This is a genomic window from Paractinoplanes hotanensis, assembly GCF_023717965.1.
GTDB classification, from domain to species: domain Bacteria; phylum Actinomycetota; class Actinomycetes; order Mycobacteriales; family Micromonosporaceae; genus Actinoplanes; species Actinoplanes polyasparticus.
The window spans coordinates 1-40,565 of record NZ_JAMQOL010000057.1 but is presented as its reverse complement, the minus strand read 5'-3'; the positions used below and the strand labels follow the sequence as shown (position 1 = coordinate 40,565).

Below are 40,565 nucleotides of genomic sequence, written 5' to 3'. Positions count from 1 at the left end.
GCCCTAAGCCCCTGCTCAGAACTATCGCCCGTAACTCCGGCGGCCCTTCCGAGGGCTGGCCTGCTCGGGAGCCGCCAATTACGGACGACACCTTCGGCTACATGCTCCGCGGCGCGACCGGCATGCCGTCGCAGTCAAGCGATGCGGGTCGCAAACCGAACGCTTTCGAATCGACGGCAGCTCAATCACATCGACCGGCATGCTGGATGACCGCTGGATCACATGCGCACCTATCGCGCCGCCGTCCGCTTGGCGGGCAGCCGGGCCGTTCTCACGATGCGATGGCAGCGAGTATCTCGGGCGCGATGTTGACCGTCGGGCACCGGATCGACCGGGCCGTAGCACGGCGCTCGTGCTGGCTGCACCGACCGAGGGTGCCGCTGGAGGATGTGCAGCTCGTGGTCCAGGAACGCACCGCGCCGCAGATCCAAGGCCGACGTGTACGGCACCTGGGCTGGGCATCAGCCGAACCATCCTCGCTTCGCGACCAGGGGGCAACATTCACCTCGCAGCATGGCGCTGGCCGGCTGGGTCGTCCCGGCCAGGTAGCCGACGACTCGCGACGTACCACTCCGGCCGTTGTCCCTCCGCGATCGGCGAGCATCCGCCTCGCGGCCCGACACCCGGTCCGGCTGGAGTGCGGCTCGGCCACCTTGACCGTCGGCGGGTTGGAACCGGCAGCTGCATCGGGACGAGCTGCGCCGGCGGGCGAACTGCGGTTGCCGGATCGGCCGGTTTTGCGTTGGTCGCTGGCCTTCGGCTGTGCTGGCTGGGCTCGGCCGAGGGCCTGGCGGATCGCAGCGTCGAGGCCGCCGTTGGCCTTGTTCCCGAGGGCTCGGCCCGGTCAGCACGGCCGGAGATCAGTGGGTCGGCGCTGCCCGCCGTCGTCTACGTCGTCCTTGACGTGTGTTTGGGGGCCGCGCGGCTGTCGGCTCGGGTGCCTACGCTGCCTCGCGGCGGATGGAGCGCCAGCGGGACGGGCTGATGCCGAGTTCGGCGGCCAGCTCGGCCTCGGAGAGGTCGGGGCGGGCGGCCTTGATTTGCGCGGCCAGGGCGACTGTCTCGGCTGGGGTGCGGCGTGGCTTGGCGACGGTCGGGTGTTCGTTCGTGTTCGAGGTTGCGCGGCCGGTTACTGCGCGGCCGCTCGGTGTGGTGCTCGATCGCTGGGCTGGGACCGCTCGGCCGGTGCTCACCGCCGCGCGGGCTGTGTTGGGTGTGGGGCGGGGGAGAGCGGCCGCTACCTCGGCCAGTGCGGCTGCCGTGGTGGGGCTGAGTGGGCCTGAGCCTCGCGTTGACGGGCCGTTCACGCGGGCGTGGGCTGCGCTGAGCGGGCTGGGGATCAGGCCGGGGACCGGTTCGGGCGCCGCCGCGGCAGGAAAGGCAGCAGCGGGAACGGGAACGGGAACGGGGGCGGGGCCGGGAACGGGAACGGGGGTGGGAGCCGGAGTTGGCTCGTGCTTCGCGCGTTCCAGGGTCGAGATGCGGCCGGCCAGTTCGACCAGGCAGATGCTGGCCACGACGATCAGGCCGTCCACCGAGAGAGGTAGCAGGTAGGGGGACGCGCCGGTTTCGCCGTAGCGGGCCGCTACGCCGACCATGTGCCAGTAGGAGACCCAGGCGGCGATGCCCGCGATGATGGCTGTGGCGATCAGGCGCGTCGCGGCCAGGTAGCGGCGGTGTACCGGGACGCGGGAGATCAGCTCTACGGTCAGCAGCAAGGCCAGTGGGGGCCACGCGGCGATGGCCTGGCTGATCGGATTGTCGCGGGCGTGCAGGACGTTGGCCACGACCGAGGCAGCCACGCCCAGCAACAGCGTGGCCCGTACGGCCCAGCGAACACGTCGTAGCTGTTGCAGGATCACCGGACTCTCCTCGCCAGTCGGGGCTCGGCTCGCGCCGCGGCTCATCCTGACGGCTGGATATGACGAATCGCCCCCGGGGCGGGAACCGTGACCGGTCCGTTCCGGAGGCGATGCGACTATGTGATCGTGTCGAGCGGCGTGTCGGCTTGACTCGTCAGCTCTTCTTTTCGATCTCGGCCCGGAGCTGGGGGAACTCGGCCTTAGCCTTGCTCACCGACTTGAAGTACCAGATGACCATGCCGACGCTGCCCTCGTCGGCCCAGGTGCAGATGGCCATGTCGACGCCCGAGGTCTCGGAGCTGCCGCACTTCGCGGCGCCGCCGAGTTTGCCGGTGGGGGCGGTGGTGATGTTGTCGATCTTCAGGCCGCCGATGCCGGCGCCGTAGAAGGTCTGCTCGAGCTCGGCCTTCGGGTTCTTGATGGGGGCCTCGGCTGCGGCCACGATCACGATGTCCTGGTCGCCGACGTCGCCGTAGAGGGCGCCGACCGTGTTGGTCGCGCCCGGCACCGTCTCGAGGCCGCCCTTGAGCTGCTCGGCGATCGCCGCGAACTGAGCCGACGTGAGCTTCTTGCGGCCGCCCAGGGTGGCCGGCTCGGTGATCGTCACGTTGGCGGCGGCCCGGGTGGGCGGCGCCGTCGTCGGCTCATCGGTCGGCGAGGCCGTCGAGGTGCTGGTGGGCAGGTTGTTGACGGCGTCGGTCACGTCGTCGGCCGCGTTCTTGCCGACCATGTAGAGGGCCGCCACGCCGCCGATGCAGAGCACCAGCACGATCGCCACCGAGATCAGGACGATCGGCAGGACCTTGGACTTCTTCGGCGGCGGCGGGGGCGTGCCGTAGCCGCCGGGCTGCTGGCCGAAGCCGGGTTGAGCGCCGTACTGCGGCTGCTGGTTGTAGTCGCCCTGGCCGTACTGCGGCTGCCCGTACTGCGGCTGGGGCTGGCCGTACTGCGGAGGCGGCGTCGGCTGGCCGTAGTCGGGCTGGCCCGAGGACGGGTAGGCCGTGGTCGGCGGGTAGGCCGGCGGCTCCTGCGGCGACTGCCCCGGATAGGGCTGGTAAGGCGGTTGACCCTGGTTCGGCTGGCCGGAGGAGGGCTCACCGGGATAAGGCTGGCCGGGATACGGGGGCTGCGACATCAAGAGCTCCAGGAATCGGGTACCGCGCGAGCCTATCGGTAGTGAGCAATCGACTACGTCCCCCGTTCGCGGTGGTAGGACGGACCATGTGGGCAAAACGGCCGACGCCCCGGGCCGGGAAGGCGCGGGGCGTCGGCTATCGGACGGAAGTTCAGGCGGGCAGGCTCGCCACCCCCTGCGGCAGGAACCGCCGGCCGGTCACCCGCTCGGAGGTGCCGCTGCGGTCCAGGTACGGCGTGACGCCACCCAGGTGGAACGGGTAGCCGGCGCCGAGGATCATGCACAGGTCGATGTCCTGCGCCTCGGCGACCACACCCTCGTCCAGCATGATGCGGATCTCCTGCGCCAGGGCGTCGAGCGCCTGGGCTCGTACCTCATCGGCCGACAGCGGCGCGGAACCGCCCGCCACCAGCTTGGCCACCTCGGGGTTGATCTCGTCGTCGACCATCACCGGCAGGCCGGCGTCGACGATCTTCTTGAGGTTGGCCGACTCGGCGAACCGGTCGGGGAACGCCCGGTGCAGCGTCTCGCCCACGTGGTAGGCGACGGCCGGGCCGACCAGCTGCAGCAGGGCGATCGGGCGCATCGGCAGGCCCAGCGGGTCCATGGCCTCGTTGACGATCTCGAGCGGGGTGCCCGCGTCGATGGCCTGGAAGATCTCGCTGGTGACCCTGGTCAGCAGGCGGTTGACCACGAACGCCGGGGCGTCCTTGACCAGCACCGACGACTTCTTGAGCTCCTTGCCGACCGCGAACGCCGTGGCCAGCGTGGCGTCGTCCGTCTGCTCGCCCTTGATGATCTCGAGGAGGGGCAGGACGGCGACCGGGTTGAAGAAGTGGAAGCCGACGACCCGCTCGGGGTGCTCCAGGCCGTCGGCCATCGCGGTCACCGACAGCGAGCTGGTGTTCGTCGCGAGGACGGCCTCGGGCGTGACGATCTTCTCGAGCTCGGCCCAGATCTGCTTCTTCAGGTCGAGGTTCTCGAAGACGGCCTCGATCACGAAGTCGGCATCCGCGAAGACCGACTTGTCGACCGAGCCGCTGACCAGGCCGCGCAGCTTGGCCGCGGTGCCCTCGTCGAGCCGGCGCTTGCCGACCAGCTTGTCGATCTGGTCGTGGACGTACTGGACGCCCTTGTCGACGCGGGTCTGGTCGAGGTCGGTGAGCACGACCGGCACCTGGAGGCGGCGCACGAAGAGCAGCGCGAGCTGGGACGCCATCAGGCCGGCGCCGATGATGCCGACCTTGGTGACCTTGCGGGCGAGCGACTTGTCGGGCACGCCGACCGGGCGCTTGGCCCGGCGTTGCACCAGGTCGAACGCGTACAGGCTGGCGCGGGACTCGTCGCCCATGATCAGGTCAGCCAGGACCTGGGTCTCGGCCGCCGTGCCGTCCTCGAACGAGGAGTCCTTGGCCAGCGCGAGCAGTTCCAGGGCCTTGTTGGCCGACGGGACGGCGCCGTGCAGCTTCTCGTCGAGCTGCTGCTTGGCGAAGAAGAGCACGCCCTCCCACATGTCCTTGTCGACCTCGGGCCGCTGGACGGTCAGCTCGCCGTCGACGACCGCGGCCGCCCATTCCAGCGAGCGCTCCAGGAAGTCGGCCGGCTCGAACAGCTGGTCGGCCACGCCGAGCTCGACGGCCTGCTTCGGCCGCAGCACCTTCTGGGTGAGCGGGTTCTGCAGGATGACCTGGGCCGCGCCGGGGACGCCGATCAGGTTGGGCAGCAGCTGGCTGCCGCCCCAGCCGGGGACCAGGCCGATCGCGACCTCGGGCAGGCCGAGGGCCGCCGCGCCGCCGGAGACCGTCCGGTAGTGGCAGTGCAGCGCCACCTCGAGGCCGCCGCCCAGGGCGGCGCCGTTGATGAAGGCGAAGGTCGGAATCTTCGAGTTCTTCAGCCGCGCGAACACACGGTGCCCCAACTCGCCCAGCTCCACGGCCTGCTCGCGCGACGTCAGGAACGGGATGCCCGTGATGTCCGCGCCGACGCAGAAGATGTACGGCTTGCCGGTGATCGCGATGAACGCCGGGCCGGCCTCGGTGGCAGCGGTGATCGCCTCGTCCAGCGACCGCAGGCTGCCCGGGCCGAAGCTGTTGGGCTTCTTGTGGTCGAAGCCGTTGTCCAGCGTGATGATCGCGGCCTTCCGGCCACCCACCTGGACCAGGCGGACGAGCGCCTTGGTGACGACCTCGTTGGGGTGCTCGATCACTTTTCCGCGCCTTCCCAGTTCGGGTTCTCCCAGATCACGGTGCCGCCCATGCCGATGCCGACGCACATGGCGGTGAGGCCGTAGCGGACCTCCGGGTGCTCGGCGAAGTGCCGCGCCAGCTGCGTCATCAGGCGGACGCCGGACGAGGCGAGCGGGTGGCCGATGGCGATCGCGCCGCCCCACGGGTTGACCCGCGGGTCGTCGTCGGCGATGCCGTAGTGGTCGAGGAAAGCCAGCACCTGGATCGCGAACGCCTCGTTCAGCTCGAACAGGCCGATGTCGTCGATCGTCAGGCCGGCCTTCTTCAGCGCCTTCTCGGTCGACGGAATCGGGCCGTACCCCATGATCTCGGGCTCGACGCCGACGAAGCCGAACGAGACCATCCGCATGGCGACCGGCAGGCCCAGCTCGCGAGCCGTGTCCTCACCGGCCAGCAGGGCCGCGGTGGCGCCGTCGTTCAGGCCGGCCGCGTTGCCCGCGGTCACCCGGCCGTGCGGGCGGAACGGGGTCTTCAGCGTGGCCAGCTTCTCCATCGACGTCTCGCGCGGAGCCTCGTCGGCGGTGGCCAGGCCCCAGCCCTGCTCGGCGCTGCGCAGCGCGACCGGCACCAGGTCGGGCTGAAGCTTGCCGTCGGCGTACGCCTTGGCCGTCTTGAGCTGCGAGTTGAGCCCGTAGCGGTCAGCCCGCTCCTTGGTGATCTGCGGCAGCCGGTCGTGCAGGTTCTCCGCCGTCGAGCCCATGACCAGCGCGGACGGGTCGACCAGCTTCTCGGCGATGATGCGCGGGTTGGGATCGACGCCCTCACCCATCGGGTGGCGGCCCATGTGCTCGACGCCGCCGGCGATCGCCACGTCGTAGGCGCCCATCGCGATGCCGCCGGCCACGTTGGTCACCGCGGTCATCGCGCCCGCGCACATGCGGTCGATCGCGTAGCCGGGGACGGTCTTGGGCAGGCCGGACAGCAGCGCGGCGGTGCGGCCGATGGTCAGGCCCTGGTCGCCGATCTGGGTGGTGGCCGCGATCGCGACCTCGTCGACCCGGTCCGGCGGGAGCTGGGGATTGCGGCGCATCAGCTCGCGGATGCAGCGGATGACCAGATCGTCGGCGCGGGTCTCGGCATACATGCCGCCCGCCTTGCCGAACGGGGTGCGGACGCCGTCAACGAAGACGACCTCACGTACTTCACGGGGCACGGGACCTCCTAGCGCGGTGGTATGGGAATGCTACTCGTCAGTAACTAGGGGATGCCACCGGCTCTCGAAAAGTTCACAGAGCGGTTTTCGGGCACACCCAAGATCAAGATCATGTCGTAGCGGGGTGGGTGGTGCGGACCGTCACTCACGTCGAGGGCCGCGGCGGGCTTCGCTGGCCGCTGGCGCGTCCAGAACGCGAAGCCCGCCACGGCGACGTGCGTGAGTGGTCGCGGCCAACCCCAAAAGCCGCGTTTGGGCTGTTCAGGGTGCTTATGGCGACGCCCGTTCGGAGGAGACTGATGATCTCAGGGTGAGCGTAGCTTCACGCTATGGGCAAGCCGTTCAGATGCCGCCTCGGCTGGCACAAATGGGTGCGGCGCTTCAACGCTGAGGGCAGCCGCTATTCGCAGTGCGAGCGCTGCGGCAATGACGACGGCCGCGGACGACCCCACTGGAGCGCCGGCGGTTGAGCCGGGCGTTCTGTCCCGGCCGCGCGTGGGACGGCCGGGCCGGGGCGCTGCCGGTGCTGAAGCGGCACCGGATTCAGGGCTGGGCGGCCGCTTCAGGGCTGGGCGGCCGCTTCAGGGCAGGGCGGCCACGAGCTCGCTCATCGAGCGGCGCCGGCCCGTGTAGAACGGGACCTCCTCGCGCACGTGCCGGCGGGCGGTCGAGGCGCGCAGGTCACGCATGAGGTCGACGATGCGGTACAGCTCGTCGGCCTCGAAGGCCAGCATCCACTCGTAGTCGCCGAGCGCGAACGACGCGACCGTGTTGGCCCGCACGTCGGGGTAGCCGCGGGCCATCCGGCCGTGCTCGGCCAGCATGTGGCGCCGCTCCTCGTCGGGCAGCAGGTACCACTCGTAGGAGCGCACGAACGGGTAGACGCAGATGTACGGCCGCGCCTCCTCGCCCGCCAGGAACGCCGGCAGGTGGCTCTTGTTGAATTCCGCCGGGCGGTGCAGGGCCATCTGCGACCAGACCGGGGCCAGGTGCCTTCCCAGCGCTGTACGGCGGAACAGCGAGTACGCCTCCTGCAGCGCGTCCGGCGAGGCCGAGTGCCACCAGATCATCACGTCGGCGTCGGCGCGCAGCCCGGACACGTCGTAGGTGCCCCGGATGGTCACCTGATGGCAGCCTTCAGTCCGATCTTGGGTGGCGGGCGGTGCGGTTGGACGGCCGGTCAGCTGCTCGAAGAGGCTGTCGACCTCGCCCGCCAGCTCGTCCCGCAGCGCCGGCAGCGGCGCCTGGGCCCGGAACACCGACCACATCGTGTAGCGGATCGTCGCGTTCAGCTCGTTGATCCGGGCCGCGTTCGTCTGCTCGCTCATGCCTCGCTCACCCTCCGTTGGCCTGCCCGCCGGGGCCGCCGCACACTGCGGCGCGGCCGGTCATGCGGACATCGTCTTGCTCACGTCTTCGGCCGCCCGCTCGCCGCTCGCGACGCAGGCCGGGATGCCTACCCCGTCGAACGCCGCACCGGCCAGCGCCACACCCGGAGGCAGCGCCGCCCGGGCGCCGGCCAGCCGGTCGAGATGACCCGGCGCGTACTGCGGCAGCCCGCCGCCCCAGCGTTGCACCCACGAAGCGGCCGGTGGCGGCAGCTCCCCGCCGATCAGTTCCCCCAGCTCGCGCCGCGCCCGCTCGATCAGCACCGCGTCGTCGAACTGCAGACGTTCCTCTTCGCCCGCCCGGCCCAGCGACAGCCGCACGATCACCGGGCCGCCCGCGGGCCGGTCCCACTTGCGGGTGACGAACGTGGCCGCCTTGACCAGCGTGCCCTCGCTCGGCGGCACCAGGAATCCGCTCAGCTCGGGCAGCGGTGTGCCCGGCGGCAACGCGAGGGCGACCAGCGCGACGCTCGCGTAGCCGAGCCCGCCGACCGCCTCGGACGCGGCCGCCGCCACCGGAGCCAGCAGCCGGGCGCTCGGCCGGGCCTGGACGGCCAGCACCACGGCGTCGACGTCGTCGGTCTGCGGCCCTCTGCTGCCGCCGGCGTCCGGGCCTGCGGACGGCGCGGAGAACCCGGGCGGGGTGGAGACCGGGCCCAGCAGCAGGCGCCAGCCGTGCGCCGTGCGGGCCAGCTCGCGGACGGGCAGGCCCAGGCTGATGCGGGCGCCGCTGGCCGTGGCCGTCGCGCCGGCGAGCCGGCTCAGCCCGCCCTCGAGCGCGCCGAACACCGGCTGCCCGGGCACCCGCCCGCTCGCGGCCTGCGCGGCCCGGACGGCGGCGCTCAACGTGTGCTCGACCCGGGCCGTGCGCGCCAGCTGCGGCATCGCGACATCGAGCGAGAGCCGGTCGGCGCGCCCGGCGTAGACGCCGCCGAGCATCGGGTCGACCAGCCGGTCGACGACCTCGTCGCCGTAGCGCTCGCGGACCAGCGCGCCGACCGCGACATCCTGCCCGGCGGCGAGCAGCGGGCGGCCGTTGTCGGCGTCGTGGCCGGGCGCCGCGTGGGCGACCTCGCCGAGCGCGCTGACGTCGCCGGGAACACCGACCAGCGTGCCGGCCGGCATCGGAACCAGCCGGCCGCCGAGGGCCAGCGCGGCGGGCACCCGGCGCGGATGCACGAGGGCGCCCTCGAGGCCCAGCCGCCGGACCAGAGCCACGGCGGCCGACTCGGTGCCGTCGCTGCCGGTCATCAGGAAGGATTCGGCGCCGCGCTCGACGGTGACGCCGGCCAGCTCACCGGTGCGCAGCTTGCCGCCGAGGGCCCCGCTCTGCTCGTACACGATGATCTCGGTGTCGGGCGGGTTCAGGTCGCGCAGCCGCAGGGCGGCCGCCAGCCCGGCGATGCCGCCGCCGATGACCGCAACCCGCTTCCGCACGACAACCAGCCTCCCAGGTTCCCTCGGCCGGAAGCCGTCCGGGGTCGACGAGTGTGAGTTGCGCCCGGGGGGTCTTCAGGCCCTACCGGACGCCTCGTGCACGTGCGCCACCAGCCGGGTCAGCACATCCGGGTCGGTCTCGGGCATGACGCCGTGGCCCAGGTTGAAGACGTGGCCCGGGGCGGCCCGGCCCTGCGCGAGCACCCGGTCGGCCTCGCGGCGCACCACGTCCCAGCCGGCGAAGAGGATCGCCGGGTCCAGGTTGCCCTGCAACGACCGGTCCGGGCCGACGATCCCGGTGGCCTGGTCGAGCGGCGTACGCCAGTCGACGCCCACGACATCGGCGCCGGCCTCACCCATCGCCCGCAGCAGGACGGCCGTGCCGACTCCGAAGTGGATGCGCGGCACGCCGGCGTCGGCGAGCCCCTGCAGCACCCGAGCGGAGTGTGGCAGCACGTGCTCGCGGTAGTCGGCCTCGCTCAGGGCGCCTGCCCACGAGTCGAACAGCTGGACGGCGCTGACCCCGGCGTCGATCTGCGTCCGCAGGAAGGCCAGCGTGATGTCGGCCAGACGGGAGAGCAGCGCGTTCCAGAGCTCCGGAGCCGCGTACATCATGGCCTTGGTCTTGAGGTAGGTGCGCGACGGACCGCCCTCGATGAGATAGCTGGCCAGCGTGAACGGCGCCCCGGCGAACCCGATCAGCGGGGTCGCGCCCAGCTCGCCGACCAGCAGGCGTACCGCCTCGGTCACGAAGCCGACGTCGTCCGAGGTGATCGGCTGGAGACGACGAAGGTCATCCGCCGTCCGAATCGGTGAAGCCACCACCGGGCCGGTGCCGGCCACGATGTCGAGATCGATGCCGGCCGCGGCGATCGGCACCACGATGTCGCTGAACAGGATGGCCGCGTCGACGTTGTGGCGCCGCACCGGCTGCAGCGTGATCTCGGTGACCAGGTCGGGTCGCCGGCACGAGTCGAGCATCCCGATGCCCTCGCGGATCTTGCGGTACTCGGGCAGCGACCGGCCCGCCTGCCGCATGAACCAGACCGGGGTGTGCGGCACGTCGAGGCCGCGGCAGGCCCGGACAAAAGGCGAATCAGTCACAACGGAAGTCACTGCGACATCGTGCCACGACACGCTCGGCGCGCCGATCGGCTACGGACACGTGCGGCGGCATAGTCTTCCCCCATGGCGTCCCCCTCCGCTGTTCCTCCGGCGTTCGCCCGCGCGGTCGACGCTCTGCGGGCCGCGGCGCCACGGCCCGAGATTTTGCTCGAAGAGATCGCCGCCCCGCAGAAGCTCGCGCCCTACGCGTTCGCGATCAGCGCCACCGTGCTGCGCGCGGGCGACGAGGTGGCCGGCGGCCGGCTGATCCTGCTGCACGACCCGGCCGGGCACGAGGCCTGGCAGGGCAACATCCGGCTGGTCACGCTGGTCACGGCCGAGCTCGAGGACGATCTGGCGGGCGACCCGATGCTGTCGGCGGTGGCCTGGACGTGGCTGACCGACGCGCTCGAGCAGCACGCCGCGGCCTACACGGCCATCGGCGGCACGATCACGCAGACGACCTCCACCCGCTTCGGCGAGCTGGCCGGCCCCGCACCGACGGCCGACCTCGAGGTGCGGGCGTCATGGACTCCCACCGGCGACGACTTCGGCGCCCACCTGCAGGGCTGGTGCGCGATGCTCGCCTCGACGGCCGGGCTGCCGCCGCCGGGCGTGGCCGCCCTGGGCGACCGCACCCAGCGCGTGGGCTGACACATGGCCTCGCTGCTCGCTCGGCGCCCAAGTCATCGCCGGGCGAAATCCGAGCTTGGTTGCCCTAGCACACCTGAAGGGTGTCGCAGGCTGTCTTGATCGGGATGGCCAGGCCGATGCCCTCCGCGTCCTTCGCCTTGGCCGTGGCCACGCCGACGACCTGCTCGTTCGCGTTGACCACGGGGCCGCCCGAGTTGCCGGGGTTGATCGGGGCGTCGAACTGGACGGTCGGGCCGTCGGCGTCGTTCGGGCGGTAGGCGCTGATCACGCCGGTGGTGACCGAGTCGTCCAGGCCGAGCGGGGCGCCCACGACCACGACCTGCTGGCCCGGCTTGACCTGATTGGTCGAGGTGCTGAGGCCGGCGATCTTCTGGTTGGCCCGCAGCAGTGCCAGGTCCTTGCCCTTGTCGACCTTGACGATGGTGGCGCTGATCCGGGTGCTCCCGCGCTCCAGCGACACCTTGCGGCCGCCGTCGGTCCAGGTCTCGGCGACGACGTGGTAGTTCGTGATCAGGTTGGCCTGGTTGCCGGTGGCCTTCTTGCCCACCGAGAACGCGGTGCCGGTGAAGCCGCCCGCCCGGACCCGGAAGACGCTGGGCAGCACGCCGGACGAGACCGCCTCGGGGTCGAAGACGCCGGCGAGCTTTTTCTCGAGCTGGTCGGTGCGGCCCTGCTCGGCCGAGAGCACAGCCGCCAGGTCCTGGTTGTGGCGGCTCATTCCCTCGATCCGGTACGCCTGCCAGCCCGCCACCAGCAGAAGCAGGGTCACCACGCCGATGATGGCCGGCTTGAGCCGGGTGGCGCCGCCGGCCCGCGGCGGGGCAGGTTCGGGTTCGTACGCCGGAGCCTGGACGGCCGGGGTCAGGCCGGTGTGCCAGGCCGGCTGCTCGCCGGTGTGCCGCTGCCGGGGAAGCGGCGCGGCCGGTTCCCAGTGCTGGTCGCCGCCCCACTGCTGCACGCGCGGCTCGGGCTGGGGTGCTCGTTGCTGGGGTGCTCGTTGTTGCGGGGCCGGTTCCCACGCCTGCTGCGGTGCCGGCTCGCTCCAGCCCGGCTGGGCTGCCGACTCGGCCCACGGGTCGGCCGGAACCGGCTCGGACCAGCGCTGATCCCGCGCCGGTTCACCCCACTGACCCCGTTCCGGGGCCTCCGGCGGCTGCTCCGCGCGGCGCCGACCGTCGTATCGGCGCTGCTCGTCGGAGCCGGCGGGTGTGAACGGCTCGTAGGTCATGGTCATCCGGCGCGGCCTCCCGGGTATCGGCGCTGCGCGGAGTAGTACGGAGAAAACCGCCGCTCGGATCAGTCGGATGTCGATCGAGAAACGGCGCGCCGGGACCCGGCTGCAAGCAGCCGGGGAGGTGTCCCCGTACGGTATCGGAGTGACCGACGAAGCACCCCTGCGCCGTCGGGACACGCCGGAGCCCGAAAGGGACGGACGACCGCACGCCGACTCGCCCGACCCGACGGCTGGCGGTCCCGAACCTGTCCCGCTCACCGCGCCCCGTGAGGGCACCCCACGCCCGGTGGAATCCGCCGAGGAGCTCGCCGACGTCGTGGCCCGCATGGCCGCCGGTTCCGGACCGGTCGCGGTCGACGCCGAACGAGCCTCCGGCTACCGCTACACCCAGCGTGCCTACCTCGTGCAGCTGCGCCGCGCCGGCGCCGGCACCGCGCTGATCGACCCGCTTCCCCTGGACGACCTGCGCACCCTCGACGCCGCCCTGGCCGAGAGCGAATGGGTGCTGCACGCCGCCAGCCAGGATCTGGCCTGCCTCGCCGAGCTGGGCCTGAGGCCCCGACGCCTGTTCGACACCGAGCTGGCCGCGCGCCTGGCCGGGTTCGAGCGGGTCGGCCTGGCCGCCCTCACCGAGCAGCTGCTCGGCTACTCGCTCGAGAAGCACCACTCCGCGGCCGACTGGTCGACCCGCCCGTTGCCCGAGTCGTGGCTCACCTACGCCGCGCTCGACGTCGAGATGCTCACCGAGCTGCGCGACCACCTGGCGGCCGAGCTCGACCGCCAGGGCAAGAGCGCCTGGGCTGCCGAAGAGTTCGCGGCCCTGGTGGCGAGCGCCGACCGCCCGCCCAAGACACGCCCCGACCCCTGGCGGCGAACTTCCGGAATACACCGCGTACGCGGTGCGAGAGCGCAGTCCCGCGTCCGGGCGCTCTGGTACGCCCGCGACGGCGTGGCCGCCCGCCGCGATTCCGCCCCGGGCCGGGTGCTGCCCGACGCCGCCATCGTCGCCGCCGCCGAGGCCGACCCGAAGGACGAGCGCAGCCTGCTGGCCATCGCCGGGTTCGGCGGCCGCTCGGTGCGCCGGCTGGCCCGCGTGTGGCTGGACGCTCTCGACGAGGCCCGGGCCCTGCCCGACGACGCGCTGCCGATCAACCAGCCGGTCGAGGGCCCGCCCCCGCCGCACCGCTGGGCTGAACGCGACCCGGTGGCCGCCGCCCGCCTGACCCGCTGCCGTGCCGTGGTCGTGGCCACCGCCGAGGCCAACAACCTGCCCCCGGAGAACCTGATCAGCCCCGATTTCGTCCGCCGCCTGGCCTGGTCCCCGCCCGACGAGGTCACCGCCCAGACGGTGGGCGACACCCTGCGCGGCTTCGGCGCCCGCAACTGGCAGATAGGCCTGCTGGCCAACCAACTGACCGAGGCCCTACCGGCCCCGCCACCCGCCTGACACGGCATGCCGGGCCGGCGTCGAACGCGCCGGCCCGCCGCTCCCGAACCGATCGCGATCAGCAGGTCGGGCTCGCCGGCGCCGGCTGACGGGGCAAGCGGCGCATCGGGGTGTGCGGGATGCCGTCCTCGATGAATTCCGGGCCGGTCGGTTCGAAGCCGTAGCGGGAGTAGAACTGCACGAGGTACGACTGGGCGTCCAGGACGCTCGTGCGGTTGCCGATGACGGTCAGCGCCTCCTCGATCAGGCGGCCGGCCAGCCCGGCGCCCCGGGCCGACTTCGCGGTGACCACGCGGCCGATGCGCTGCGCGTCGCCGTCGTCCAGAACGCGTACGTAGGCCCGCATCTCGCCGTCGCGGGTGAACCACAGGTGCCGGGTGCCGGGCTCGTCGTCGCGACCGTCGAGATCGGCGTAGACGCATTCCTGCTCGACGACGAAGACGTCCGACCGCAGCTTCAGAAGGCCGTAGAGCGTGGTCGTGTCGAGATCCCGAAACGTCGCCGAGCGCAGTTCGTCATGAGGGTCCGGTTGCATGCCGAAAGAGTATGCGGCGCGGCGTCACCCGTATCGCGGGCAGCCGTTGTAGAGATGGAAGTCCGAGCTGTGGAGGTCGTGATGATCAAGAAGAGCCGACTCTTCGGCAACAAGACGCGCGTGACCTTCTGCCTGCCCGTCAGTCAGCCGTCCGGCCCGGTCAGCGTGGTCGGCACGTTCAACGACTGGGAGCCGGGCCGGCACGAGCTCAAGCCGCGCCGCGATGGCACCCGCACCATCAGCATCACCGTTCCGCCGGGCCACTACCGGTTCCGCTACCTGGGCACCGACGGCGTCTGGTTCGACGACGAGAGCGCGGACGGTGTCGGCCCTCACGGCTGCGAGCTCCGGGTTTAGCGTTTCGACGCGACCCTCCTGGGGACCTTGCTTGACTGGGCAGGAGATCTCCAGAGAGGGGCCCATCGTGGCCGACGTGAAACTGTCGATCATCTATTACTCGTCCACCGGGACGTTGCACAAGATGGCCGAGCGCCTGACCGAGACCGCGCAGAAGGCCGGGGCTGACGTGCGGCTGCGTCAGGTGGCCGAGCTCGCCCCGCCGGAGGCGATCGCCTCCAACGCGGCCTGGAGCCAGCACTTCGACCGGACCAAGGACGAACCCAAGGCGACCGCCGACGACGTGGTCTGGGCCGACGCCGTGCTGTTCGGCTCGCCCACCCGCTACGGCAATGTGGCCAGCCAGCTCAAGCAGTTCCTGGACACGCTCGGCCCGCAGTGGATGCAGGGCCAGCTGGCCGACAAGGCGTACGCGGGCTTCACCGCGACCCAGACGCAGCACGGCGGCCAGGAGTCGACGCTGCTCGCCCTCTACAACACGATCTACCACTTCGGCGGCATTCTCGTTCCCCCCGGCTACACCGACGCGTTGAAGTTCGTGGACGGCAACCCGTACGGCGTCTCCCACGTGACCGGAGGCAACAACGACAATCCGCTCGGAGACGCCGAGCTGGCCGCTCTGGACCATTTGGCCCAGCGGATCATCCGCATCGCAGCGAAGCTGAAAAGCGAATAAAACTACTCATCTTTCGCTAATCTGGCTGCATGACCACGTACGAGACTTTGGACCTGCATACGCGGGTCGCGCGTTATGAGGCGGCGCTCGAGGAACTGCGCTCGTCGCACCACGACGTCCGGGCCCTGCTGCAGGATCAGGTGCTCTACGAGCGCTGGCAGCAGATCGGCGTCGAACTGGGTTTCGTCGCCGGCCACGGCGCCGGCGCCGCCCCGAACGGGCAGCAGGCTGATCTGCAGGCCCTCAATCAGCAGATCCCCCAGATGTCGGAGTCCTGGGCGAGCTGACAGGCTGTGCCGGTCGGTCGTCGCCACCCCGCCACCTGGGGGTGGCGGCGGCGGAGCCCGGTTGCCGGCCGCATACCGGGCAACGCTGTGCGTCCCGGCCCGCCGTTGTGCGGGGCCGGGCCGCGCGGCGGTAGGTTCTTGGCCATGGCCGTCGACACCCAATACGAGGACCTGCTGCGCCGGGTCCTGAACACCGGCACCCCCAAGAGCGACCGCACCGGCACCGGCACGGTCAGCCTGTTCGGCGAGCGGCTGCGGTACGACCTGTCGGCCGGCTTCCCGCTGATCACGACGAAGCGGGTGCACTTCAAGTCCCTCGCCGTCGAACTGCTCTGGTTCCTGCGCGGCGAGAGCAACGTCGGCTGGCTGCGCGACCAGGGCGTCACGATCTGGGACGAGTGGGCCTCACCGACCGGCGAGCTCGGCCCGGTCTACGGCGTGCAGTGGCGTTCGTGGCCCACGCCCGACGGCGGCCACGTCGACCAGATCAGCGGGATCCTCGAGACGCTGCGCCGCGACCCCGATTCACGCCGCATGATCGTCTCGGCCTGGAACGTCTCCGACCTGCCCGAGATGGCGCTCGCGCCGTGCCACGCGATGTTCCAGTTCTATGTGGCCGACGGCCGGCTCTCGTGCCAGCTCTACCAGCGCAGCGCCGACCTGTTCCTGGGCGTGCCGTTCAACATCGCCAGCTACGCGCTGCTCACCCGCATGGTGGCCGACCAGGCCGGCCTGCTCCCGGGCGACTTCATCTGGGTCGGTGGCGACTGCCACATCTACAACAACCACGTCGAGCAGGTGAACGAGCAGCTGTCCCGCGCGGCGTACGAGTTCCCGCGGCTCGAGATCGCGCCGGCGGCGTCGCTCTTCGACTACAAGTACGAAGACTTCACCGTGGTCGGCTACCAGCACCACCCGGCGCTGCGCGCCCCCGTCGCCGTATGACGGTCCACCTGATCTGGGCCGAGGCCCACGACCGCGTGGTCGGCGCCAAGGGCGAGATCCCGTGGCGGCTGCCGGCGGATCAGAAGATGTTCCGGCAGCGTACGAGCGGCGCCACCGTCGTCATGGGCCGGGTCACCTGGGATTCGCTGCCGGCGCGCTTCCGCCCGCTGCCGGGCCGCCGCAACGTGGTGCTCACCCGCGACCCGGCCTGGTCGGCGCCGGGGGCCGAGGTGGCCCGTTCCGTCGCCGAGGTCGACCTGAGCGGCGAGGTGTGGGTGATCGGCGGCGAGGCGATCTATCACGCCTTCCTGCCGGTGGCCGAACACATCCTGCGGACCCGGATCGACCTGGACGTCGAGGGTGACACCCGGGCGCCGGCGCTGGACGAGCGGTGGGTCGTCACGTCGTCGTCGGGCTGGCAGACTTCCGAAGGCGGGCTGCGATACCTGGTCGAGGAGTTGGTTCCCGTTCTTTGAGCAGCCCCCGACGCCGGAGCCGAAATGCATTCATGATCGAGGTGTAGATCGGGGCTCGACGGTCAGGGCTGCTGCTCAGGAAGAGGTCGGCATGCTGCTTTCGGTGGTCACACCGATGTACAACGAGCGCGAAGCGGTCGACCAGTTCGTGGCCCGGTTGCGGCCCGCTCTGGACGGGCTCGGCGCCGAGTACGAAGTGGTGGCGGTCGACGACGGCAGCACCGACGCCACGGTCTCCCGGCTGCTGCAACTGCGAGCCGACTGGCCCCAGCTGCGGGTCGTGTCGCTGCGCCGCAACGTGGGCCACCAGACGGCGCTGCGGGCCGGGTTCCAGGCGGTCCGGGGCGAGTACGTGGTCAGCATCGACGCCGACCTGCAGGACCCGCCCGAGGTGATCGGCGAGATGCTGGCGCTGGCCCGGCGCGACCAGGTCGACGTGGTCTACGGGGTGCGCAGCGACCGCAGCACCGACTCCGCGTTCAAGCGGAACTCGGCCGGCCTCTACTACTGGACGATGCGGCGGCTCGTCGGGTCGTCGCTCAGCGACCAGGCGGGGGACTTCCGCCTGATGAGCCGGGCTGTCGTGACCGTGCTGAACTCGCTGCAGGAACCGCGGCCCGTCTATCGCCTCGTGGTGCCGTCGCTGGGCTTCTCGAGCGGTGAGGTGAGGTATGCCCGGCAGGAAAGGGTCGCCGGGCGTACGAAATATCCGCTGTCCCGCATGGTCCGGCTGACGTTCGACAGCGTGACCGGGTTCTCCGCGGCTCCGCTGCGCCTCGCGACCTGGCTCGGGCTGTTCAGCTTCCTGCTCTGCGTGGCCCTGATCGTGACGGCGCTGGTCGCCTGGGGAAGCGGCGGGGTGGTGCCGGGGTGGACGTCGCTCTACATCGCCGTGCTGCTGCTCGGCGGCATCCAGCTGATCTGCCTCGGCCTGCTGGGGGAGTACGTGGGCCGCATCTACATGGCTTCACAGCAGCGGCCGCCGTACCTGATCGCCCACGACACGGCCTCTCCGGCGCCGGCCGAAACCAGCGTTCCGGCCGTCCGGACGCCTAGCTGACCAGCAGCTTCACCAGGCGGTCGAGTTCTTCGGACGGGTCGGCGGCCAGGCCCATGTGGACCGGGCCGGCCCGCAGAATGGTGCTGCGCGGGGCGACCAGCCAGCGGAAGCGCTCACCCTGGCTGATGCCGGCCGCGGCCCCGGCGCCCGTGCAGGTGGCGTCCCACGAGGACAACGCGGCGCGGATGGCGGCGACGTCGGCCCCGGGGTCGACGGCCAGCAGGCGGTCGTCGCGCAGGTCGGTGCGGGCGGCCAGGAAGTCGAGACGCTGGCTGTAGAGGACGACGCCGACGTTGATCAGCTCGCCCCGCTCGATCCGGGGCACGGCCTGGATGATCGCGTACTCGTAGGGGACTCTCACGGCAGCCACGCCTCCGGCTGCTCGGCGCGGGCGGAGAGATGCTGCAGGTACGCCTCGCGGTCGCCCTCCTCCAGCCACTCCTCGGGCACGAGGGCGATCACCTCGGCCAGCAGCTCAGGGGTCAGGCGGGCGGCGAGGGCCGGGCCCTCGGTGGCGAGCTCGGTCGCGTACGGCTTCAGAACGTGGTCGTCCCACTTGTACGGACGGTGCACGACAGCGGAGGCCCGCGGCCAGTTGTGATGGAAGTAGAGCGTCGCGCCGTGGTCGATCAGCCACAGGTCGCCGTGCCAGATCAGCAGGTTCGGGTTTCGCCAGCTGCGGTCGACGTTCTCGACGAAGGCATCGAAGGCGACCACCCGGGAGGCCAGGCCGCCCTCGACCGGGTGCACCAGCGGGTCGTAGCCGAGCGCGCCGGGCAGGAAGTCCATGCCCAGGTTGGTGCCGGCGCTCGCCTTGATCAGCTCTTGGACCTCCTCGTCGGGCTCGGCCCGGGCGACGATCGGGTCGAGGTGGACGACGGTGAGCTCGGGCACCGGCAGCCCGAGGCGGCGGGCCAGCTCGCCGGAGATCACCTCGGCCACCAGCGCGCGGGGGCCCTGCCCGGCGCCGCGGAATTTCACCACGTACGTGCCGAGGTCGTCGGCCTCGACCACGCCGGGCAGCGAACCGCCCTCACGCAACGGGGTGACGTACCGGATCGCAGTGACCTGACGTAGCACCCCGTAACACTAGCTAGGTGGCGTCCGGCCCCTGCTTCCGGAGTTCGTCGACCTTGGTCATGGCCTGGCGCAGGTCGGCCAGCCACTGGTCGGTGTGCTGGCCGACCAGCTTGACGCACCAGGCCAGCGCCTCGGACCGGGACCGGGCCACGCCCGCGTCGACCAGCGTGTCGAGGATCTGCCGCTCGGGCTGGCGCAGGCGCGTCATGACCGGGGCGGCGAGATGGGTGAACAGTTCGTTGGTGTCGCCGCAGCGGACGCCCCACGCCACCTTGCGCTGGTAGCGGTGCTCGATCTGCCGCGCCACACGCATGCGGGCCTCGCGGGTGTCCTCGCGGAACTGGTTGATGCGGCCGGCGTGGGCGGCGGCCCGGTCGGCGTCGGTGGCGTCGGCGCCGAGCTCGGGCGCGGCCACGCGGCCCCAGATGATGATCTCGTCGCGGTCGATGACGATCTCGGGTCGCTCGGTGAACCAACCGTCCGGGATCGAGCCGGTGACCCAGGCCGGAGCGTCCTCGGCGTTCGGTGGCTCGACGCGTCCGGGTGGTGCGGTGCGGAATCGCATTGCTTACCTCCTAAGGCTAATTACATGATTACACCGTTTCCAGAAGTGTCGCCACACCGATCATCCTTGGGGGCACCCGGAGAAGACAGAACGCGGCAGACTGGCGGCATGGAGCTGCCGATCAACCCGCCGGTCAAGCCGATGCTGGCCAAGCCCGTCGCCGCGATCCCGCCCGGCCAGATCTACGAGCCCAAGTGGGACGGATTCCGGTCGATCATCTTCAAGGACGGCGACGAGGTCGAGATCGGCAGTCGCAACGAGAAGCCGATGACCCGCTACTTCCCCGAGGTCGTCGAGGCCGTGCGGGCCAACTTCCCGCCCCGGGCGGTGATCGACGGCGAGGTCATCGTGGCCGACACCGCGCGCAACACGCTCGACTTCGAGGCGCTTCAGCAGCGCATCCACCCCGCGGCGAGCCGGGTCAAGCTGCTCAGCGAGCAGACCCCGGCCGGCTTCGTGGCGTTCGACCTGCTCGCGATCGGCGACGAAGACCTGACCGAGGCGCCGTTCGGCGAGCGCCGGGCCCGCCTGCTCGAGGTGCTGAAGGACGCGAAGCCCCCGGTGTACATCACTCCGGCCACCGACGACCTCGAGACCGCCACTCGCTGGTTCGCCGAGTTCGAGGGGGCCGGGCTCGACGGGCTGATCGCCAAGCCGCGAGACCTGCTGTACCAGCCGGACAAGCGGGTCATGAGCAAGATCAAGCACAAGCGGACGGCCGACTGCGTGGTCGCCGGCTACCGGGTGCACAAGTCGGCCGACAACCGGATCGGCTCACTGCTGCTCGGGCTCTACGACGAGCGGGGCGTGCTGGCGTCGGTCGGCGTCATCGGGGCGTTCCCCATCGCCGTACGCGAAGAGCTCTTCCAGGAGTTGCAGCCGCTGGTCACCGGCTTCGAGGGGCACCCGTGGGACTGGGCGTCCCACCTGCAGGGCGAGCGGACGCCGCGCAAGAACGAGGTCAGCCGCTGGAACAACGGCAAAGACCTGTCCTTCACGCCGCTGCGACCCGAGCGGGTGGTCGAGGTGCGCTACGACTACATGGAGGGTGTCCGGTTCCGGCACACCGCCCAGTTCGAACGGTGGCGTCCCGACCGTGACCCGCGCAGCTGCACCTACGAGCAGCTGGAACGTCCGGTGCAGTTCGACCTGGCCGAGGTGCTCACGAGCCGCTGACAGAGTCTTGTCAGACCGACCGGCTAGCCTTTCCCTCAGCAACCCAGCCGTCGAAAGGTCAGCAACGTGCAGCGTCGTCCCCGCTCGGTGATCGCCGTCCTGGCCGCGGTCCTGACCGTCGCCGCCGGGTGCACTGTGCCCACCTTCGCGCCGAACGGGTCCAGCGAGGCCGGTCCGGTCACCTCCTCGGGCGCTCCCGCCACGAACGGCACGGCCGACTGGCAGCCGTGCCCCGACGTGCCGAAAGACCTGGTCGGCCAGACCGCCCCCGGCATGACCTACGACTGCGCCAAGGTCAGCGTGCCGCGCGACTGGAACGACCAGAACAACGGCGAGACCTACTCGATCGCGATGATCCGCATCCGGTCGTCGAAGCAGTCCGGCCGCATCGGCTCGCTGCTGCTCAACCCGGGCGGCCCGGGCGGCTCCGGTGTCGAGCTGGCGGCCATCCTGTCCTTCGGCGAGGCGTTCGGCGGCCTGCCCACCGAGATCACCAACAGGTTCGACATCATCGGGTTCGATCCGCGCGGTGTCGGCCGCTCCGACCCGGTCAAGTGCATCTCCCCGGCCGACCAGGACGCGAGCTTCGGCGCTCCGCCCGACCCGCGGAGCCTGGCCGAGTTCGACAAGCTGGTCACGCTGAACAAGCGGATCGCGAGCGAGTGCGGCGCCAAGTACGGCGACCAGCTGCCGTTCTTCTCCACCGAGCAGGCCGCCCGCGACATGGATTCGCTGCGCCAGGCCGTCGGCGACGAGAAGCTGAGCTACCTGGGCTACTCCTACGGCACGCTGCTCGGCGCCACCTACGCCCAGCTCTTCCCGAAGAACATCCGCGCGATGGTGCTCGACGGCGCGGTCGACCCCAAGCAGAACTTCGTCGAGGGCTCCGAGACCCAGGCCAAGGGCTTCGAGCGGGCGTTCACCAACTTCACCAACTGGTGCAAGGCCACCCCCGACAAGTGCCCGATCGCAGCCGGCGCGCGCAAGGCGGTGACCGAGGCGCTGGCCACCGCGACCACCAAGCCGGTCGCGGGCGCCGACGGTCGCAAGGCCACCTCGGGCTGGGTCTTCTACGCGGTGATCTCGTCGCTCTACACCGAGTCGGGCTGGGCCAAGCTGGCCGACGCGATCGCCGAGCTGAAACAGGGCAACGCCAAGGGCGTGTTCACGCTGGCCGACCAGTACGCCGAGCGCAAGCCCGACGGCACCTACAGCAACCTGTTCGACGCCAACATGGCGGTCAACTGCGCCGACACCGACGACGCGCCCACCATCGACGAGGTGCGCCGGCTCCAGGGCGAGTGGCGGCAGAAATACCCGATGTTCGGGGCGGCGCTGGCCACCGGCATGCTGTCCTGCGCGGTCTGGCCGGGCAAGCGCGATCCCTACCCGGCCGGCGCGGCCACCGGCGCCCCGCCGATCGTGGTGGTCGGCACGACGGGTGACCCGGCCACGCCGTACGAGAACACGGCCGACCTGGCCTCGATGCTGGGCGTCGGGCAGGTGCTGACGTGGGAGGGCGAGGGTCACACGGCCTACCCGAGCACGCCGTGCATCGTGAAGGCGGTCGACGGCTACCTCATCGATCTGAAGGTGCCGCAGGAGGGGCTGCGCTGTCCGGCAAAGTGATGCCCTCGCGCTCGGCCAGGGCTTCGAGCAACGCCCGTACGCGGCGCAGGTTGGCCTTCAGCTCTTCCTGCTCCTCGTGGTGAAAGGCGTCCGAGTCGACGATCAGCTTGCTGGCGAAGTGCGCCGTGATCAGCGGAATCACCACCAGCACCATGATCGAGATCAGCAGCCCGGCCAGCACACGGCCCTGCCCCGTCTCGGGTGAGATGTCGCCGTAACCGACGGTCGACGCGGTGACGATGGCCCACCAGATCGCGTCGCCGATCGACTCCTCCTTCTCGAAGAAGTGATAGAGCACGCCGCAGACGACGATCAGCATCGCGTACGCCAGGATCAGCGTGCCCGGCGAGTTGGCCAGCCACACGATCCCGCGGTAGACCGGCAGGAACGGTTTGAGCAGCACCTTCATGGCGACATGGTGCCCGAGCGAGAGCACCCCGCGTAGGGCTCCTCGGACAGAAATGTGAGACTGCCATGATGGAGTTTCGCACTGCCACCCGCTCGGATGTGCCCGCCGTACTTCAGTTGCTGGCCGACGACGACATCAGTCGTGAGCGCGGATTCGGCGATGCGCCGGTGGCCGAGGACGTCGACGCGGCGATCTGGGCCGCCTTCGAAGAGATCGACGCCGACCCCAACAACGAGCTGGTCGTCGCGGACGACGGCGGCGAGGTCGTCGCCACCTGCCAGCTGACGTTCACGCCGGGGTTGAGCCGCCTCGGCGCCCGGCGGATGACCATCGAGGCCGTCCGCGTCCGGGTCGATCGGCGGGGCTCCGGCCTGGGCAGCGACTTCATGGCGTACGCCCTGAACCGAGCCCGCGAACGGGGCTGCCGCATCGCCCAGCTCACGACCGACAAGCGCCGCGACGACGCCCATCGCTTCTACGAGCGCCTCGGCTTCGTCGCCTCCCACGAGGGCATGAAGCTGGTGCTTTAGGTTCTGTTACGTAGTTGAGGCAGGGCTGCGGCGCGGTCCAACCACGAAACAGAACCTACGCCTCCCAGTTGGCGGCGTTCTTTCGGCTGGGCTGCACGCGTGGGGGCTCGCCCGGCATCTTGGGATGGTCGGGGGGATAGGGCATGTCGCCCTGGCCGTTCTTCTCGTCGCGCTCGACCCACTCGAGCAGGGGAGTCAGGTCGTGGGCCACGTCGTCGATGGTGGCGTGCGGGTCACCGATCTCGGCGAAGCGCTTCGGGAGCGTGCGCAGGTCGAAGTCGTCCGGTTCCACGTCGGGCAGCTCGGCCCAGGTCACGGGGGCCGAGGCGGTGGCCCGGGCGTTGGCTCGCAGCGAGTAGGCGCAGGTGATCGTGCGGTCGCGGGCCATCTGGTTGAAGTCGAGGAACACCCGTTCGCCGCGCTCCTCCTTCCACCAGGCGGTGGTGATCAGGTCGGGGCGGCGGCGTTCGGCCTCGCGGGCCAGGGCGATCGCGGCCCGGCGGACGTCGACGAACGACCAGTTGGGCGCGATGCGGACGTAGACGTGCACGCCGCGGCCCCCGGAGGTCTTCGGGAAGCCGGCCCAGCCCAGGTCGTCGAGCACCTCGTGCAGCACGCCGGCCGTAGCCACCACGTCGGCGAACGAGTTGCCGGGCTGGGGGTCGAGGTCGATGCGCAGCTCGTCGGGGTTGTCGGGGGCGTCGCCGCGGACCGGCCACGGGTGGAAGACGACGGTGCCCATCTGGGCCGCCCAGGCCACGTGAGCCAGGTCGGCCGGGCACAGCTCGACGGCCGTACGCATGCTGGGGAACTTGATCTGGGCCGTCTGGATCCACTCGGGCACGCCGCGCTGGGGGATCCGCTTCTGGAAGAACGCCTCGCCCTCGATGCCGTCGGGGAAGCGTTGCAGCGTCGTCGGGCGGTTGCGGAGCGCGCGCATGATCCCGTCGCCGACGGCGAGGTAGTAGTCGAAAACATCCCGCTTGGTGTAGTTCCGCTGCGGGAACATGACCTTGTCGGGACTGGTCAGGCGTACCTCGTGGCCGGCAATCGAGTGGATTTCCGCGGCGGCTTTGGGCATGCGATTGACCATAGGCCAACTTCAAGGCAACCGTCGGTCACGTCGGGGGCTCTTCTAGATCAAGAGCGGGGTGGTGGGTACGGACCGTCACTCACGTCGAGGGCGAGCTTTTTTAGATCAAGAGCGGGCTGTCGTAGCGGGGTGGTGGGTACAGACCGTCACTCACGTCGAGGGCCGCGGCGCGGCGAGCAGGGCGCTGGCGCGCCCAAGGCGCTCACCCCGCCACGGCGACGTGCGTGAGTGGTTGCGCTCTGAAGGTCAACTGCGGACGCGGTTGTCCAGGGGCTGTGGCTGGCTTGCCCACCATTCTGTGGGGACCATGTCGTGGATCTCGTCGGCGATGGCCTTCAGGTGGTCGCCGGTGGCGTGGCCGTGATGGGCGTCGGCGATGGCCTTGACGCGCACGTACCACTCGGCGAGCTGTTCGCACTTGACCGAAATCTGGTAGTCCATGGAACCGACGCTAAGCCTGTCGGTGGCCGCTCGTACTGGGAACCGCGCACCGGCATCCGCACGAGGCCGCGGGCGGGCTGTCTCTGCTCGGGACGGCACGGCGCTCGAGGTGCGCACCGGCACGGGCGCTGTGAGTGCTCACCGGCGCTGCGCTCGGGTGCCGGTGCCGGTGCCGGTGGCGGTGGCGGTCGGGCTGCGCTCGGGGTGCGCACCGGCACCGTTCTGGGGGTGCCGGTGGCGGTCGGGCGTCAGGCGGTCTTCGGGTCCAGCTTGATCGAGAGGCTGTTGACGCAGTGGCGGGTGTTCTTCGCCGTCATGTGCTCGCCGCGGAACACGTGGCCCAGGTGGGAGTCGCAGCGGGCGCAGCGGATCTCGGTGCGGGCCATGCCGTGGGAGAAATCGTTGATCTCCTTGACTGCGCCCGGGATGGCGTCGTCGAACGACGGCCAGCCGCAGTGCGAGTCGAACTTGTAGTCGCTCGGATAGAGGGCGGCGCCGCACGCGCGGCACTCGTACATGCCCTCGGCCTTGGTGTCGACGTACTCCCCGGACCAGGGCGCCTCGGTGCCGGCCTGGCGCAGGACGCGGAACTCGTCGGGGGAGAGGCGCACGCGCCACTCCTCCTCGGTGGTGGGCAGGGTGGTCTCGTTCTGTGCCATACAACAAAAGTACGTCGCACTCAAAGTGCGGGCGGAGTGGTCCGCGTCTCCGTTGAACCCGGGCATGGAAGATGCAGCGGCGGCCACCTTCCGCCCCACCTGGCAACAAGCCCTCGGACGGGGTCTCTACCTCGGCTCCCTGGCGGCGATCGGGGTGTTGATCGTCACCGCGGTGCTGACCTCGCCCGGCCTCGTGTGGGTCGCCGCGCTGGCCGGGCCGACGGCAGCCGGGGGCCTGATCGGGGTGTTCATGGGGCGGTTCACCGGCACGCAGATCAGCGCGCGGGGGATCCGTACGGTCTCGGTCTTCAACGGCGGGATCGCGACCTGGAACGAGGTCGTCGATCTGCGGGCGGAGCGGCGGGGCGGCCGGACGGTGGTGTCGGTCTATCTCGACTCGGGCGCGAGTGTGCAGCTCCAGGCCCCGTACAGCGGAGGTTTGTTCGCCGCCGACCCCAAGTTCGAGGGGAAAATGTTCGCTTTGTCCCATCTGTGGCGGAGTCACCGTTTCGGTGGTCTTTCGGGATGATGACCCGCCGAGGGTTCATAATGGGTAAATCGGGCATTTGCCGCTAAGCTCCCCTGCGGACCGAGAACGCCGCACTAGGAATGGAAAACTCCTCATGAGTTCAATCAGCCGGATCGTCGCCGTCGGCCTGCCCGCCGTCGGCCTCGCCGCCGCTCTCGCGCTGGGTGTCTCCCCGGCCCTGGCCTCCGAGGCCGCCATCGACCAGGCCGCACGCCCGGTTGTCGCCGCCACCGGTTACGGCGAAGAGCCGGACGCCACCGACGAGGCGCCGACCCGCGGGCAGGGCGGCTACGGAACGCCGGCCGCGACCACCCCGGCCACGGTCACCCCGGCCGGCACCCCGGACGTCGACGACACGGACACCCCGGACACCGACACCCCGACCCGGGGCAACCCCGGCTACGGCCCGACGCCCACCGCCAGCGTCGACACGGTCACGCCGTCTGTCACGCCCAGCACCCCGACCGGCGCGCTCCCGGCCACGTCGCCCCCCGGCGGCGGTGTCAGCGCCGGCGGCGCCCTCCCGGTGACCGGCGCCCCGATGGGCACCGTCATCTCCCTCGGCGGTCTGCTGGTCGCCGCGGGCGCCGCGTCGATCTGGTACACCCGTCGCCGCCGCACCGCCTGAAGCACTTCAGAGAAAAAGGCCGCCCGACCGGGCGGCCTTTTTTCTGCCGGAAGATCGGCAAGATCGCCGCCAACCAGCCACCGCCTCCCCCGCCCTCAGGGTGGGATCACCCTACGCCGCTTCCCGGACGGCAAGCGTGTTGTCCACAGGCAGGTGGCTTGGTGGTTTTGAGCGTTACCACGCACTCAGGTCGCCCGGTCGTGTCGAGCGTTCTGGGCGCGCAGCGCCCTGCTCGGCGCGGCCGGGCCCTCGACGTGAGTGACGGTCCGTACCCACCACCCCGCTACGACATCCCGCTCTTAAAGTACGAACGCGTCCGTCCAGAGCTGGCGCGACTTGCCGGACAGCGCCTGCATGAGGCCCACCGCCTGGTTGTCGGTCAAGCCGGCCACGAAGTCGACGACGGCCCGGCCGCGCGCCCGGTTGATGCGTTCGGGCGTCCCGGCCGGCAGCTCGGCCTCGGCCAGCTCGACCAGATCGCGGAGGCGGCTCGGGATGCGCTCCTCCTCGTCCGGATCGACCAGCCAGTCCATCAGCGCGTCGACCAGCGAGGCGACCAACCGTCCCTGACCGCGTTGGTGCAGGGCCAGATCGGGGCGGGCCAGCACGAACCGGTTCTGCACGAACTTGAGGATCTGCACCTCGTGCCACTGGGCCGTGGCCAGCTGGACGTGGCCGGAGCGGACGGCGGGGTCGGCGATCGTCTCGACCGATTCGACGAGCCGCCTGGTCCACGTGGCCGAGAACGCCGCCACCTGGGACTCGGCGTCGAGCGAACCGTCGAACGGGCGGGCCAGCAGGCCGTCGACCAGCTCGGCCCGCACCAGCTCGACGGCGGCCGCGAAGGCGTCGTCGTCGGCCATCCAGCCGTCCTTGCGGTGCAGCTGGCGGCGCAGTGACTCGATGGCGCCGCCGGCCCGGGTCAGATCCGTCCGGGCGCCCCAGCGCTGCCAGGCCATCAGCTCGGTGGCGACGGCGCCCTGCTGGAGCACGCCGACCCGGTGCACGTCCTCGAGGTCGTGGATGGCGTACGCGATGTCGTCGGCCGTGTCCATGACCGAGGCCTCGACGGTCTGCTGCCAGTCCGCGACCCGGCCCGCGAAGGGCGCCCGGGCGGCACGCATGTCGTCGGACTCGGTCGAGTAGGCCCCGAACTTCAGCGAACCGCCGTCGGGATCGTCGGGCGGCGGCGCGGCGCCCCGCGGGGGTGGATCCATGAAGCGCTGCGGGTCGCGGCGGGTCCACGGGTATTTCAGGATGGCGGCGCGCACGGCGTTGGTCAGGTTGAGCCCGAGCGTGGCTTGGCCGCGGCTCTCGGTGCTGGTGACTATGCGGTACGACTGGGCGTTGCCCTCGAAGCCGTCGCGCAGCTTCAGCCGCTGGCGGGCGACCCGGTCGAGCACCCGCTCGCCGAGGTGGCCGAACGGCGGGTGGCCCAGGTCGTGGGCCAGGGACGCCGCCTCGACGACGTCGGGGTCGCAGCCGCCGAGCTTGTCGGCCAGGCCGGGGTCGACGCGCTCGGCGATGGCCCGGGCGACCTGGGCGACCTTGAGGCTGTGGGTCATGCGGTTGTGCACCAGCAGACCGGCGCCCCCGGGGCTGATGACCTGGGTGACGCCGGCGAGCCGGGCGAAGAACGGCGACGCGACGATGCGGTCGCGGTCGACGCGGAACGGGCTGGAGGCGAGGTCGCCGGGGGCGACCAGCCGGTCGCCGAAGAGGCGCTGAGCCCGGGGATCGTCCATCCCCGGAAGGTTACCGGGCCTGGAGGGCGTCCAGCGCGACGGACATCGCCGCGACCAGGCGACGGTCGACGCGCGGGTCGTGGATCGTGACCACGTAGCGGTCGCGCAGGCCCCACTTCTTGACGACCGAGAAGACCGGACGGTCGGCCAGCACGAAGTCGAAGTGGTAGGGCAGCCACGACAGCGACTCGACGAAGCGGCGCAGGATCGCGACCAGCTGGTTGGTCTCGCGGCCGACCATCTCGCCGAAGCCCGGCTGCTCCAGACGCCAGGTGGAGCGGATCAGCGACTCCTTGAAGATCTTCTTGAACAGGCCGATCGGGGCGCCGTTGGCGTCGGTCACGTCGTAGGTGGCGCCGAGGTCGATGCGCTGGCGGGCCTTGAAGCCGAAGACCGGCACCTGCTTGGTGTCGTCGGTGTAGAGGGTGACCTGCTCCTTGAACGCCATGCGCTTCTGCTGCGCGAAGGCGAGGATGCCGGCCTCCTGGCCGTCCGGGGTGACGGCGTGGATCTCGTATTGGTTGACCATGAGCCGCAGGCGCTGACGGATGATCAGCTGCTGCTGGGCCTGAAGGGTGTCGACAGTCACGGCTGAGCAGTGTGTCACACCTGGCATCCGCTGGCGGGACCCCAGCCCGGCCCGTCAGACTGGTCGGATGGCGAAGCGAGGACGTACGGGATCATTGATCGCGCTGGCCCTGGGCGCGGCGGCGGTGTGGGTCGCGCGGGACATCCCGCGCCAGATGGGGGCCCGGGCCAAGGGTGAGCGGCTGGCCCGCATGCAGGCCTCGCCCCAGTTCGCCGAGGGCAAGTTCCACAACACGGTCCCGGCCACGATGCTCGCCGCCTCGTCGATGCCGAGGATCTTCGCCGAGACGCTGCGCGACCGGGAGCGCCGCCACCCGCGCCTGCCCATCCCGGTGGTCACCCCCGACCCCGGGGCAACGGCCGACGGCCTGCACGTCACCTGGTACGGCCACTCGTCGGCGCTGGTCGAGATCGAGGGCAAGCGCGTCCTGCTCGACCCGGTGTGGAGCGAGCGCTGTTCGCCGTCGCAGGTCTCCGGCCCCAAGCGCCTGCACGAGCCGCCCGTCGCGCTGCGCGACCTGCCGCCGCTCGACGCCGTGCTGATCTCGCACGACCACTACGACCACCTCGACATGCAGACCATCCAGAACCTCGTCGACCTGCAGGCCGCCCCGTTCCTGGTGCCGCTGGGCGTGGGCGCCCACCTCGAGCGCTGGGGCGTGCCGGCCACCCGCATCGTCGAGCTGGACTGGAACGACACCCACCGCGTGGCCGGCCTCGAGTTCGTGGCCACCGCGGCCCGGCACTTCAGCGGGCGCGGGTTCGGCCGCGACGGCACGCTCTGGGCCAGCTGGGTCATCAACGGGCCGACTCGCAAGGTCTTCTACTCGGGCGACACCGGCTACTTCCCCGGCTTCGCCGAGATCGGCCGGCAGCACGGCCCGTTCGACGTCTCGCTGGTGCAGATCGGGGCGTACAGCGAGAACTGGCCCGACATCCACATGTTCCCCGAGGACGGCGTGGCCACCCACGTCGACGTACGCGGTGGGCTGATGATCCCGGTCCACTGGGCGACGTTCAACCTGGCCCTGCACGACTGGCCCGAGCCGGCCGACCGCACCTGGCGTGAGGCCAAGGCGCGTGACGTCCGCCTCGCGGTGCCGCGCCCGGGCGAGCGGGTCGACGTCGACAACCCACCCGCGGTGGACGGCTGGTGGCAGCAGATCGCGTAGCGGCCGCGCTGCTGGTTCTCGGCAACGGGCTGGACGGCTCCGGTCTCTCCGCCGGCAGTCTGGCCCGGGTGCGGGCCGCGGTTTCCTATCCGTACGTCGAACGGGTCGTGTTCTCCGGGGGCTGGGAGCAGGCTCGATCGGGCGCAGTGGAGCCGCCGCCGGGCTGCCGCGAGGCCGACCTGATGCGGTCGACCGCGGTTGAGCTGGGGCTGGACCCCGGTGTCGTCCGGATCGAGTGCCGGTCGCGCAGCACGCTCGAGAACCTGCTGCACGTGGCGGCGGACGGGCTGCTCGACGGCCTCCGGCTCGGTCCGGGGCGCCCGCTCGGGCTGGTCACGCACGCCTGGCATCTGCCGCGGGCCCGGTTCCTGGCCGGCAAGGTGCTCGGGCTGCGGGGCGCCGCGCTGGTCGATGTGCCGGCGGCCGGCCTGCCCAGGTGTGGCGTCTTCGAGTACGGGGTGCGTGCGGCGTCCCGGGTCTGCTTCTTCGGCGTGCGGGACCCGGCTGTGCTGCTGCGCCGGGAGCGACGCATGGTGGCGATGTTGCGTCGCGGGGTATAGCACCGGTCATGGTTCTGCTTGTGCCGGTTTATCAGCCGGGCGACGGGTTGTCCCGTCTGGTGTCCGACGTGCGTGCCGCCGACCCTTCGTGCCCGATCGTCCTGGTCGACGACGGCAGCTCGACGCCGGTCGACGAGCCGGGATGCACGCTGTTGCGGCACTCGGTGAACCGGGGCAAGGGAGCGGCGCTGCGCACCGGCTTCGCGCACATCGCGGCGGAACACCCCGGGGAGCCGGTCGTGTGCGCGGACGGCGACGGGCAGCACAGCGCCGAGGACATCATGCGGGTCGCGGCGCGGGTGGCTTCCGACGACCACGTGGTGCTGGGCGTGCGACGGGTGCGGAGGATGCCGCCCCGGTCCCGGCTGGGCAACGCCGTCACGCGGGAGCTGTTCCGGGCCGCCACCGGGCGGTGGGTGCGGGACACCCAGACCGGGTTGCGCGGGTATCCGGGCTCGATGCTCCAGTGGCTGTGCGAGGTGCCCGGCGAGCGGTTCGAGTACGAGATGAACGTGCTGCTGGCCGCGGTGCGGGCGGGCCACCGGATCGAGCAGGTGGAGATCGCGACGACGTATCTGGACGGCAACGCCTCGTCGCATTTCGGCTCGCTGAGCGACGCGGCGCGGGTCTACCGGTCGTTGTTGCGGTTCGCGATCGTCGACCGGTTGTCGCTCTAGTCTTCTCGTGGCTCAGGTGGCCGCGTTGAACGCGGCCGTGAACAGGGCGGCGAGGACGAGGACGAGGACGGTCAGGAACCCGGCAGCGGGAACCCAGGTCTTGTGGCGCGCGGACCGGGCGGCCGGGGCGGAGCCTCGGGCAGACGGACGGCGCCCCAAGTGGTAGCCGGCGACGACGACGGCGGCCACGATCAGCATGATGGCGACGCTCACTGCGGAACTCGGGTGGAACGTCATGGCGTACCCCCTGGAGAGACGTAGCGGTGCCGGATAGTGATCGCCAGTGTGCGGTCGGCCGGGCATCGCAATCCAGGGGATATTCGGTCGTAAAGGACGTAGAGCGCGCTCAGCGGAACGAAGTCTCCTGTCGCTTATCCGACCGTCGACCGGGCTGAGGCCCCACTCCCCGGAAGCGAGGAGCGGGGCCTTTCAGCAAGAGCCGGTCAGGACACGGCGGACGGTTGGCGTGGGACGCAGATCTTCACCGCGCCCGGCGCGACCTTGGCCGAGAACGACTTGGTCTTGGTGCGGGCGCCGCCGTCCAGCTCGTACTCCATCTTCGACTCCAGGTGCACGTCGATGCGGCGGGCCCGGGTGGTGCGGACGAACGGGGAGCTGTCGCTGCGGCCGACCGCCATCGTACCCAGCGCCCGCGCCCACTGCATCGCGCCTTGCGCTGTGGCCACGCCGACGTCGAGCCAGCCGTCGTCCGGCTTGGCGTCGTCGAAGGCCTTGATGCCGCCGGTGATCTTGCTGACGTTGCCGATCAGGACGCAGCTCGCCTCGTCCTGGAACCACTTCGTGCCGTCGATCTTGATGGTCGCCGTGGCCGGTTCGCCGTTGACGTGACGCAGGCCAGCCCACACGTACGCGAGCTTGCCCAGCCGGTCCTTGAGGTTCCGGTCGGCGTCGTTGATCATGGCGCCGTCGAAGCCGATGCCGGCCATCACGCCGAAGTATTCGCCGTCGAGCTTGCCCAGGTCGATCGCCCGGTCGTCGCCGTGCAGGGCGATCTCCACCGATTCCTCGAGGTCGGCCGGGATGCCCAGGTTGGTGGCCAGCAAGTTACCCGTGCCGGCCGGAATGATTCCCACCGGCACCTTCTTGCCCGAGCGGGCGACCACGTCGATCGACCGCTGCACCATGCCGTCGCCGCCCCAGACGAGCAGCCTGTCCGGCTTGTCCTTGAGCGCGGCGAGAACCGCCTTGGGCGCCTTCTTGCTCTTCGGCACCTCGTACCAGGCGAGGTCGTCGATCCCGGCGTCGGTCAGGCGGCGGCGCAATTCGTCCAGGCCGCCGCCCAACGTCTTCTTCTGGTGCGCGACAACAGCGATTCTGCGGGGGGTTCGCATGTGCTGCGCACTACCCGAATCGCCGGAACGGTAATCAGCTCACCGTTTCCCGCATACGCTGCTCGGCGGCCGCGCTGCGGATCACCATGAGGCGCAGCTCGAGCTCGTCGGAGACCATCGAGGCCAGGTGTTGCAGGGCCTGGAGCTGGCGGGCGGTGGTCTCGCGGGGCTTGTTGTCGATCACGTTGACGGTGCCCAGCCGGTAGCCGTCGTGGGTGCGGATCGGCGCCGCCGCATAGAAGCGCAGGCCCAGCTCGCCCCGGACGAGCGGGTGTTCGAGCGTGCGCGGGTCGACCGCCGCGTTGTTGATCACGTAGACGTCGTCCTGGGCGATGACCGAGGCGCACAGCCCCGGCTCCTTGCCCACCTCGCGAACGCCGGCCAGGCCCTGACAGGCGGCGAGCCACACCCTGTCCTGCTCCACGAGCGAGACCGTCGCGATCGGAGTGTTGAAGATGGCGCCGGCGACGAACGCGATCCGGTCGTACGCGTCCTCGACCGGCTGATCGACCAGCCGGTACCGGCGGACCGCCTCGAGCCGCGCCTGTTCCTCCGGACCGACGTTGTCCAGATACTCGTACGCGTTCGACGACACGGGATTGCTGTTGGTCATGGCCGGTGATCCCCCTCACATTCGACAATGGTGCAAGGAGCCTAGGAAGGTCCGCGGTGTCCGGCAATGCTCTCGATGGCCGAATTACACTCACAGCCGAGCCTCAGGCGTGAATGTCGCACAAAGTGTCAGTCGCTGGGTACATGCTGACTCGTGACCCCTACCGCCGCCGTCGTCGGGCAACTGGCTCGTGACCTCGTCCTCACCGTTGATCAACTACCGGAGCCGGGAAGTTCGGGCGTCGCGGGCAGCCGCCACGAGCAGCTCGGCGGCAAAGGCGCCAATCAGGCGGTGGCGCTGGCTCAGCTCGGCGTGCGACCGTCCCTGATCGCCGTGGCGGGCGACGACATGATCGGCGACGTGCTGCTGGCCCAGGCCCGGCGGGACGGCATCGACGTACGTTCGGTGATTCGCCGCCCGGGCGCGCTGACCGGCCTGATCGTGGAGATCCTCGAGCCCGGCGGCCGCTACCGCTACGTGGAACACCTGCCGCCGCCGGTGCTGCTCGGCGAGGACGACGTGCTGCGCGCCCGGCAGGTCATCGAGGGGACGGACGCCGTGCTCGTGCAATTGCAGCAGCCCGAGGCGGCGACGCTGGCCGCGGCCCGGATCGGTCACGAGGCCGGCAAGCTGGTCGTGCTCGACGGCGAGATCAAGGACAAGAGCCTTCTCGTGTACGCCGATGTGGTGCGCGCCGACGAGGCGGAAGCCGCCGGCCTCGACGAGGACGTGCTCGACCACGGGCCGAAGCTGCTGGCCCTGGCCCGCAAGGACGGCAACCTGTTCGTGTGGCGGGGCGGACGGGTCACGATCCCTCTGGACGACGCCGAGGTGGTCGACACCACCGGCGGCGGGGACGCGTTCGTGGCCGCCCTGACCGCGGCGTTGCTGGCCGGGGCCTCGTACGAAGAGGCCGCGCAACGGGCGACGGCCGCCTCGGCCGCCACCGTCACGCACGTGAGCGGACGTCCGGAGCTGCGCGATGTCTGAGATCGCGCCGGCCGAGCCGTGGCTCGTCCGGGAGGTCGGCACGCCCGACGAACAGGACGGCGCGCTGCTCCAGGGAGAGTCGATCTTCGCGCTGGCCAACGGCCATGTCGGGCTGCGCGGCAACCTCGAGGAGCCGCACCTCGGTGGGATGCCGGGCACGTTCCTCAACTCGCTGTTCGAGGAGCGCGACCTGCACTATCCCGAAGAGGGGTACGGGTTCCCGGAACGCACACAGACCGTCGTGAACGGGCCCAACGGCAAGCGGATCTCGCTCTTCGTCGACGGCGAGAGGTTCGACCTGCGTACGGGCGAGGTGCGCCGGCACGAGCGGGTGCTCGACCTGCGGGCGGGCACGCTCACCCGCGAGGTCGAGTGGGTCTCGCCGGGCGGGGTGGTGGTGTCGCTGCGTACGGAAAGGCTGGTTTCCTTCGTACGGCCGTCGGTCGCGGCCCTGCGCTACTCGGTGCGGGCCGAGGCGGAGCTGCGCGTCGAATCCGACCTGGTCGTCGACGAGGAGCTGCCGTCGCCGCGCGAGGACGACCCGCGGACCAGCGCAGTATTGCCGGACCCGTTCGAGCCGGTCGCGCACGACGACGACAAGCTCGTGTGCCGCACCCGCCGCAGCGAACTCTCGGTGGTGGCCGCGGTCGCCCACACCGGCGCCGAGGGCACCGTCTCGTCCACACCCGAGCTGATCCGCTGGACCGCCACCGGCCGCGGCGAGATCACCTTCGAGAAGTTCCTGTCCTACCACTGGCCGGCCGACGACCAGGTGGTGGCCGACCGTGACGCCGCCGCCCGGGACGGCTTCGACACGCTGGCGGCCGAGCAGCGCGACTACCTCGACGACTTCTGGGCCGGGGCGGACGTCGAAGTGGACGGCGACCCGGACATCCAGCAGGCGGTCCGCTTCGGACTGTTCCACGTGTTGCAGGCGGGCGCGCAGGCCGGCCTGCATCCGATCCCGGCCAAGGGGCTGACCGGCAACGGGTACGACGGCCACACGCTCTGGGACACCGAGGCGTACGTGCTGAGGACGTTGACCTATACCCATCCCGGCTGTGTCGGCCCCGCGCTGAAGTGGCGGCACAACACGCTCGGCCGCGCCCGTGACCGCGCCCGTGAACTGGGCCTCGACGGCGCGGCCTTCCCCTGGCGCACGATCGGCGGGCCGGAGTGCTCCGGCTACTGGCCCGCGGGCACCGCTGCCCTGCACGTCAACGCGGACATCGCCGACGCCGTGCTGCGCTACCACGCGGCCACCGGCGACGACGAGTTCATGCGCGAGGCCGGCCACGAACTGCTGGCCGAGACGGCGAAGCTGTGGACGTCGGTGGCCTACTTCGACGACCGGGGCGTGGCCCACATCGCGGGCGTGACCGGCCCCGACGAGTACACGGCGCTGATGGACGACAACATCTACACGAACCTGATGGCCCAGCAGAATCTGCGCGCGGCCGGGATCGAGCCCCGCCTGGCCGACTGCCTGAGCATTCCGTACGCCGAGGGCCGCGAGGTGCACGAGCAGGCGGCCGGCTTCACCCGGCTGCCCGAGTGGGACTTCACCGACCACGACTACCCGCTGATGCTGAGCCACCACTACCTCAACCTGTACCGCAAACAGGTGGTCAAGCAGGCCGACCTGGTGCTGGCCATGATGGTGCGCCCGGACGCGTTCACGCTCGACGAGAAGCGGCGCAACTTCGCCTACTACGAGGCCCGGACCGTCCGGGATTCCTCCCTGTCGGCCCCGATCCAGGCGGTGCTGGCCGCCGAACTGGGACATCTGCGCCTGGCCCACGACTACCTGGCCGAGGCGGCGCTGCTCGACCTGCGCGGCGGCGGCGAGTCGGGCGGCGACGGCCTGCACATCGCGGCCTGCGCCGGAGCCTGGATAGCGCTGGTCATGGGCTTCGGCGGCCTGCGCGACCACGGCGGCGAGCTGTCCTTCGGCCCGCGCCTGCCCCCCGACCTGAAGCGGCTGGCGTTCCACCTGCACTGGCGGGGCGCCTCGATGTGCGTCACGGTCACCCGCGACTCGGTCACCTACACCTCCGACGGCGACGTCACATTTCGCCACGAGGGCCGGGAGGTCGAGGTGCGCGCGGGAGAAGAGCTGAAGTTCGCGATCGACCAGCTCGAGGACCTTCCCGCGCCGCCCTCCCCGCGTCCGCCCCGCCGCCATGCGATCTGGGCTGAAGGTCAGGGCGAACAGTAGCCAGGGTTCGTTGGCGATACGCGGGGATCACTCGATGTCGGCGTAGTGCGCCATGGCGACGAACAATCCGAGGGCTGCGCCGAACGCCCCACCCGCTGTCAGAATCGACGTCGGGACATTGTTCCCCGCAGCGTCCGACAGAAGACCCGCGAGACCGCTGACAACCAGGGCAGCGATCACCATGAGTAGAACCCGCGTTCCGCGCGGCCGCTGTGGGTGGTGCGGAGCGACGGATGGTCGCTCCGACGCGCGAGTCGCGGACTGTGCCGATCTACGGATCATGTTAACCGCCAGAGTGTCTAGATGACTACCCTGAGTGTTATTCACGAACCGTGAATTTTCCACGTGTATTCAGTCTGTGTCAAAGGATCTGGATTTCCGGGACCCTTCCGGCCCGGCTCCGGCGAAGGTTCGCCCATGCCACGTAGCTACTTGATAGCATGCAGAATGCCGGGTGGCATACGTGGACCGGACCCTGCGGTGACTGCTCCCGGTCATCCTGGCTAATCTCTCGCAACTAGTCTCTCGAATGAATACGGTGGTTCCCGGTGAATACTGGATTCTCGCAGGCCGACAGCGGCACTTTTCAGCCGCACGGTGGGTCGTCTCTCGGGTCGCTGACGGCCGTGGCCAACCGATGCACCAGCGGTCAATGCCCCACGGTGTACACGGCCTCTGGCTCGGAAGGCACGGTCGTGGTGCAGGGTTACACGCTGTCAACTGCGGACGCGGGCGTCGACGTACCGGCGGGGGAAGCGCTCGTGAGGATTCCCGTGGACCTGTTGCTTGAAGCGGCTCGTAATCTCTCCTGAACCAACCGAGGTCACATCATGGCGGGGGTGCTGGAATGGCGGCGAGTTCCGGCGCTCCCCGCCGCGAGGACGAGCCGGTCGGGCTCGTCTTGTCGCGGATGCGGCGTGCGAAGCGGCTGACGGGGGCCAGGCTCGCCGCGATGGTGGGCATGAGCCAACCCAAGATTTCCCGAATCGAACGGGGCAAGGGCCTAGCCGACCCGGAGGACGTGGGCGCCATCGCACGCGCACTCGGGGCGGACGACAGCCTGGCCCGGGACCTCATGGACCGGGCCGAACGGTCGCACGACCGGATGACCGACTGGCGACCGGCCTCGATCGGTCTCGCGGCCCTGCAGAAGACGTTGCACGACTGGGAATCCTCCGCGACGTCGATTCGGGCATTCGAGCCGGCGTTGATTCCTGGACCGTTGCAGACGAGCGGCTACGCGAAGCTGGTGCTGCAAACGATGCGCCGCATCGCTCCCATGATGGCATCCGATCTTACTGAGTCCGGTCTGCTGGCCGCCGTCTCAGCCCGCGTCACCAGGCAAGAGGTGCTCGGGGACTCGTCGAAGACGTTCCAGTTCGTCCTGGGCGAGGCCACCTTGAAGCACAGGCTCTTTCCGCCCGTCGAGATGCTGGCTCAGATCGCCCACCTGCGGGCCGTGATCACCCAAACCGAAAACCTGCGCGTGACAGTGATCCCTGACGATGCGCTGATTGAAGTCCCGCTGCTGCACGGGTTCTTTCTGTACGACGATGATCTGGTGATCGTCGACCTGTACAACACGGGGCTTCTCTCGCGTAGTCACAAAGACGTGGAAAGTTACCGTCGGATCTTCGACGCGTTGGAGAAGCAGTCGACGGACGTAGTTCCGCTGCTCGACGAGTACGAGGCGAACTACATCAGGCTCCTCCGAGACCCGCAGAGGCCTCCCCGATGAGCATCGGGCGCTGACTCGACCAGGCGGAAGCCGTCAGTGGTGGCCGTCGCCGAACTCCTCGGCCCAGACCCGCCAGTTGTCGAGGACGCCGTACAGCGAAGGGGTCAGCCAGCCGGGGGCCGAGCGCCGGAAGACGCCGGGGTCCATGTGGCCCGCGCCCGAGGGAAGAGCGCCGATCAGGTGCGGGACCAGCTCGCTCAGGTTGGCCCAGTGGACCAGCTCGGGATCGTGGGGCCAGGCGCCGATGACCACGCCGGCCGGCACGCCTCGGCGGGACAGGGCCTCCAAGGTGAGCGCCGTGTGGTTGAGGGTGCCCAGGCCGGCCCGGGCCACCACGATCGTGCTGATGCCCAGAGTGGTGGCCAGGTCGGCGACCGTCCACGATTCGCCCGAGGGACGGACGCCCATCGGGACCAGCAGGCCGCCGGCCCCTTCGACCAGCACCAGGTCGTGCTTGTCGGCCTCGGCCCGGATGGCGTCGACGACCTCGTACAGCTCTAGCGGTGGCAGGGAAGCCACGGTGGCTGCGCTCAACGGCGCCAGCGGGTCGGGATATTCGGCGAGCGTGCGTGTGGTGTCGGGCGCGGCCAGGCGGGTGATGACCTCGATGTCGGTCGGTTCGCCGTTGGCGATGCCGGTCTGGCCGGGCTTGACGACCGCGACGCGAAGCCCCGCCGCCTGGGCCGCGGCGGCCACGGCGGCGGTGACGATCGTCTTGCCGACCTCGGTGTCGGTGCCCGTCACCAGGACGATCCCGCGCCACTCGCCGGCCTCGGGGCGCCGTGGGGCCGGCTTGGCCTGCGCGGACAGCTCGGCTGAGACCTCCGCGCTGATCGACTCGGCACTCGGCAGATCGTCGAGTCCCGAGCCCGTGCCGCCGGGAGCGGGCGAGACCGGCCCCGGCGCTTCCGGCACGGGGTGGCCGGGGGCGGGCGAAACGGGCACCGGCACTTCCGGCACCGGGTGGCCGGGAGCGGGAGAAACGGGCACGGGCGAATCCGGCACCGGGTGGCCGGGAGCGGGAGAAACAGGCTCGGGCGAATCCGGCACCGGGTGGCCGGGCGCCGGAGAAACAGGCACCGGCGAATCCGGCTGGGGGTGCTCGGGTGTCGGAGTGGCCGGCGGAAGCGGCGTCGGCGAGGCCGGCGCGACACCCGGCGGAGTCTCGGCCGGGGGGATCTGCTCGGGCTCGACCGGAGGCGCTGTGGCGGCAGGACCGATGGCACCAGCGGCGGCGTCGCCCGTGGCGTTGACAGCGGCCGATTCGATTGCGCCGATGGTGGCGGCTGTGAGGTCGTTGGTAGCGGTTACGGGGACAACCGCGTTGGGCGCGACCGTGGCCGGGGCGGCGCTGGACCCGGCCATGGGACGTGGCGGGTTGGAAGCGGCGACACCCTCAGCTGCGGCGAGGGCGCGGTGGGGTGTGTCGGTGTCGAGGTCGCCGCCGGAGTAGGCGCCGGCGTTGCCGTGGGCGGGCTGGCTGCCCTGGGTGCCGGCGTTGCCGTGGGCGGGCTGGCTGCCCTGGGCGCCTGCATTGCCGAGGATGGGCTGGATGGCGCCGGCGTCGCCGAGGGCGGGCTCGGCGGGCAGCAGTGCAGGCTCGGCCGGTGTCGGCAGCGACTCCAAGCCGATCGGGGTGAGGATTGTCTCGGCGTCGGGGGCGGTGGGCGTGAAGGATCCGGATCCGGCCTTGAAGACGGCTGTTGCCCGGGGGAGACGGGCCAGGATCTCGTGGAGGTCGGGGGAGGCCGCCTCTCGGGGGGTGGGGCGGGTCACGGGGCGCACTCCACGATGACATCCAGGGCGCGGGCGAAGTCGGGCTCGGAGATTCCCGCGTTCAGGGTCAGGCGCAGGCGGGAGCTGCCGTCGGGGGTGGACGGCGGGCGGAAGCAACCCACAGCCACGCCGCGGTCGCGGCAGTCGTCGGCCCAGGCCAAGGCCGCCTCGGGGCCGGGGGCCAGCACCGAAAGCACACCGGCAGGGGGAACGGGAACCTCCGGACCGGCGGTGGCGACTGAGTTGTCGTGACCGGCGGTGGTTACCAGAGTCTCGGGACCGGCGCCGGCAACGGAGACCGTGGTGACGACGGTTTTCGGGCCGTCGGCGACGGCGGCGTCAGGCCCGGCGGCAGCATGGGGAGCACCCGGGTCGGCGGCGGCAACGGGGGGCTCGGGCCT

At 70.7% G+C, this 40,565-nt stretch carries 42 protein-coding genes and 1 pseudogene; 19 read left to right on the top strand and 24 right to left on the bottom strand.

What is annotated here, in order from left to right:
- Positions 1–941 precede the first annotated feature (941 nt).
- The 7 genes from LXN57_RS37560 to hemE all read right to left on the bottom strand — a co-directional run bounded on the left by LXN57_RS37560 (position 942) and on the right by hemE (position 10,337).
- Entirely contained in the window at positions 942–1,862 is a 921-nt protein-coding gene (locus LXN57_RS37560) for a DUF2637 domain-containing protein (RefSeq protein ID WP_251802979.1), read from the bottom strand.
- A gap of 154 nt (positions 1,863–2,016) precedes the next feature.
- Positions 2,017–2,997, bottom strand: a complete 981-nt coding sequence (locus tag LXN57_RS48070; protein WP_285904715.1) for a hypothetical protein — start codon at positions 2,995–2,997, stop codon at positions 2,017–2,019.
- Between the two features lie 151 nt (positions 2,998–3,148).
- Positions 3,149–5,203: a 3-hydroxyacyl-CoA dehydrogenase NAD-binding domain-containing protein gene (locus LXN57_RS37550; RefSeq protein ID WP_251802978.1), complete on the bottom strand. Its 2,055-nt coding sequence runs from the start codon at positions 5,201–5,203 to the stop codon at positions 3,149–3,151.
- On the bottom strand, positions 5,200–6,396 hold the full coding sequence (locus LXN57_RS37545; protein ID WP_251802977.1) for a thiolase family protein: 1,197 nt from the start codon (positions 6,394–6,396) through the stop codon (positions 5,200–5,202). Before LXN57_RS37545 ends, LXN57_RS37550 begins: the two co-directional genes overlap by 4 nt.
- 581 nt (positions 6,397–6,977) lie before the next feature.
- Complete coding sequence (gene hemQ, locus LXN57_RS37540) at positions 6,978–7,724, bottom strand: hydrogen peroxide-dependent heme synthase (RefSeq protein ID WP_251802976.1); 747 nt, start codon at positions 7,722–7,724, stop codon at positions 6,978–6,980.
- Between the two features lie 60 nt (positions 7,725–7,784).
- Positions 7,785–9,230, bottom strand: a complete 1,446-nt coding sequence (hemG, locus tag LXN57_RS37535) for a protoporphyrinogen oxidase (RefSeq protein WP_438872963.1) — start codon at positions 9,228–9,230, stop codon at positions 7,785–7,787.
- 66 nt (positions 9,231–9,296) lie between these two features.
- Positions 9,297–10,337, bottom strand: a complete 1,041-nt coding sequence (gene hemE / locus LXN57_RS37530) for a uroporphyrinogen decarboxylase (RefSeq protein WP_251802974.1) — start codon at positions 10,335–10,337, stop codon at positions 9,297–9,299.
- Positions 10,338–10,409: 72 nt separating this feature from the next.
- On the opposite strand from hemE, the gene LXN57_RS37525 reads away from it, so the two are divergent.
- Positions 10,410–10,979 carry a DUF3000 domain-containing protein gene (locus LXN57_RS37525; protein WP_251802973.1) on the top strand — a complete coding sequence of 190 codons (570 nt, stop codon included), beginning with the start codon at positions 10,410–10,412 and terminating at the stop codon, positions 10,977–10,979.
- 64 nt (positions 10,980–11,043) lie between these two features.
- On the opposite strand, the gene LXN57_RS37520 is transcribed toward LXN57_RS37525, so the two are convergent.
- Complete coding sequence (locus tag LXN57_RS37520; RefSeq protein ID WP_251802972.1) at positions 11,044–12,213, bottom strand: S1C family serine protease; 1,170 nt, start codon at positions 12,211–12,213, stop codon at positions 11,044–11,046.
- Between the two features lie 142 nt (positions 12,214–12,355).
- Between LXN57_RS37520 and LXN57_RS37515 the strand changes: the two genes are divergently transcribed.
- Positions 12,356–13,660, top strand: a complete 1,305-nt coding sequence (locus LXN57_RS37515; RefSeq protein ID WP_251802971.1) for a ribonuclease D — start codon at positions 12,356–12,358, stop codon at positions 13,658–13,660.
- A gap of 58 nt (positions 13,661–13,718) precedes the next feature.
- Here LXN57_RS37515 and LXN57_RS37510 read toward each other — a convergent pair whose 3' ends face one another.
- Positions 13,719–14,195 (bottom strand): GNAT family N-acetyltransferase, encoded by a 477-nt coding sequence (locus LXN57_RS37510; RefSeq protein ID WP_251802970.1) that lies wholly within the window; start codon positions 14,193–14,195, stop codon positions 13,719–13,721.
- 81 nt (positions 14,196–14,276) lie between these two features.
- On the opposite strand from LXN57_RS37510, the gene LXN57_RS37505 reads away from it, so the two are divergent.
- The 6 genes from LXN57_RS37505 (at position 14,277) to LXN57_RS37480 (ending at position 17,996) form a co-directional block, all read left to right on the top strand.
- Positions 14,277–14,552: an isoamylase early set domain-containing protein gene (locus tag LXN57_RS37505; protein WP_251802969.1), complete on the top strand. Its 276-nt coding sequence runs from the start codon at positions 14,277–14,279 to the stop codon at positions 14,550–14,552.
- Between the two features lie 67 nt (positions 14,553–14,619).
- Positions 14,620–15,228 carry an NAD(P)H:quinone oxidoreductase gene (gene wrbA / locus LXN57_RS37500; protein WP_221378784.1) on the top strand — a complete coding sequence of 203 codons (609 nt, stop codon included), beginning with the start codon at positions 14,620–14,622 and terminating at the stop codon, positions 15,226–15,228.
- A 29-nt stretch (positions 15,229–15,257) separates the two neighbouring features.
- Complete coding sequence (locus tag LXN57_RS37495) at positions 15,258–15,515, top strand: hypothetical protein (protein WP_251802968.1); 258 nt, start codon at positions 15,258–15,260, stop codon at positions 15,513–15,515.
- 144 nt (positions 15,516–15,659) lie between these two features.
- Positions 15,660–16,460: a thymidylate synthase gene (locus tag LXN57_RS37490; RefSeq protein ID WP_251802967.1), complete on the top strand. Its 801-nt coding sequence runs from the start codon at positions 15,660–15,662 to the stop codon at positions 16,458–16,460.
- Complete coding sequence (locus LXN57_RS37485) at positions 16,457–16,936, top strand: dihydrofolate reductase (protein ID WP_251802966.1); 480 nt, start codon at positions 16,457–16,459, stop codon at positions 16,934–16,936. The genes LXN57_RS37490 and LXN57_RS37485 overlap by 4 nt, the downstream gene beginning before the upstream one ends.
- A gap of 91 nt (positions 16,937–17,027) precedes the next feature.
- Complete coding sequence (locus tag LXN57_RS37480; RefSeq protein WP_251802965.1) at positions 17,028–17,996, top strand: glycosyltransferase family 2 protein; 969 nt, start codon at positions 17,028–17,030, stop codon at positions 17,994–17,996.
- On the opposite strand, the gene LXN57_RS37475 is transcribed toward LXN57_RS37480, so the two are convergent.
- Genes LXN57_RS37475 through abmR form a run of 3 tightly spaced genes read right to left on the bottom strand, consistent with a single transcriptional unit; the run spans position 17,989 to position 19,641 of the window.
- The gene (locus LXN57_RS37475; protein WP_308206684.1) at positions 17,989–18,366 is read right to left on the bottom strand and encodes a DUF3037 domain-containing protein; all 378 of its coding nucleotides are present in this window, start codon (positions 18,364–18,366) and stop codon (positions 17,989–17,991) included. The genes LXN57_RS37480 and LXN57_RS37475 overlap by 8 nt on opposite strands.
- Positions 18,354–19,076 (bottom strand): HipA family kinase, encoded by a 723-nt coding sequence (locus LXN57_RS37470; protein WP_251802964.1) that lies wholly within the window; start codon positions 19,074–19,076, stop codon positions 18,354–18,356. The genes LXN57_RS37475 and LXN57_RS37470 overlap by 13 nt, the downstream gene beginning before the upstream one ends.
- A 13-nt stretch (positions 19,077–19,089) precedes the next feature.
- Complete coding sequence (gene abmR / locus LXN57_RS37465; RefSeq protein WP_251802963.1) at positions 19,090–19,641, bottom strand: ATP-binding transcription factor AbmR; 552 nt, start codon at positions 19,639–19,641, stop codon at positions 19,090–19,092.
- A 108-nt stretch (positions 19,642–19,749) separates the two neighbouring features.
- On the opposite strand from abmR, the gene LXN57_RS37460 reads away from it, so the two are divergent.
- Both LXN57_RS37460 and LXN57_RS37455 read left to right on the top strand, forming a co-directional pair.
- Complete coding sequence (locus LXN57_RS37460; protein ID WP_251802962.1) at positions 19,750–20,817, top strand: ATP-dependent DNA ligase; 1,068 nt, start codon at positions 19,750–19,752, stop codon at positions 20,815–20,817.
- 66 nt (positions 20,818–20,883) lie between these two features.
- The gene (locus LXN57_RS37455; protein WP_251802961.1) at positions 20,884–22,446 is read left to right on the top strand and encodes an alpha/beta hydrolase; all 1,563 of its coding nucleotides are present in this window, start codon (positions 20,884–20,886) and stop codon (positions 22,444–22,446) included.
- Here the strand turns inward: LXN57_RS37455 and LXN57_RS37450 are convergent.
- Positions 22,397–22,855: a potassium channel family protein gene (locus LXN57_RS37450; RefSeq protein WP_251802960.1), complete on the bottom strand. Its 459-nt coding sequence runs from the start codon at positions 22,853–22,855 to the stop codon at positions 22,397–22,399. The genes LXN57_RS37455 and LXN57_RS37450 overlap by 50 nt on opposite strands.
- A 68-nt stretch (positions 22,856–22,923) precedes the next feature.
- Between LXN57_RS37450 and LXN57_RS37445 the strand changes: the two genes are divergently transcribed.
- A complete protein-coding gene (locus LXN57_RS37445; RefSeq protein WP_251802959.1) occupies positions 22,924–23,385 on the top strand; it encodes a GNAT family N-acetyltransferase in 462 nt (153 codons plus the stop codon).
- A 55-nt stretch (positions 23,386–23,440) separates the two neighbouring features.
- Here the strand turns inward: LXN57_RS37445 and ligD are convergent, their stop codons facing one another.
- From ligD to msrB, 3 genes are all read right to left on the bottom strand, one after another.
- Complete coding sequence (ligD, locus tag LXN57_RS37440) at positions 23,441–24,466, bottom strand: non-homologous end-joining DNA ligase (RefSeq protein ID WP_251802958.1); 1,026 nt, start codon at positions 24,464–24,466, stop codon at positions 23,441–23,443.
- 258 nt (positions 24,467–24,724) lie between these two features.
- Positions 24,725–24,919: a hypothetical protein gene (locus LXN57_RS37435; RefSeq protein ID WP_251802957.1), complete on the bottom strand. Its 195-nt coding sequence runs from the start codon at positions 24,917–24,919 to the stop codon at positions 24,725–24,727.
- A 248-nt stretch (positions 24,920–25,167) separates the two neighbouring features.
- Positions 25,168–25,578, bottom strand: coding sequence for a peptide-methionine (R)-S-oxide reductase MsrB (gene msrB / locus LXN57_RS37430; RefSeq protein ID WP_221378795.1), 411 nt, complete (start codon positions 25,576–25,578; stop codon positions 25,168–25,170).
- Positions 25,579–25,642: 64 nt separating this feature from the next.
- Between msrB and LXN57_RS37425 the strand changes: the two genes are divergently transcribed.
- Together LXN57_RS37425 and LXN57_RS37420 are read left to right on the top strand one after the other, a co-directional pair.
- A complete protein-coding gene (locus tag LXN57_RS37425; protein ID WP_251802956.1) occupies positions 25,643–26,107 on the top strand; it encodes a hypothetical protein in 465 nt (154 codons plus the stop codon).
- A gap of 94 nt (positions 26,108–26,201) precedes the next feature.
- Positions 26,202–26,735: a hypothetical protein gene (locus LXN57_RS37420; protein ID WP_251802955.1), complete on the top strand. Its 534-nt coding sequence runs from the start codon at positions 26,202–26,204 to the stop codon at positions 26,733–26,735.
- Between the two features lie 299 nt (positions 26,736–27,034).
- Here LXN57_RS37420 and LXN57_RS37415 read toward each other — a convergent pair whose 3' ends face one another.
- On the bottom strand, positions 27,035–28,480 hold the full coding sequence (locus LXN57_RS37415; RefSeq protein WP_251802954.1) for a deoxyguanosinetriphosphate triphosphohydrolase family protein: 1,446 nt from the start codon (positions 28,478–28,480) through the stop codon (positions 27,035–27,037).
- 10 nt (positions 28,481–28,490) lie between these two features.
- Positions 28,491–29,069 carry an LURP-one-related family protein gene (locus LXN57_RS37410; protein WP_251802953.1) on the bottom strand — a complete coding sequence of 193 codons (579 nt, stop codon included), beginning with the start codon at positions 29,067–29,069 and terminating at the stop codon, positions 28,491–28,493.
- Positions 29,070–29,136: 67 nt separating this feature from the next.
- On the opposite strand from LXN57_RS37410, the gene LXN57_RS37405 reads away from it, so the two are divergent.
- From LXN57_RS37405 to LXN57_RS37395, 3 genes are read left to right on the top strand one after another with little or no spacing between them, the layout of a single operon-like run.
- On the top strand, positions 29,137–30,240 hold the full coding sequence (locus LXN57_RS37405) for an MBL fold metallo-hydrolase (protein ID WP_251802952.1): 1,104 nt from the start codon (positions 29,137–29,139) through the stop codon (positions 30,238–30,240).
- Entirely contained in the window at positions 30,222–30,800 is a 579-nt protein-coding gene (locus tag LXN57_RS37400; protein WP_251802951.1) for a YdcF family protein, read from the top strand. Before LXN57_RS37405 ends, LXN57_RS37400 begins: the two co-directional genes overlap by 19 nt.
- A gap of 8 nt (positions 30,801–30,808) precedes the next feature.
- Positions 30,809–31,477 (top strand): glycosyltransferase family 2 protein, encoded by a 669-nt coding sequence (locus tag LXN57_RS37395; RefSeq protein ID WP_251802950.1) that lies wholly within the window; start codon positions 30,809–30,811, stop codon positions 31,475–31,477.
- A 12-nt stretch (positions 31,478–31,489) separates the two neighbouring features.
- On the opposite strand, the gene LXN57_RS37390 is transcribed toward LXN57_RS37395, so the two are convergent.
- The 3 genes from LXN57_RS37390 to LXN57_RS37380 form a co-directional block, all read right to left on the bottom strand.
- Entirely contained in the window at positions 31,490–31,714 is a 225-nt protein-coding gene (locus LXN57_RS37390) for a hypothetical protein (RefSeq protein WP_251802949.1), read from the bottom strand.
- A gap of 206 nt (positions 31,715–31,920) precedes the next feature.
- On the bottom strand, positions 31,921–32,829 hold the full coding sequence (locus LXN57_RS37385) for a diacylglycerol/lipid kinase family protein (protein ID WP_251802948.1): 909 nt from the start codon (positions 32,827–32,829) through the stop codon (positions 31,921–31,923).
- Positions 32,830–32,863: 34 nt separating this feature from the next.
- A complete protein-coding gene (locus LXN57_RS37380) occupies positions 32,864–33,442 on the bottom strand; it encodes a GAF domain-containing protein (RefSeq protein WP_251802947.1) in 579 nt (192 codons plus the stop codon).
- Between the two features lie 153 nt (positions 33,443–33,595).
- On the opposite strand from LXN57_RS37380, the gene LXN57_RS37375 reads away from it, so the two are divergent.
- On the top strand, positions 33,596–34,432 hold the full coding sequence (locus tag LXN57_RS37375; protein ID WP_251802946.1) for a PfkB family carbohydrate kinase: 837 nt from the start codon (positions 33,596–33,598) through the stop codon (positions 34,430–34,432).
- Positions 34,425–36,650 (top strand): glycoside hydrolase family 65 protein, encoded by a 2,226-nt coding sequence (locus LXN57_RS37370; RefSeq protein ID WP_251802945.1) that lies wholly within the window; start codon positions 34,425–34,427, stop codon positions 36,648–36,650. Before LXN57_RS37375 ends, LXN57_RS37370 begins: the two co-directional genes overlap by 8 nt.
- Positions 36,651–36,677: 27 nt before the next feature.
- On the opposite strand, the gene LXN57_RS37365 is transcribed toward LXN57_RS37370, so the two are convergent.
- A complete protein-coding gene (locus LXN57_RS37365; RefSeq protein WP_251802944.1) occupies positions 36,678–36,833 on the bottom strand; it encodes a hypothetical protein in 156 nt (51 codons plus the stop codon).
- A 664-nt stretch (positions 36,834–37,497) separates the two neighbouring features.
- Between LXN57_RS37365 and LXN57_RS37360 the strand changes: the two genes are divergently transcribed.
- Positions 37,498–38,388 carry a helix-turn-helix domain-containing protein gene (locus LXN57_RS37360; RefSeq protein WP_251802943.1) on the top strand — a complete coding sequence of 297 codons (891 nt, stop codon included), beginning with the start codon at positions 37,498–37,500 and terminating at the stop codon, positions 38,386–38,388.
- A gap of 33 nt (positions 38,389–38,421) precedes the next feature.
- Here the strand turns inward: LXN57_RS37360 and bioD are convergent, their stop codons facing one another.
- Positions 38,422–39,198, bottom strand: coding sequence for a dethiobiotin synthase (gene bioD, locus LXN57_RS37355; RefSeq protein WP_251802980.1), 777 nt, complete (start codon positions 39,196–39,198; stop codon positions 38,422–38,424).
- Positions 39,199–40,160: 962 nt separating this feature from the next.
- Positions 40,161–40,565, bottom strand: a pseudogene (locus LXN57_RS37345) (hypothetical protein); the annotation flags it as partial.

Bases quoted from the DNA above. Each gene is read 5' to 3' on its own strand.
- LXN57_RS37385 (WP_251802948.1), bottom strand. From the start codon at position 32,829: ATGCGAACCCCCCGCAGAATCGCTGTTGTCGCGCACCAGAAGAAGACG.
- hemQ (WP_251802976.1), bottom strand. From the start codon at position 7,724: ATGAGCGAGCAGACGAACGCGGCCCGGATCAACGAGCTGAACGCGACG.
- LXN57_RS37520 (WP_251802972.1), bottom strand. From the start codon at position 12,213: ATGACCATGACCTACGAGCCGTTCACACCCGCCGGCTCCGACGAGCAG.
- LXN57_RS37490 (WP_251802967.1), top strand. From the start codon at position 15,660: ATGGCCGTCGACACCCAATACGAGGACCTGCTGCGCCGGGTCCTGAAC.
- LXN57_RS37495 (WP_251802968.1), top strand. From the start codon at position 15,258: ATGACCACGTACGAGACTTTGGACCTGCATACGCGGGTCGCGCGTTAT.
- LXN57_RS37480 (WP_251802965.1), top strand. From the start codon at position 17,028: ATGCTGCTTTCGGTGGTCACACCGATGTACAACGAGCGCGAAGCGGTC.
- LXN57_RS37450 (WP_251802960.1), bottom strand. From the start codon at position 22,855: ATGAAGGTGCTGCTCAAACCGTTCCTGCCGGTCTACCGCGGGATCGTG.
- LXN57_RS37370 (WP_251802945.1), top strand. From the start codon at position 34,425: ATGTCTGAGATCGCGCCGGCCGAGCCGTGGCTCGTCCGGGAGGTCGGC.
- abmR (WP_251802963.1), bottom strand. From the start codon at position 19,641: ATGCGATTCCGCACCGCACCACCCGGACGCGTCGAGCCACCGAACGCC.
- LXN57_RS37485 (WP_251802966.1), top strand. From the start codon at position 16,457: ATGACGGTCCACCTGATCTGGGCCGAGGCCCACGACCGCGTGGTCGGC.
- LXN57_RS37415 (WP_251802954.1), bottom strand. From the start codon at position 28,480: ATGGACGATCCCCGGGCTCAGCGCCTCTTCGGCGACCGGCTGGTCGCC.
- LXN57_RS37445 (WP_251802959.1), top strand. From the start codon at position 22,924: ATGGAGTTTCGCACTGCCACCCGCTCGGATGTGCCCGCCGTACTTCAG.
- LXN57_RS48070 (WP_285904715.1), bottom strand. From the start codon at position 2,997: ATGTCGCAGCCCCCGTATCCCGGCCAGCCTTATCCCGGTGAGCCCTCC.
- LXN57_RS37435 (WP_251802957.1), bottom strand. From the start codon at position 24,919: ATGGACTACCAGATTTCGGTCAAGTGCGAACAGCTCGCCGAGTGGTAC.
- LXN57_RS37505 (WP_251802969.1), top strand. From the start codon at position 14,277: ATGATCAAGAAGAGCCGACTCTTCGGCAACAAGACGCGCGTGACCTTC.
- LXN57_RS37460 (WP_251802962.1), top strand. From the start codon at position 19,750: ATGGAGCTGCCGATCAACCCGCCGGTCAAGCCGATGCTGGCCAAGCCC.
- LXN57_RS37395 (WP_251802950.1), top strand. From the start codon at position 30,809: ATGGTTCTGCTTGTGCCGGTTTATCAGCCGGGCGACGGGTTGTCCCGT.
- LXN57_RS37425 (WP_251802956.1), top strand. From the start codon at position 25,643: ATGGAAGATGCAGCGGCGGCCACCTTCCGCCCCACCTGGCAACAAGCC.
- LXN57_RS37510 (WP_251802970.1), bottom strand. From the start codon at position 14,195: ATGCAACCGGACCCTCATGACGAACTGCGCTCGGCGACGTTTCGGGAT.
- LXN57_RS37380 (WP_251802947.1), bottom strand. From the start codon at position 33,442: ATGACCAACAGCAATCCCGTGTCGTCGAACGCGTACGAGTATCTGGAC.
- LXN57_RS37525 (WP_251802973.1), top strand. From the start codon at position 10,410: ATGGCGTCCCCCTCCGCTGTTCCTCCGGCGTTCGCCCGCGCGGTCGAC.
- ligD (WP_251802958.1), bottom strand. From the start codon at position 24,466: ATGCCCAAAGCCGCCGCGGAAATCCACTCGATTGCCGGCCACGAGGTA.
- LXN57_RS37390 (WP_251802949.1), bottom strand. From the start codon at position 31,714: ATGACGTTCCACCCGAGTTCCGCAGTGAGCGTCGCCATCATGCTGATC.
- msrB (WP_221378795.1), bottom strand. From the start codon at position 25,578: ATGGCACAGAACGAGACCACCCTGCCCACCACCGAGGAGGAGTGGCGC.
- LXN57_RS37360 (WP_251802943.1), top strand. From the start codon at position 37,498: ATGGCGGCGAGTTCCGGCGCTCCCCGCCGCGAGGACGAGCCGGTCGGG.
- LXN57_RS37405 (WP_251802952.1), top strand. From the start codon at position 29,137: ATGGCGAAGCGAGGACGTACGGGATCATTGATCGCGCTGGCCCTGGGC.
- LXN57_RS37420 (WP_251802955.1), top strand. From the start codon at position 26,202: ATGAGTTCAATCAGCCGGATCGTCGCCGTCGGCCTGCCCGCCGTCGGC.
- LXN57_RS37365 (WP_251802944.1), bottom strand. From the start codon at position 36,833: ATGGTGATCGCTGCCCTGGTTGTCAGCGGTCTCGCGGGTCTTCTGTCG.